Raw genomic sequence first — 57671 nt, forward strand, 5'->3', positions numbered from 1 at the left:
TTGAGGTCCGGATAGGCGGCGGAGAGGTCGGCGGCCGTGCGAAGAAGGTGCTCCCGCGAGATGTCGATGGGCACGTAGCCGACCAGGTCGGGGAGGTGGTCGAGGAGGATGCGGGTCTTTCGGCTGCTCCCGCTCCCGTACTCTACGAGCAGACTCTTCGGCCCGATGCGCGCTACCATCTCCGCCACGTTCGCCTCCATGATCGCCTGCTCGGTGCGCGTGGGATAATATTCGTCGAGCTCCGTGATCGCATCGAAGAGGCGCGACCCGCGTTCGTCATAGAAATATTTGGACGGGATCACCTTCGGACGCCGCGTCAAACCCGAGATCACTTCGGCCTTCATTTGCGACCGGGAAAGATGGGTCTCGGAGCGCGGAAGGGCCTCTTGTGTGGGGTGCATGGTGGGGAGCGTATGGTCGGAAAAGGGTTGAGATCGAAGGATGCGGCGGACGGGAGTTTACACGTCGCGCGCGAGGCGGAAGCCCATGAACTGCCACCGCGATTCGGGGGGGAAGAAGTTGCGGTACGTCGGGCGGATGTGGGACCGCGACGTGGCGCACGAACCGCCCCGGAGCACGTACTGGTTGCACATGAACTTGCCGTTGTATTCGCCGAGTGCTCCGGGCGGCGGGGTATAGCCGGGATAGGGGCTGTACGCGCTCCCGGTCCACTCCCAGACGTCGCCGTACATCTGTCGGAGCCCGCCCTCTGCGGCGACGGGCGCCGGGTGGTAATGCCCCGTCTCCACGAAGTTGCCCGTGCGCGCAAGCCCCTGCGCCGCCACCTCCCATTCCTGCTCCGTCGGCAGGCGCGCGCCGGCCCACCGGGCATAAGCGTCGGCCTCGAAGTAGCTCACGTGACACACCGGCTCGTCGGGGTCCACCGGGCGCAGACCCGAGAGCGTGAACTGATGCCATTGCCCGTCCCGCTCATACCAGTACATGGGCGCGCGCCAGCCGTTTGCCTCCACCGCCGCGGAACCGAGCGAGAGCCAGAGTTCGGACCGCTCGTACCCGCCGTCCTCCATGAACGCGAGGTATTCCCCGTTCGTCACCAGACGATCGGCGAGGGCGAACGCTTCGAGGAAATGCCGATGACGCGGCCCTTCGTTGTCGTATGCGAAGCCCCTCCCGTCATGACCGATCTCGTAGAGTCCTTCCTCGAAGAGGATCCAGCCCGCCGGGCCGGTCTCGGTCGCGTGGTGCACCGGCGCATCGGCGTACACGGGGAAGAGCGGGTTGACCGAAAAAACGTGCTTGAGATCCGTCAGAATCAGCTCCTGGTGTTGCTGTTCGTGGTTCATCCCGATCTCGACCAGGGGCGCAAGCTCCGCCGCGAGCGCCTCGTCCGCTCCGTCGATCAGGGCGTGCATGTGCTCGTCCACATACGCGCGATACCGGTATACTTCCTCGACGGTCGGGCGCGAGAGCAGGCCCCGTTTCGGGCGAAAAAATCGATCGCCCGCCAGCACGTAATACGAGTTGAACAGGTACGAGAAGTCCGGGTGATACGCCGAATAGCCGTCGAGGTACGGGGTCAGAAGGAACGTCTCGAAGAACCAGCTCGTGTGGGCCAGGTGCCACTTCGTCGGGCTCACGTCCGGCATCGACTGGATGACGTAGTCCTCCGTGACAAGCGGACGGCACAAAGCTTCGGAAAAGCGGCGCACAGTCTGAAAACGTTCGAGCATGGTCGCCGCGTCGGAGGGTTCGGCGGAAACATCTTCGACGGCGGGATTCAAATCAGCCTGCATATCTCAGAAAGGGGCCTAAAGAGTGGGGAACCGGGGGGGGTAAAGCGAACGAACGCAAGGGGCAGATTATCTGATGGGACGTCCCGGACGCCGGTTCCGTTACGGCGCGACGGAAATATTCCTTACGGTATGGTCCTCGCGCCGAAAAACCTCCATTCGGTTTTCACACGGCGGTTCGTTCCCTGCATCGAACAAGAACCGAGTCCTGTCGTTTCCCATTTCGTCCATTATGTTATAAAAAAGGATAAGGTACGGAGTTCGCCATGCACAAGCTTTTCCCGCATTTTCGTTTCGGGGCGTTCGGGGGCTCATTGCTCGCCCTCATGATGCTCGTCTCGACGGTCGCCGCGCAAACCCCGCCGGCCGACTCCAGCCGGGTCGACGAGACCGTCGAGGCCCTTCTCCGCCGGGGCGACGCGCTCTATGCCGCCTTCGACAATAACTCGGCACTCGACTCATACAGGAGCGCCTACGCGCGTGCGCCCGAACGTTTCGACGTGCTCCTCCGCCTGACCCGAACCTATCACGACCTCGCGAAGGACCTCCTGGCTGCCGGCTCCAAACAAGCCGCCGAGGAAGCCATCCTCAAAGCCGTCGCCTACGCGGAAGAGATGAAGGAGAAGTTTCCGGATCGCCCCGAGTCCTATTTTCAGCTCGCCGCCGCGTACGGCAACCTGGCGCTGTTCAAGGGCGGCAAAAGCAAGGTGAAGATCGGGCGGGACGTGGAGCAATACGCCAAAAAAGCCATCGAACTCGACTCCACGTATGCGCCCGCGTACGTCGCACTCGGCCTTTTTTACCGGGAGGTTTCCGAACTAAACTGGATTCAGCGCTCGTTCGCCAAGGTGCTCTTCGGCGGTGTGCCGAAAGGTTCGAAGGAGGACGCCGCCGCCATGCTCGAACGCGCCATCGCGCTCAACCCCGACTTCGCCCTCGCGCACTTCGAACTGGCGATCACGTACGAGAAGATGGGCCGGAAAGAGGACGCGATCCCGCATCTCCGCAAGGCCATCGAACTGCCCCCGACCACCTCGCAGGACGTGCGCAACCAGGAGATCGCCCGCAAACTGCTCGAGAAATGGACGAAGTGACCGGGCCGCCTCCTCAGCCCGAAGCCGCGTCGTCGGTTGGCGTGTTGCCGAAGCGGTCGCGGAGCGAGCACAGGCCGAGATAGAGGACGATGGGAATGGTCTTGCGCAGGGCCGGTCCCTGAAGGTCGACGGTGGTCCAGCCGATGGAAAACGTCCACGCGGCCGGGCCGATCCACGCGACCCACCACGGGAAGCGCCCGGCGATAAACCGGAAGAGCGACTGCGCCAGCTGCGAGCCGATGATCCTGGCGATGGTTCCGAAGATGATGCGTTTGATCAGCCCCTCGACGATGATCGTGTTGAAGGCCTGAATGAGCATCGGCAGCGCAAAGACTCCCGCCGAGCGTTTGAGGAATGCCGCGGCCTTCTCCCGCTCCACCCCCAGTTCTTCGAGCATACGCTGTTGCGCTTCCGGCGTCAGTTCCGCGAACTGCCGGGTCACGTACTGCGACACGACGGCCTCCACCTGCTCCCGGCTCGTGCCCGGCTTCGGCGGATCGACCTTCAACGCCTTCGCCGCGTCCCGGACGACGGTCCCGAACGACACACCGGGCTCCTGCCCCGACAGATAGCGGGTCACGTACATGATCTCCGAGCTTCCGAGGTACCGGATCTCCCGCTCCAGCTGCCTGTTCAGCGCGGCGCGCGCCTGCGGCGTGTCGGTTGCTTCCACCTCCGCAAGCAGGCGGCGAAGCTTCTGATCATCGGTGAGGTTGACGCTGCTCTCGATGAGACCGACGAGAAAGGTGTAGTCGGCGGGCGTGAGCGGCTCGAAGACGTCCTGCATGAGAGAAACCGGACTCGGCGTGGGGCACGACGGGGAACGCGCCATGGTACGCCGTCCCCCCGGCGAATGTTACGAGCATGGAAGGGCCGTGTCCCTCATCCCGCACCGCCGTTATCCCGGCATAATTTTAATACTTGGCGAATAGCATGGAAAAGGCGGGCATGGCCGAACGCGCCCTGCTTTTTTCTTCCCGGTGACCTAACTTTTCGCGCTCGTCCCGTTCGAGCAGCCTCTTCGCGGAGACGCTTTCCCACGCTCTCTTTGATTTCCCCGTCCACGTCCATGAAATTGACACGCTCCAGCGGTCTCCTGCTCCACCTCACCTCCCTCCCCGGCCCCTACGGCATCGGCGACCTCGGCCCGAGCGCCTATCAGTTCGCCGACTTTCTGGCCTACACCGAACAACGCATCTGGCAGGTGCTCCCGCTCGTCCCCGTCGGCTACGGCTTCTCGCCGTACGCAGGCCTCTCGACGTTCGCCGGCAACCCGATGCTCATCAGCCCCGACCGGCTCCGGGAGCAGGAACTCCTGAAGGACCACGACCTCGCGTCCGTCCCCGCCTTCCCGGCAGACCGCGTCGACTTCGACGGCGTGTGGGCGTACAAAAAAAGGCTCCTTCGCACCGCCTTCGAGCGCTTCGAGGCCGACGCCGCACCGGACGACCGGGCCCGCTTCGAGACGTTCTGCCGGCAGAACGCGCACTGGCTCGACGACTACGCCCTCTTCATGACCCTCAAGGAAGCGCACGGCGGAAGCGCGTGGACCGACTGGCCCAGAGGCCTGGTCCGGCGGGAGAAAAAAGCCCTCGACCGCGCACGGGAGGCCTATGCCGAAGAGATCCGCATGCGCCGGTTCTGGCAATACCTCTTCGACGAGCAGTGGCGCGCGCTCAAGGCGTACTGCAACGAACGCGACGTCCGGCTCTTCGGCGACCTGCCCATCTACGTCGCCCACGACAGCGCCGACGTGTGGGCCCACCCCGAACTCTTTCACCTCGACGCGTCGGGGCAGCCCACCGTCGTGGCGGGCGTCCCGCCGGACTATTTCAGCGAGACGGGCCAGCGATGGGGCAACCCGCTCTACCGTTGGGACGTCATGCGGAAAAACAAGTATGAGTGGTGGACGCGACGGATGAAGAAAATCCTCGAGGACGTGGACCTCGTCCGGCTCGACCATTTCCGGGGCTTTGCCGCGTACTGGGAGGTGCCCGCCTCCGAGGAAACCGCCGTCCACGGGCGATGGGTCACCGGCCCCGGCGCCGACCTCTTCCGCACCCTCCGCAAGCGACTCGGTAAACTGCCCGTCATCGCCGAAAACCTCGGGGTCATCACCGACGACGTGGTCGCACTCATGGAGACGTTCGACTTCCCCGGCATGGCCATCCTGCAGTTCGCCTTCGACGCCGACGCCGACGCCGAATTCCTGCCCCACAACTACGAGCGCCACCTCGTCGCCTATACGGGCACGCACGACAACGACACCGTCAGCGGGTGGTGGACGAACACGCAGAGCACGCAGGACGCCGAGACGATCCGGCGCGCCCATCAGTTCTGCCGCCACTATCTCGACCTCGACGAGCGCCGCGAGCGGGAGATCCACTGGGCGTTCATCCGCGCGCTCTTCGGCTCGGTGGCCGACGTGGCGATCCTGCCCCTCCAGGATCTCCTCGGCCTCGGCTCCGAAGCGCGCATGAACACACCGGGCGAGCGCGCGGGCAACTGGGCCTGGCGCTTCACCGCCGACGCGCTCAACATCCCCATCGCCACCCGACTGCGAACGCTGACGCAGCTCTACGGACGCTCGAAAACTCGGATGCCCGTCCTCGAAGTCGCCGCGCCCTGAGGTCGCGCCCGCTCTCTTCCCGCGCCCGCGTCCCTGCTTTTTCGTATTTTCCCGCACCGGAGCCTCTTCGCGCCCGCCGCGCTCTTCTTTTCTCGCCGCGTCGTCTTCACCCACCGGCTGCCTTCCGTCCATGCTGATCCCGGCTTTCCAGCAGGTACCCATCCTCCCCCCGCAGGTCGCACCCGACAGCCTTGCGCTCGACTCGCTCGCGCTTCAGGATTCCCTTGACACGTTCGGCAACCTGAGCCGTGAGGTCGGTGAGACGGGACGCCTGATCATGGAGGGGAAATGGGAACTGGTCTGGACGCAGGTCTATCAGAGCTCTGCGGAAATCGCCGTGGCGTTCGTGCCGAAGCTGATCAGCGCGGTTTTCGTCTTTCTCATCTTCTATTTCCTCTACCGCACCTTCGGCTCGCTCCTCGAACGGGTCTTGAGCCGGAGCCGCACCATCGATCCGGGCATCCGGAGCCTGCTGCTGAAATCGTATCGCGTCTTTGGACTCACCTTCATCTTCATGATGGTGCTTGCCAACTTCGACATCAACGTGACGGCGCTGCTGGCGGGCTTCAGCATCGTCGGCGTGGCGGTCGGCTTCGCGGCGAAGGACACGCTCGAAAACTTCATCTCCGGCGTGACGATCCTCCTCGACAAACCCTTCCGCGTCGGCGACGCCATCGACATCGAGGGGATCTATGGAACCGTCGAGGAGATCACGCTCCGTTCGACGCGGATGCGGACGCTCAACAATGAGGTCATGGTGATGCCGAACATTCAGATGATCAACCAGCGGCTGATCAACCACACGATGCGCGGCATCCTGCGCGTCGAAGTCCCGTTCGGCATCGCGTACAAGGAGCGCCCTCAGGAAGCCCGAGAGGTCGTGCTCAAGACTGCCGAGGGCGACCCGCGCCTCCGCCCCGACCTCCCGCCGAGCGTGGTCGTGACGAAGCTCAACGACTCCAGTGTGGACATGATGCTGTACCTGTATCTCAAAGACCCGAAGCAGGAAGTGCCGGTCCGCTTCGAATACATCGAGCGGGTGCGGGAGGCGCTCCGCCGCGCCGACATCGAGATCCCCTTCCCCCACCGTCAGCTGTTCATCGACGAAGCGAAGGCTTTCGAGAAGCTGAACCTTTTGCCGCCTGCGGCGGGCGCCGAGCCTCCGACTGCTCCGAACCCGCCGCCCGCCGCCTGAAACGCCGCCCGCCGCCTGAAACGCGGCCCCGCCTGCGGCTTCCCGCCGGACGGCGCACGCACTCCGATCCTCTCGGTCGCCACTTTCCGGCGCGCGGCGCGTACTCATCCTATCGTTTGCTTTCCCGTCTCCGATACTTGCCGTAACGGCGCCGCCTCAGAGGCGACCCATGAGAACGTCGCTTTTCACGCTTCATGCCCGATCCATGCTCTTGACTCTCTTCGGCGGATACGCCCTCGTCCTCACGGTGCTTTTCGTCTTTCAAAACCGGCTTCTTTTCTTCCCGTCCTCGACCCTCGAAGCCGATCCGGCCGCGCGCGGCATGGCCTTCGAAGACGCAACCTTCGAGACGGACGACGGCGAGCGGCTCCACGGATGGTGGATTCCCTCCCGGAAGCCCCGCGCCACGCTCCTTTTCTTCCACGGCAATGCGGGCAACATCTCGCACCGGCTCGACCTCGTGGAGATCTTCCGGAGCCTCGGGCTGAACGTTTTCCTCTTCGACTATCGCGGGTACGGCCGGAGCACGGGCAAGCCGTCGGAGGACGGGCTGTATCGCGACGCGGCAGCGGCCTGGCGCTACCTCACGGAAACGCGCGGGCTGATCCCGGACGAGATCGTCGTCTTCGGGCGGAGCCTCGGCGGCGGACCGGCGACGTGGCTCGCCACCCGCGAACGGCCGCGCGCGCTCATCCTCGGCTCGACCTTCACCTCGATCCCGGACGTGGCGGCGAAGCAGTACCCGTATCTGCCCGTCCGCCTGCTCGCCCGAAACCGCTTCGACAACCGCGCGCGCCTCGCCGGTATCCACGCCCCGGTGCTCGTCATTCACAGCCGGGACGACGCGCTCATCCCCTTCGAGCACGGCACGAAGCTCTTCGAGGCCGCGCCCGAGCCGAAGGCTTTTCTCGAAATCGAGGGGGCGCACAACAACGGCTATGCCGTCACCGGGCCGCGCTACGCCGGGGGCATCGACGCTTTTCTGACGACGCACGTCGGGCCGAAGAAGCCCTGAGGCCTCCCCTCATCGCCCGAGCGCGCCGAGGCCGGCGCCGTAGGGATACGGATCGACGGTGATGGGCAGGCGTCCCTCCGGGTCGAGCGCGCCGCGAAGCACCGCCGCCGCCGCCCGCACCGAAGCGAGCGTCTGATCGTACGCGACGAGGTGCGCGTCGGCTTCGGAGAACGTGGTGACGGCGTACGGATTGCCGAAGACCACGAGCACGACGGGGACGTCGAGCGCGAGCAGCCGACGGACGAACCGTTCCTGCCCGGCGTTCAGCCCCGCCTCCCCCCGCCCTGACCGGAGCCGGAGGTACAGCGCCGCCACCACCACGTCCGCCCGCTCTGCCGCCCGAAGCGCCGCCGAGGACTGCGCGGGGGTCGGCGCCCGCTCGAAACGTTCCCGGACGACGTACGCAGACGCGAGCGTGTCGGCGAAAGCGTCCATGGCCGCCGCGATGCTTTCGGAGCCCCGGTAGTTTGCCAGCTGAAGGAGCGCCACGCGACTTCCCGGTGAGAGCGGGAGCGCCGGAGCGGCGCGAAGGAGCGTCACGGAACGCTCGGCGACGGCCTGCGCCACGGGCGCTCCATAGGGGTGGGTCAGAAGGGTGTCGAGCGCGGAGACCTCGGCGGGCGGCCCCGCATAGAGACCCGCCCGCGCCTTCGCCCGAAGGATGCGGCGCACCGACGCGTCGAGGGCGTCTCCACCGAGGCGGCCCGAACGCAGCGCAGCGCTCACCGCCCGGATCGCGCCCGGCAGGTCCTCCGGCGTGAGGATCAGGTCGGCGCCGGCCTCGAGCGGACGCACCACCCGCTCGGCGAGCGGATGCCGTCCCCGAAGGGCGCCCATCTTGACGTCGTCCGTGACGACAAAGCCCTCGAAACCGAGCGAGTCGCGGAGCAGATCGTGGAGGACGCGGCGACTGAACGTGGCGGGCGTCGGCGCGCGGTCGAAGGCAGGCGCCCAGAGGTGCGCGCTCATCACCCCGGCAGGGGGATGCGGACGTCCGACGAGGACGCGATACGGACGAAGTTCGACGCGTCCGAGCGCCCCGGCATCGCCGCCGACGACGCCCATCCGCGTGTGCGAGTCGACGGAGGTGTTGCCGTGACCGGGGAAATGTTTGAGCGTGGTGAGCACGCCGGCGTCCTCCGCCTCACGCACGAACGCCCCCGCCATGCGCGCCACGAGGTCCGGGTCCTCGCCGTACGAACGGATGTTGATGATCGGGTTTGCGGCATTATTGTTCACGTCCACCACCGGCGCGAAGAGGAGGTTGACGCCGACGGCCCGGCTCTCGACGGCCGTCAGCCGCCCGGCCACGGCGGCCAGCAGGGTGTCGCGCGTCGCGCCGAGGGCCATGTTCGAGGGCAACTCGGTGAGGGCATTGTCGAAGCGCCCCACGCCGCGCTCATAGTCGGCGGCGAAGAAGAGGGGCACGGCAGCGTCGCGCTGAAGACGCCGGGCCGCCTCGAAGACGGCGCGGGGCGGCATCAGCCGACGCACGAGGAAACCGCCCACTCCGTACGTGCGGACCGCCTGCAACGCTTCGGCTTCCTCGAGACGATCGCGGCCCCGGACCGGGAGGTCGACGATGAAAAGTTGTCCGATCTTCTCATCGCGTGTGAGCGTGGCCATGAGCGAATCGACCCAGAGCTCGGCGGCCTCCGCATCAAAGACGGGCGGCGGCGTCATCTTCATCCCGTGCGTCTCGAAGAATCGCTCGACCGGACCCGGTCCGGCAAGAGGGGTCGCGCGCGCCGAGCCCTCGACCATGAATGCGGGCCGCACCGGCGCGAAATCCGGCGCCCGCGCCTCGCCCGCGAAGACGACACCGATTATCGCCAGCCCCACCGCCGCCATCGACGCCCGCCGCATCTTCATGCTCCGCTCTCGTCTGGTTCACACCCGCGTTTCGAGGGTTGCGGAGCCGGCAGCTGCGCGCTTTTCACGCATGATCCACCCGACTTCCGATCCACGACGCCCTCGCCCGTTTCTCCCTCCTTACTTTACCCATCGTCGATGCGCTTCGATACTTTACCTCGCGCTCCGTATCATCCCGGGGCCCATCCGGTTGAAAGGAGGAAACTAATGAAAGAAAGGCTTCGGCGCGAGTGGCATCGTCTGATCGCGGCGGCGCGGGCGGTGGACCGGCAGACCGCCTTCGTGCTGGCCGCCGCCGCGCTCTTCGTCATCCTTCAGATGAACTTCGGAACCCGGACCGTATTCCGCGAGACGCTCGCCCCGCGTTTCCCCGAGGCGTGGCGCGGCGTGCTGGCGTGGGGGTGGTGGTTTGCCGCACAGGGCGTCTTCGGTTTCGTCCTCCCCGTGGCGTGCCTCGTCGTGTGCTTCAAACGCCGTCCTTCCGAGATCGGCCTCGGCCTCGGCGACTGGAAGCTCGCGCTCACGCTGGCGCTCCTCTACCTCCCCTTCGTCCTCGTCGGCACGTGGATCCTCTCCGACGGCGGCGCTTTTCAGGCCAACTATCCGCATTACCAGCCCGCCGCGCTCGACTGGCGCTTCTTTGCAGTGTATGAGGGACTTTTCCTCTTTTACTGGATCGGGTGGGAGTATCTCTGGCGCGGCTTCGTGCTCTTCGGAACGGCGCGCACGCTCGGGCTCTATGCGATCTTCGTACAGGCGCTTCCCTTCGCCATCCTCCATTTCGAGAAACCGCTCGCCGAGGCGCTCCTCTCCATCGTCGGCGGCGTGGCGCTCGGCGCGCTCGTCTGGCGATGTCGGTCCTTCTGGATCGCCGTGCCCATCCACGCGCTCCAGATGCTCATGCTCGACTTCTGGTGCACCCTCCGCATACGCACCCACGTCGAAGGCATCGACCCCGGCGCGATGATCGATCTCTTTCGCGCCTGGCTCGGCGCCTGAGCGCCGCTCGCGTTTCGACGCGGGTGAACCCGTTGCCGGAAGAAGGGCCGATGCGCTTTGCCGGCATGACGCCTAATCGAGGCCATACGTCTCGGCCGCCGTCTCGGCCGTGAGCACCTCCGCCTCCGGATCCGGGAGCATCGCCTTCGTGACGACGTGCGAGCCGAGCACGAGCGCGTCCATGTGGGTGCGACGGAAACACCGGTGCGCCTCCTCGGGCGTGCACACGATGGGCTCGCCCCGCACGTTGAAGCTCGTATTGACGAGCACCGGACAGCCGGTGCGCGCTTCGAAAGCCCGCAAAAGCCGATAAAAAAGCGGGTTTGTGGCCGCGCCCACCGTCTGAAGGCGGGCCGAACCATCGACGTGCGTAACCGCCGGGATGGGGGACGTGACGCGATCGAGACGATCGAGTCCCTCCCCCTCGGCCCGCGCGCCCCGCACCGGAGCCACGAGGAGCATGTACGGGCTCTCGCCCTCGATCTCGAAGTATTCGCCCGCCCGCTCCGCCGTCACGCTCGGCGCGAAGGGCCGGAAGCTCTCCCGAAACTTGATTTTCAGGTTGACCGTGCGCTGCACGTCGCGCCCCCGCGGGTCGGCGAGGATGGAGCGGTTGCCGAGGGCGCGGGGACCGAACTCCATCCGCCCCTGAAACCAGCCGACGACTTTCCCCTCGGCCAGCATCTCCGCGACGGCTTCGGTGAGCGCGGCCTCGTCGGCATAGCGCGTGTGCGGGATGCCCTCGCCTTCGAGGAACGCCTCGATCTCGGCGTCGGAGAATGCCGGGCCGAGATACGCGCCCTGCATCGCGTCGCCATCGGGAGCGGGGCGCTCGCGGCCGAGGTATTGATGCCAGGCCATGAGCGCCGCGCCGAGCGCCCCGCCCGCATCCCCTGCCGCGGGCTGAATCCACAACGCATCGAACGGGCCTTCGCGAAGCAACCGTCCATTGGCCACGCAGTTGAGCGCCACGCCTCCGGCCAGACACAGCCGCCGCTCGCCCGTCACCCGGCGCACGTGCCGCGCCATACGAAGCATCACCTCCTCCGTCACCGCCTGCACCGACCGCGCGAGATCCATCTCCCGCCGGGTCAGCGGCGACTCCGGCGCGCGGCGCGGCCCGCCGAAAAGCTCCGCGAAACGCCGCCCCGTCATCCGCAACCCGTGGGCATACGTGAAATAATCCATGTTCAGCCGAAACGAGCCGTCGTCTTTCACATCGATGAGGTGCTCCATGATGGCGTCGACGAAGCGCGGCTCGCCGTACGGCGCAAGGCCCATGAGCTTGTATTCACCCGAGTTCACCTTGAAGCCGGTGAAGTACGTAAAGGCGCTATAGAGCAACCCGAGTGAATGCGGGAAGTGCTGTTCGGCGAGGATGCTCAGCCGCGCCCCGTCGCCGACGCCGAAGGACGTGGTGGCCCACTCGCCGACACCGTCGGTGGTGAGAAACGCCGCCCGTTCGAACGGCGACGGATAGAACGCGCTCGCGGCGTGGCTCTCGTGATGCTCGGGGTAAACGATCGGCCCGCCATAGTCGAGCTCCTTCGCGATCAGGTCCGGGATCCACAGCTTTTCCTTGAGCCAGAGCGGCATCGCCTTGACGAAGGAGCGGAGCCCCTTCGGCGCGACGGCCACATACGTCTCGAGGAGTCGCTCGAATTTGAGGAAAGGCTTATCGTAAAACGCCACCACATCGAGGTCGCGCGCGGTGATTCCACCTTCCCGGAGGCAATACGCGATGGCGCGGCGGGGAAACGAAGGGTCGTGCTTCTTCCGGGAGAACCGCTCCTCCTGCGCCGCCGCCACGAGGCGCCCGTCCTGCACGAGACAGGCGGCGGCGTCATGATACCAGCACGATATTCCGAGGATGTTCAAGGGGTATAGTGCGTTGGGGCGTTTGACCGTTCAGCGTCGCAGCGATCCAGCCGGCGAACGATCAATAATACTTCTCCAGCCGCTTCGGCGAGGGATCGGGCGGCGTTTTTTTGATCCAGTAGGTATCGGCCGAGCGGTCGGGGCGGCGAGGGAGCGGGTTTTTGCCGAGCGCCCGCATGATGCCTCCGACCGGCGTGATGACGAGGAAGAACACGAGGGTCAGGATCACCCGCGTCATGACGAACCCGAGCGCGAGCGCGAGCCCCATCCACACGCGATAGAGGGGGCGCAGCGCCGCCGGAGCCGCGAGCGCCAGCGCCACGAGCGCGCCGCCGGAGCCGAGGAGCGCGTACACCGTCACGTTCGCCGCGCCGCCGCGCCGCCAGAGCCCCACGAGCGCGAGCGCCATCAGCACGCCGCCGACCAGATAGCCGAACGAGCGAACGTGCTTCTTCCCGACGTCGAGTTCCCGAATCTCCTGCCGGATCATAGCTCTCCAATGATATTCCGCAGAGGCTCACGTACGTCCGACCCCGCGCAAAGGGTCCGGCGGCGGCGAGCATCCGTCCCTCTCGTCAGGGGGTGCGGGCGGGTGGGAGCCGTTCGCCCGCGAGGAGTCGCTCGATCTCTGCCGTCACCGTCGCCGCCGCACGCGCCGCCTCGGGCGAGAGCCCCGCGCCCGCCTCGAACGTCCGCCCCTCGATGCCGAAGACGAGCAATCGCCGGGGGAGCGCGCCGAGCACCCGCGCCAGTTCGACGGCCTCGGCCACGCTGAAGGCGTGCGTCGAATAGTGGAAAAAACGCGACGGCATCGGCTCCTTCACGGCGTCGAAGCGATGGATCGTGCCCGGCGGCGCGCCGCTCCGGGCCGCGTCGACGAGGATGACGGTCCCGGCGTCGCGCCAGGCGTCCACGAGCGCCGCCCCCTCGCCCGAAGCCTCCATCACCCGAACGCCGGGCCGCTCCCGCACGCCGAGCGCACGCGCCACGGCGATCCCCGCGCCGTCGTCGCCCCGCATCTCATTGCCGACGCCAATGATGAGCACGTTCAAGCGCGTTCGAGGTGAAGCGTGAGGAAATGGCACGAGCACGAGATGCACGGATCGTAATTGCGGATGCTCTGCTCGCACTTCCATTCGAGTTCGTCGTCCGGGAGGTCGAGGTTTTGCTCGACGAAGCGGGCGAGGTCGTGCTCGATCTGCTTCTGGTTTTGCGAAGTCGGCGGGACGATGCGGGCGTCGCGGACGAGCCCCTCGTCGTCGATGGCATAGCGGTGCCAGCAGATGCCGCGCGGCGCTTCCGTGCACCCGACGCCGGTGGCGGCGCGCGGCGCGACGTCCTCGTGCGGGCGTTCGGGGCGCTCGTAGTTCTCGATGACCCCAAGCGCCACGTCGCATGCGTGGACCATCTCGACGCTCCGGATCATGATGCTTTTGAACGGGTTCCGGCACGTCGGCTCGAGCCCGGCGTCGCGGGCGGCGGCGCGGGCCGACGGCGTGAGGCGGTCGAAGTTGAGGTTGTACCGCGCCATCGGCCCGACCATGTACGCGCCCCGCGCCTTGAGCGCCGCCTGAAGCGAGGTCGAGTGGGCCACGTGTTCTTCGGCGAAGTGGTCGAGGAAATCGTGGATCGGGATGTCGAGCCCTTTGTTCGAGACGAGCCGCCCTTCGAGGATGGCGTACTCGTCCTCATGACGAAGCGCGACGAACTCATAGTCCTGTTCAAAATTCGGAAACGGGAGCGTGGCGGTGAAGGCGAGCGTTTCGAGCGCCGCTTCCCGCGCCCACGTCAGCGACGCGACGAGCGGTTCGAGTTCGGCCCGCGTCGGCACGCGATAGAAGCCGCCCACCCGCATATTGATCGGATGCACCTCGCGTCCGCCGAGGAGCGCCATCACCTCGTTGCCTACCTTCTTGAGCCGCAACCCCCGCTCGGCGACCTCCGGATGATCCTTTGCCATCTGCACCACGTCCGGATAGCCGAGGAAGTCGGGCAGATGGAGCATGAAGACGTGGAGGGCGTGGCTCTCGATCCATTCGCCGCAATAGATGAGGTGGCGGAGGGCCCGGAGTTGTCCCTCCACGGAGACACCGCACGCATCCTCCATCGCCTGCGCCGCGCCCATCTGATACGCGATCGGGCAGATGCCGCAGATGCGCGCCGTGATGTCGGGCGCCTCGGTAAAGCGCCGCCCCCGAAGGAACGCCTCGAAGAAGCGCGGCGGCTCGAAGATCCGCAACTCGGTGTCCGTGACGCGGCCGTGACGGACCTTCACGTACAACGCCCCCTCGCCCTCGACGCGCGCGAGGTAATCGACCTTGATCGTTTTCGACCGGCTACGGCCAGAGACGGCTTTTTTTTCAGGCTTCGTGCTCATGGGCCTCACTCTCATGGCGGAACGCCTCGGCGTTCGCGGTGAACAGACGGAAGGCGCGGGCGATATCGGCGTGTCCCATCCCGAGGGCCTCGAACTGAGCCGCGAGCGCCGCCGTCTGCGGCGACTCGTTCGGGCCATAACAACCGTAACAGCCCCGGTGGTACGCCGGGCAGATCGCGCCGCAGCCCGCGTGCGTGACCGGCCCGAGGCACGGCGTCCCGTGCGCCACCATCACACACACCGTGCCCCGCCGCTTGCATGCCACACACACGCTGTGCGCCGGGAGGTTCGGCTTCCGGTCGTGGAGATACGCGCTGATGAGTTCGACGAGTTGCCGCTTGTTGATCGGGCACCCCTGAAGCTCGAAGTCGACCGAGACGTGATACGCAATCGGCGTCGACACCTTCAACGTCTCGATGTATTCGGGATGCGCGTACACGAGTGAGATGAACTCGTTGACGTTCTTGAAATTGCGAAGCGCCTGAATGCCGCCCGACGTGGCGCACGCCCCGATGGTGACGAGGTATTTCGATGAGCGGCGGATCTTGTGGATGCGCTCGGCATCGTGCGGCGTCGTGATCGAGCCTTCCACGAGCGAGAGATCGTACGGCCCGCGCACGACGGCCCGCGTCGCCTCGGGGAAATACGCGATCTCCACCGCGTCGGCGATGGCGAGCAGTTCGTCCTCACAGTCGAGCAGGCTCAGCTGGCACCCGTCGCACGAGGCGAATTTCCAGACGGCGAGCTTCGGTTTTCGTTTTTTTACAGGCATGAGGTCGGCGATTTTTTCGGCAGGGCGCAACCCGAAGGTCGCAACGGGTTCGGACGTATTCCCGGGGCAAGGTCAGAACTCGCGCACCCGGAAGAGGTCCTCGACGGCGTCGAAGCGGAAGACCGGCCCGTCTTTGCATATGAAATGCGGGCCGTACTGACAGTGCCCGCACAGCCCGATGGCGCACTTCATGTTCCGCTCCATCGAGACGTGGATGCGGTCCGAGGCGACGCCGCGCCGGTGCAGTTCGAGCACGGTGAAGGACATCATGATCTCCGGCCCGCACACCATCGCGATCACGTTTTCGGGGTCGAACGGCGCGCGCGGGATGAGCCGCGTGATGACGCCCACGTTGCCCCGCCACCGGCGCGCGGCCCGGTCCACGGTGACGAGCACTTCCACGTCGAGGCGGGCGCTCCACTGCCCCAGCTCTTTCGCATACAGGATGTCCTCGGGCGAGCGCGCGCCGTAGAGGATGACGATGCGGTTGTACCGGAGGCGGTGGCGCATCAGATGATAGACGACCGGGCGCAGCGGCGCCAGCCCGATGCCCCCGGCGATGACGACCACGTCGCGCCCCTCGGCCTCGCCCACCGGCCACGCGCTCCCGAACGGCCCCCGGACGCCGAGCGTGTCGCCCGGCCTGAGCCGCCGCATCGCCCGCGTGACGACGCCCACCTCGCGCGTCGTGTGCGTCAGCTTCGAAGGGTCGTCGGGGTCGCCGCTGATCGAGATCGGGACCTCGCCCACCCCGAAGAGGTAGAGCATGTTGAACTGCCCCGGCGCGAACGGGAACGGGCGCCCGCCCGCCACTTCGATGTCGAGCGTGAAGGTGTCGTCCGTCTCCCACCGGCGGCGGAGCACGCGACCCGAAACGGGCGTCATGGGGTGGGCGGCGGTCTGGAGAGGCGTCGGAGGTTGCATCGGCGCTCGTGCCTATTGGTACAGGTCTGCCATCTGAATGCGCGTGGCCATCAGGCGCTCGGCGATGAGCCGGGAAAACCGCTTGAGCAGTTCGTATCCGAATACGGGGTCCTTCTCGCACTTCTCCCGCACACACTTCGCGTCAAAGCTGATCGCCGAGACCGGCTCGACGGCGCGGGCGTCGTAATGCCACGTATACGGCGGCACCAGCCACGACCACCCGAGGATCTGCCCCTCCCCGATGGTCTGGATCGAAAAAATCTTGTTGCCCGCCTCCATCTCCAGCGCCACATGCCCTTCCCGAATGAGGTAAAAATGGGTGGCATCTTTGCCTGCAAGCAATAAAAATTCCCCCGGTTTGAAATGAACGTTTCGCGCACATCCGGCGAGAAACTCCCGGTACTCGGGCTTGAGGTCTTTGAAAAAGGGAACCTCTCCCAGAATCTCGGGGATGGTATGAATCTTCATCGGCCTGCCTACGATTGGTTTGTGGAAGTCGTATGCGGCGGAAGAACGGCGTTTTCGCGGATGGCCCGCACCTCTTCGGTAAGGTCGATGCCGACGGGACACCAGGTGATGCACCGCCCGCAGCCCACACAGCCGGACGTGCCGAACTGATCGATCCAGCCGGCGAGCTTGTGCGTGAGCCATTGCCGGTACCGCGACCGGTGCGTCGTGCGGACGCTCCCCCCGTGGATGTACGAGAAGTCCATCGTGAAGCACGAGTCCCACGTCTGCCACCGTTCGGCGACGCCCCCCGTCAGGTCGGTCGTGTCTTCGACGGTGGAGCAGAAGCAGGTGGGGCAGACGAGGGTGCAGTTCGTACAGGCCAGGCACCGGCTCGCCACCTCGTCCCAACGTGGATGCTCGAGGTTGCCCATGAGGAGGTCGCGGAGGCCGTCGGTGTCGAGCGTGCGGGTGAGGGCGTCCGCCGTGCGCGCGACCACGGCCCGGGCGGCCGCCACGTCTTCGGGGACGGCGGGCGCCGTGGGCAGACGCGCCGCGAAGCTCCGCCCCGTCTCCGTCCCCGCTTCGAGGAGAAAGACGTGGCGGTCGTCGTCGAGGAGTTCGGTCAGGGCCAGGTCGAAGCCGGAACGCGCCTGCGGGCCGGTGTCCATCGAGGCGCAAAAACACGTCGCCGCCGCCTGCGTGCAGTTGACGGCGACGATGAACGTGTTTGCCCGCCGTGCGGCATAGACGGGATCGACGTACGCGCCGCCCATGAAGACGCGGTCCTGCACGGCGATGGCGGCCAGCTCGCACGCGCGCACGCCGAGGAATGCCTGCTTCGGCGCTTCGACCGGCTCCTCGGCGATGGTGAAGGCGCCGTCCCCCTCCGACCGCTCGGCCCGCCAGAGACGGCGGCGCGGCGGGAAGAGCGAGCGTTTCCACGCGTGCGGCCCCAGCGTGAAGCCGAACACCGCCTCGTCGTCCCGGCGCACGAGCCGGTACCGTCCGGGGGCCTGCTCCTCCGTCCACCCGACGGGCAGGTCGGCCACGCGGCGCACCTCGTCGTAGACGACGGCGCCGTCCCGCACGACCGGGCCGAGCACGACGTATCCCTCCTCTGCCAGAAGCGCGATGAGCCGCCCCAGCCCCTCCACGTCGAGAAGCATCGGCGCGTCGTCCGGCCCCGGGGTGTGCGTCTTCGGAGTGCGTTGCGCCATGGCTCCTTCCGTGTTTTTGCCTGCAAGAACCTCCGAGCCAGGATACGGCCCCGCTCGCGCTCAAACTGACGGAATCGCACGCGCCGCGCACACGGGGATCCCCCGATGCTTCTGCAAGGGATTCCCCCACAAAACCCGGCCGGACAAGCGCCTACACGGCCGTCTTCTGCCGCTCGATGACGCCGAGAATATCGGGCGGCGTCCAGCCGGGCGGCTTCATCCACTTGCCGTCGTCGCGGCGGTATGAACCGGGAGCGAACTTGCGGAGGTTGGCGCGGTCCACCTCTTCGAGAATCGGCTCGTCGTCGATGCCGAAGGCGATGAGCGTGCCGATGGTGACCACCGAGATGTCCGCGCATCCATCGACGACGCCCTCGAGGTTCACCTCGCCCTGCGGGAAGAAGTCGAGGTGGTCGACGTGGTTGAAATCCACCTCTTCCCCGTTCTCGGTGGTGACCCGCACCCCCACGCCGAGGGCCTTGACGGTTTCGAGGGCTTCTTCGAGGATGAGCTTGGCGCGGAGCAGCCGCGTCTCCTCGTCGGGGATGAGGGGCGCCTCGGGCGTCTCCTGCCCGGCTTTCTGCATGAACTCCCGCACGCGGCGGTAATGTGAAGTAGGCATAAGTAATTAAAAAGATTGAACGTGCATATGCGGACGAGAGGCGTCCACGGGGAAAACGTCAGTCGCCCGGTCGGAGCGCTTCGTAAAAACGTCGCGGCGTCACGTACCGGGTGTGATAGGTCTGCCAGTCTTCGGGATGGCGGAGGTATACGGGGTCGTCTTCGAGGCGACCCGGCGGTGTGGTGTAGTCGGGGCGGTCGTGGGCGGGCAGCGGGAGGACGGTTTTCGAGAACGAGGTGTTGTAGTCGCCGTCCTTCACCCACCCGTCGCCGATGAGCACGAAGTCTCGCGTCCACCCCTCGGGCGGCGGCGGGGGGGCGGCGAAGCGAAAGGCCATCTCGTCGCCCGCGTTCATGATGACGTAGCGGTCGTCGACCTCCGCGAGGAGCTCGCGCACGTCGCCGAAGCGGGTGTAATAACCGACGAGGTCGCGCCAGACGGGACTCGTGCCGGCGAGCGCTTCGTAGTCCGGAAGCTCGGGCGAGGAGCGATCCGCCTCGGTCACTTCGGAGAAGCCGCGATAGCGGAGATCCGCCGTCTCGGGCGCGAGGCGGCGCGTCCGGAGCGCGGCGTCGGGGCGTTTCTCGGCCCAGGCGAAGGCATCCCAGTAGATTTCGAGGTTCGTGTTGAGACGCACGCGGTGCGGCGCGCCCGGCGGGAAGACGCCTTCGAGGTCGATGAGGATCGTCTTCTCTTTCCCGGAAGGGAAGCCGAGGTTCGGATGCGCGGTCGTCCATCCGCCGCGACCGTCGGGGACCTCCATGCGGAGCCCGCGCGGCGCCGGGTGCGCGCCCTGACTGATGGCGACGTTGATCGAGCTGTCGGTCGGTCGGACCCATCCCATGCCAAGGAGCCACAACGGCCGCTCGACCGGCGCGTCGCCGAGGTCGATCTCGACGTAATGATCGCGCGTGATGCCCTGATAGGCCCCCCTCCCGAAGAAGTCGAGGTAGCGCTCATCACGGGCGCGGACGCGGTCGGTCACGTCCTCGCCCGTGTCGGTCCACACCCGGGCGACGGGGTGCGGCGGCGCGGTCGGATGCACGGCGGGCGCGGGCGGCGGAAAGGCGAAGCGCTCGTCCACGAACACGTCGGTGTCCTCCGGATGATCGACGACGAGAAGCGAGACCTGATCGAAGAAATGCGTCTCCCACAGTTCGGCGGTGATGCGGACGTCGTAGAAGCCGTCCCGCGGCTTGAGCTGATCGCCGCGAATTCGCACCCAGTCCTCCGTCGTCATGACGCCCGCCGTTTCGAGCGCGTTGATTTTGAGTCCGAGGGGCGAGCGCCAGATGAAGTCGGTGACGAAGGTCATCTGCTCGCCGTCGAACGTGAAGAGCCAGGGGCACGAGCCTTTGAGGCGCTGTTGGGCGGAGAGGATCTCGTCGGAGAGGAGGTCGAACTCGGCCTGCACGTCGCCGTTGGGCCAGATGATGCGGGCCACATCGGCCACGAGGTTGTCGCCGAGGCCGAAATAGACGACGGGTTCTTCGATGGGCTGCTTCTGATAGATGAGGCCGGCGCGGAGTTCGATCTCACCGCCGATGCCGAAGGAGTTGATGCGTCGGTCGCCGAGGACGGCGGCGGCCTGCGGGCGGATCTGCCGCCAGTGATACGGCTTCACGCCCTGATTGACGAAGCGCACGGGCTGCCCGTCCGGCGTGAGCCCCATGAGGTCGAGCCGTCCGTCGCCGGTGAAGTCGGCATAGCCGGAGACGCGGGCGTCGGGGATGCGGATCGGCGTGCGAAGCCGAGCGTCGACGTCCGAGAGCCACAGCCGGGCCTCCGAGGCGGCAGCGACGAGCACGTCGAGGCCGCCGTTGTTGTCGAAGTCGAGCACGTCGAGGCGGGCGTCTTTCTCTTCCGGGTCGAAGCCTTCCCACCGGGCGAGGTCGGTGACCATCCACCCCGCGCCCCCGTGGACGTCGGCCACTTTCTTGAGCGCGCCGTCCGCCTGAAGGACGACGAGGTCGAGGTGCGCGTCGGCGTCGAGGTCGGCGACGTCGAAGGCGCGGGCGGGCCCCATCGAGTGGGGCATCACGCGGGGCGAGAAGCGCCCGCCGCGCTCATTGGCGTAGACGTGGAGGCGGCCGCGCGCGTCGAGGAGGGCGGCATCCGGGTCGCCGTCGGCGTCGAGGTCGGCCCACGCGAAGGCGGTCAGGCCGTCGTCGCCGTCGAAGAGGGGCCAGACGTCGAAGCCGCCGTCGCCGTCGTTGCGGAGCGTCACCGGCGGACCGTCCGCCGTGCCGAGCACGAGGTCGAGGTCGCCCTCGAGGTCGAGGTCGGCGGTCCACACGCCGGTATAGGGCGCCGTCGTCACACGGGCCGGCAGCCCCGCGCGCGCCGTCACGTCGACGAAAGCGGCGGTGCTGTCCTGACGAAAGAGGCGGAAACCGTCGCTGCCGGCGAAGGCGAGGTCGATCCAGAAATCGTTGTCGAAGTCGACGCCGAGGATGCCGCGCGCCGGGGCCTCGCCGGGGAACGGGAGCGCGCGGTCCTCACCGAGCCATCGCGCCGTAACGCCGTCGGAGAGCAGGACCGCCGGGCCGCCGTTCGGGTCGAGGAGGACGACGCGGAGGCTTTGCCACGGACCGCCCCCGATCTCGACGGGCCGGACAAAGAAGGTGAGGCTGTCGTCGGGCGGCGCGGGCGTCGGGCGCGGCTTCGGCAGCCGGATGAACTCCGTGATGAGGTCGCCCACCTGCTCGACGGGCGTCTGCACGGCGGCAAGGTCGTTCCGGTAGTCGTCCGTGCGCAGGAGCACGTTTCGAAGCACGATCACGGGGGTGAGGGCGCTCGACGGGTCGGCGGCGGCGGCCTCGCGGGCCAGTGCGAGGCGTTCGCGCGCTTCCACGGGCCAGCCGTCCGCGCGCATGGCGAGGCGTTCGAGGACAGCCGCGAGCGTCTCGCCGTCGCCGTGCTCGGCAGCGAGACGGGCCTTTTCGAGCAGAACGGCGAGGTTGCCGGGCCGGAGCGCGAGCAGGCGGTCGAGGAGACGCTGCGCTGCGACGACGTCGCCGGTCTTCTCCTCGGCCTGCGCCAGCGCGAAGAGCGCCTTCCCGTTCGTCGAGTCCAGTTCGACGGCGCGGCGCAGGCTCGGCAAAGCCTCCTCGAAGCTCCCCTGAACGGACTTGCCCAGGCCGATGAGCAGGTGGATGCGGCTGTCGTCCGGGGCGAGCGCCCGGGCCTTTTCGAGGCGTTCGAAGGCCACCTCGAAGGCGTTCCTCCGCAACGCGAGCAGCCCGAGATCGGCCCACGCCGCGGGTTCTTCGGGCACGAGTTCGGTCACCTGCGTGAGCTTCGCGTCGGCCCGCTGATCCTCGCCGACCTGCATGGCCGTCACGCCCGCGTAGAACGCGGACACCGCTTCGCGATACGTCTCCGAGGAGGGCGCGGGCAGACCGCCGCCGCACGCGGCGACCCCCGCGAAAAGACCGCCAAGGACGAGATAAAGGATCGGTCGGTTCATGGGAAAAAGCTCCGTCCGCTCGCGATGGGAAGGGATGGGTGGAGGCGCAAATCACGTGCGCGCCGGGCCGAAGGCGGCGACGATTCCAACTTAATGAACGAAGCGTTGGATTTCTCGAAAAATATGGCGGCGTACCCGTCGAGCGCCCGATCCTCCGGCCCGCCGCTTCGATCTCCCGACAAGATTCGACGCATCGGCTTCCCCATGTGTTGAAAACTTGTAAAATCTACCGGCGCGCTCCTCCGAAACCCCTTCTTCCCGAGGAAACTCTCCCGACCTTTCGGCTTATATCGACTTCCCCACCGCACCGACCTCTTTTCTATGCCTGCCCCCTCCTCCGACCGACCGTTTGCCCGCCGGGGCCTCTGGCTCCTGCTCCTCATGCTGGTCAACAGCGGGTATCTGTGGGCCGCCGGATCACCGACGCTCTTTTACGTGGGCAATGTGCTGGCGCACGTGCTTCTCGGCCTGGCGATGATCGCGCTGTGGGGGGGGATCGGGGCGGCGCTTCTTCGCCGAAACGAGGCGGCGGCGCGCTCCGCCCTCTCGGTCCTCCTTCCGGCGCTCATGCTCCTTGCCGCGGGGACGGGTCTGGCGCTGATCCTCTTCGGCAACCTCCGACCGCAACGCCCGGTGCTCCTCGTCCACATCGCGTCGAGCTTCGGCGCGGCGCTCGGCACGCTGTGGTGGCTCCACCGCCGGGGCGTCTTCTCCGGGCGTCCGTGGCTTGCCCGCGCCTCGGCCGCGATCGTCGCGCTCGCCGTGGCGGTCCCGATGAGCCGGCCGCTGTGGCCGCCCCCCTCCGGCGACGTCATCACCAACCCCATGATGCCTCCGGCCGACATGGCGGGCGAGGCCATGGGCGGCGCGGACGGCCCCTTCTTCCCCAGCGCCGCCGAGACGGCGGACGGCGGCCTCATCCCCGGCGAGTTCTTCCTCGAATCGAAGGCATGCGGGCGTTCCGGATGCCACCCCGACGCCACCGCGCAATGGGACGACTCGGCCCACCGCTTCTCGTCGTTCAACAACCAGTGGTACCGGAAATCCATCGAGTATATGCAGGAAGTGACGGGGCTCGAGAAGCCGAAGTGGTGCGCCGGATGCCACGACCACGCCCTGCTCTTCCCCGGAAACATGGCCCGACCCGTCGCCGAGATGCTCGACGAGCCGGAGGCGCACGCGGGGCTGGCGTGCGTCTCGTGCCACAGCGTCGCCCGCGTCAAGAACACGATGGGCAACGGCGGCTTCGTGCTCGAGTACCCGAAGATGCACGACCTCGCCACGAGCGACAACGAGGTCGTGCAGGCCCTCCACGATTTCGTCCTCCGCCTCGACCCCGAACCCCATCGCCGGACGTTCCTCAAGCCGTTCCACCGCGAACAGCCCGCCGAGTTTTGTTCGTCCTGCCACAAGGTCCACCTCGACGAGCCGGTGAACCATTACCGGTGGCTGCGCGGCTTCAACACCTACGACAACTGGCAGGCAAGCGGCGTCTCGGGGCAGGGCGCGCGCTCGTTCTATGAGCCGCCGGAGCCGAAAAACTGCCTCACGTGCCACATGCCGTACGTCCCCTCCGACGACGCGGCCAACCACGACGGCTTCATCCGGAGCCACCGTTTTCTCGCGGCGAACACGGCCCTTCCGACGGCCAACCTCGACAGCACCCAGCTCCGGCAGACCATCGCTTTCCTCGAAAACGGCCAGATCCGGGTCGATCTCTTCGCCGTCAGCGAGCCGGCGGCAAAGGCCGCCGTGGCGACAGAGACCCGGCGCAGCGGAGAAATGCCGGCCGACCTCGCGAGCACCTTTGCCGTGGGCGAAGAGCAGGCGCAGGGCATCGGGCGGGGCAGCCTCACGCGCGAGGCGGTGTCGGTCCTCGCCCCGCTCGAAGATGGCGACGCCGTGCTTCAACCCGGCGCGTCGGTGCGGCTCGACGTGGTGGTGCGCACGTTGGGCCTCGGCCATTTCTTCCCGTCCGGCACCGTCGATGCCCAGGAAGCCTGGCTGGAAGTGAAAGCCGTCGACGCCGCCGGACGGGTGCTCTTCTGGAGCGGGTGGACCGAGGATGAGGGACGCGGCCCCGTCGATCCGAGCGCCCACTTTTTCCGCAGCCTCATGGTCGACGCGCACGCCAACCGGATCGACAAACGCAATGCCTTCGCCACCCGCGCCGTCGTCTACGTAAACCTGATCCCGCCCGGCGCGGCAAACGTGGTCCACTACCGCCTCCACGTCCCCGAGGACGTGAGCCCGACCGTCACGCTCACGGCGAAGCTCCATTACCGCAAATTTGACTGGCAGCACACCCAATTCGCCTACGCCGGCGTGCGCGACCCCTCCGACCCGAACCCCGATGTCTCGCTCGACTACGACGACGGCCGGTGGGTCTTCACGGGCGACACGAAGAACGTCTCGGGCAAGCTCAAAACCATCCCCGTGCTTCCGGTCGTGACGATGGCGTCGGACTCGGTGACGCTCGCCGTCGTCCCCGTCGTCGAAGCCGCCCCGCGCGAGGACGGCCGCCCCGCGCCCGACGCCCGGACGCGGTGGAACGATTACGGCATCGGCCTCCTCCTCGAAGGCGACCTCAAAGGGGCGGAAAAGGCGTTCCGGCGCGTCGTCGAAATTGACCCCGAATATGCCGACGGGTGGATCAACCTCGTGCGGGTGTACCTGCAAGAGGGCGACCTCGAAGCGGCCCTTCCGGTGCTCGAAACCGCCGAACGGGTCCGGCCCGGCTTCCACAAGGCGCTTTATTTCCGGGGCATCTATCACAAAGCCCGCGGCGAGTACGAGGAAGCGCTCCGCGCCCTCACCACCGCCGCCGAAGCCTTCCCCCGCGACCGCGTGGTGCTCAACCAGATCGGCCGGGTGCATTACCTCAACGCCGAGCCGGAGAAAGCCGTCCCGTTTTTCGAGCGCGTCCTTGCCATCGACCCGGAGGACCTCATGGCGCACTATAACCTCATGCTCTGCCGGCGCGCGCTCGGCCAGACGGAACTCGCCGACGAGCACGAAAAGCGCTATCTCCGTTTCAAAGATGACGAGACGAGCCAGGCCATCGCCCGAAAATACCGGCAGACGCATCCGCACGACAACAACGAAGCGCTTCCCATCCACGAGCACGCCGACGCCGGGCCGCCCCCGCATTGATCGGCGCGGTTCTTTGCGCCTGCGGTCATGCGCCCATTGACCGCTTTCGGTGAAGCCTCGCCGTAGCGGGAGCCTTCGCGCGCCTTTTTTCGTTGGAGGCCGCATCGACCCGAGCCACCGAACCCACGCACCGCACGTTTTACCATGAACCTCTACGATTTCATCGGCAAGCGCGTCCGCGTCCACCTCTACAACCGCGAAGGCATCGCCGTCGGCACGGTGACCGGCCGCGTGGCCGACGTCGCCCCCGCCGTCGAGGTCGCGCCGGGGATGAAGAAGGACCTCGTCTACGTCGTGGACATCGAGACGGGCAGCCCGGACGTGCCGTATCACAACAGCGCCGGCGAAGCGAACGAGTCGTGGTTCGCCGTTCAGGACATCGAGGTGATCGAGGAAGACAAACCGCGCTTCTTCGCGAACTGAAGGCGTCGCGACCTACAAAGACCCCTCTCCCGAAGCTTCACACGCCCTGCCCGGAGCGAGATCCCGGTACGGTTCCGTCGTGCAGGACCCGCCTCGTTTCTCCCCGCAGATAGCGGATGACGTCGCCGGCATCATAGGAGGGGTTTTCCACCGAGCCGAGCGGCAGTTGCATCAGCGCGTCTCCGCCGGTAAAGAGCGGCGCCTCCCGTCCCCATCTCCGCCGTTGTCCCAACCCGATGTTCGCGAGGAGACCATTGCACAAACACCCTCGCCCGATCGTGTCTTCCCGGCGGCCCCCTTTCTGAACATAGACCTCCACCGGTTCGGAGGGACAACGTCCCTGAAGGCGGCCTTTTTCATCCACGAAGGGGCGTTGTAAATAGCCGAGGTCGCACCGGCGTATGCGCTTCGCGTGGTTCTCCGGCAGTCCGAGCGTATGGGACGCCTCCAGGACCTTGAAGGGAAAGCCCGTCGGAGAGATCATGCCGTCGGTTCTCACCCGAACGTCCCCTTGATGAATGGCCCTGATGAGCTTGCGTTTGAACGCCGCCGGATAGCCGGACTCGTCGGCCAGGGAGAAGAGCGAACCGACCTGAATGCCGGCGGCCCCTCGTTCCAGGGCTTCCCGGCGCTTTTCCGGAGAGCCGTAGCCCCCGGCCAGATAATAGGGATAGCCGAGCGCCGCCACCCGGTCCAGGTTGGCCTGATCCCGTTCGTCGTAAATCGGATGGCCGTCTGCATCACGCCCCTTGTTCCGGGGAGGAGCGTTGTGCCCGCCCGCCACCGGTCCTTCGATGATCCAGCCTGAGATCAGGCCCTCCGGAAGCTTTTTGTCCAGGATGCGAGCGAGCAGGTCGGAGGCAACGATGGGAAAGAACTGCGGCCGCGGCAATACCGGAGGTCGCTCCAGGATATCCGCCGGGTTGAATGCGCAAAAGTACGCGTCTCTGGTTTCGGCGGCTTGCGAGGTGTCCACGTCCAGGCGCAGCCGCGCCGGTTGTCCCGCGGCCAGCTTCGGGATCTGCTCGGCCTCTTCTTTCGGAATGCCGGCTCCCATGAAGACGGCGTCCACCCCGGCCAGCATCGCCCCGTAGATACAGGGCAGGCTGTACCGCTTCAACTCGCAGAGGAGGTTGATGCCGACGAAGCCGTCATGCCCCTCTTTGGCCAAAAAGACCTCGCTGAAGGCCGCCGCCGATAAAATGCGCTGAGAACGACGGGTGGGTTTGAAGCGATGGATGGGCAGCATCCGATAAGGCATATCCTCGTCGATGCCTCCTTCGACGTAAAAGCGGTCCGTCAGATAGCGGACGATCTCTTGATCGGGGTAGGCTTGAAGGGCCCGCAGCCGTCCGAAGGGGTCGCCCTCTTGCAGTTCGCGCACCACCACCGTGTCGATGCACGTTCCCGAGACTACGCCCATTTCCCCGAGTTGAGCCACGCGGCGGGCCAGACGCCAGTTGGAAACGGCAATGCCCATCCCCCCCTGTACGATCGTGGGAGCGGGTCTACGAGCGGGGGAATGCGCTGCGTTCATCATCGGAGCGGGAAGGTGAGGCGAAGGGGGATTGGTCTTTCATAATACAACCGCTTCCGGTGCGCCGCCCCCCATTGAAGACAACAATGTCTCCTTTTATTCTTTCTTCACAATGGCCTCGAAGATCGCCCCACGATCCCGCTTTTATGCCTCCGTCTCCAGGCGCTTCGCCGTCTCGGTGAGCACGTCCACGGCGGCGTCGATGTCGGCGCGGTGGGTGCGGAAGCAGACGGCGGCCATGCGCAGCCTGAACCGCCCGTCATACACTTTTCAAGGGCATCCCCAATCGCTCTGTCGCCGGAACATCTCGGAGCATTTTCACGACTGCCGAGGCGCTCTCAGATGTCAAAAAAGCTACTTCGAAGAGGGAGCGCCCCGCAACAGTCGCACAATGGCCTCCACAATTCGCTCGTGCACTTCGCGTTTGAGCACCCCCACCTCTCGCTCGATGATCCCGGCGTTGGCCGTAAAAAGCTTGGCAGGTCTCACATAGCTTTTCCGTTGAAGGCCATCGCTCGCAAAGCTCGCGTGGTCGAGTTCAACGGCCTGAGGATCCGCATACGGATTGCTCGTAATCTGGCAAAGCACGTAGTCGTCTCTCCCTGCTTCCGCCAATACCACAGCCGGACGAAGTTTGGCGTGCGTCAAATCGGAGAACGGAAACCTGACGACCACTACGGTCCCTGCTGAAGGTGCTGCCATGCCTCATCCTCCTCCGGGCGGTCCCAGTCTTCTCCCAGAGCCGCTTCGCTCAAGAGCCCCGTATCGGCCACTTCCGCCTTTTTCTCTTCGTCACCTTCCTCTTCGAGAAGGGTCACCAGCACCCGCCGGGCACGACGAAGGTCAAGCTTTTCAAGCAAGCGGAGCCGGCCGTCTTTTTCGAGAATGCCTTCAACGGTTTTTAGCATCGCTTTCGAAAGAATATGGTTGAAGAACACCAGGTTTACCCTTGTCACAGCCAGTTGTTCATCCCTCCGATCGCCCCACGATCCCGCTTTTATGCCTCCGTCTCCAGGCGCTTCGCCGTCTCGGTGAGCACGTCCACGGCGGCGTCGATGTCGGCGCGGTGGGTGCGGAAGCAGACGGCGGCCATGCGCAGCGTGAACCGCCCGTCGAGGCGCGTGGTGCTGATGAAGATGCGCCCGTCTTTGTGGAGCGCCTCGACGAGCTTTTCATTGAACGCGTCGACGTCGCCGCGTTTGGGAACGTAGCGGTACGTGACGACGGACAGGTCCGGCTCCGGCCCGACTTCGAAGCCGTTCACCGACAGCATGCGTTCGTGGAAATACCGGGCGAGGCGCATCTTCTCGGAGAGCGCCGCGCGGAACGGAGCCAGGCCGAGGACCTGAAGCGGCAGCCACAGCCGGAGGCCGCGAAAGTGTTTGGTCAGTTCCGGCGAGAGGTTGGCGGGCGAGAGCTCCTCCACGGCGCCGAGCGTGTCCTGCAGGTAATCCGCTCCGGCGGCGTGGGCGGCATAAAGCTTCTCCCGGTCCCGGACGATGAGCGCGCCCGTGCCGTACGGCAGGAAGAGGGTCTTGTGCGGATCCATCACGAGCGAGTCGGAGGCGTCCATGCCCCGGAGGACGGCCGCGCCTTCGGGGCACAGGGCGAAGAAGCCGCCGTACGCCCCGTCGACGTGGCGCCACAGCCCGTGCGCCGCCGCGATCTGCCCGATGTCGGCGAGCGGATCGACCGAGCCGGTGTTCGTCGTCCCCGCCGAGGAGACCACCATCCACGGAGCGAGCCCGGCGCGCCGGTCTTCGAGGATCGCCGCTTCGAGCGCCGCCGCGTCCATCCGGTACCGCTCGTCCACCGGGATGCGACGTTGGACCACACGCCGGAGACCCGCGAGGTGGAGCGCCTTGTCCACGCAATGGTGGGCGTGCCCGGTGAGGTAGACGACGGCGCGGGGGATGGCGTCGCCTTCGAGGCCCGCCTCGTCACGCGCGGTGATGACGGCCGACAGGTTGGCGAGGCTGCCGCCCGCCGAGAGGTAGCCCGCCGCCGTCTCGGGATAACCCGCGAGGTCGGCCATCCACCGGATGAGCAGGTTCTCGATCCGCACCGCGCCGGGGCTCGCGAAGAAGACGCTCGCATACCGGTTGGCGACGGCGGCGAGGAAGTCGCCGAGGGCTGCATGAAAGAGGCCGCCGCCGGGGATGTATCCGAGGAACCGCCCCGACGTGGTGTTGATGCCCACGCGGTCCACGTGGTCACGGATCAGTTCGAGCGCCGCCTCCGCGCCGATGCCCGTCTCCGTGATCGGCGCGTCGAGGAGCGCGCGTCCGTTGTCGGGTCGGTCGAAATAGGCGGGCGCGTCGGGGAGGCTTTCGAGGTACCGGTCGGCATAGGCGAAGATGCGTTCCATGAGCCGCGCCCGTTCTTCGGCGTCGGGTTCGAGCGGGAGCGCCGCCCGTTCAAGATCTGCAAAGTCGCGCATAGGTTGTCTTCAGAGTGTCCGCAGTACGTGCGCCAGTTCCCCCGGCGCATAGACGTGCAAGGTGGCTTTTTCAAAATCTCGGCCATTGCGCGTGACGAGGGCCTCCGCCCGCGCGTGGCGAGCCGCTTCGTGCAAAACGGCATCTTCGAAATCTCCGAAGGACAACGACAGTGCATCTTCGAGCACGGCGCGGCTCACCGGAGCCACCTCGAAGATCCGCATCAGATCTCGGAGGTGCGCCCGCGCCGCACGCACGCCCACCTGCTTCGCCCCGACGTAAAACAACGTCGTCACCGTGGTGGCGCAAACCAGCCCGCCGATGCGCCCCTGCTCGACATGCATCATCAGTTCGGCAGCCTCAGCCACGAACGGCTCGCGCCGCAATAAAACGTCGAGGAGCACGTTGGTGTCGAAGAGGATGCGCATCAGCGGTGTTTGGCTTCGAGATGCTTCCGATACGCTTCCTCGGGATTGCCGGGCGCGCCGCCTTCGCCTTCGAAAGCGCCGAGAAGCGAACGCGTCAGGGGCGGCAGTTCCTCCGTGTCGAGGCGTTCTTCCGTCGTTCCGGTCAAGGCCCGGAAGTGATCCGCCACGAGTTGAGAGACCGACTTCCCCCGCGCCCGCGCATAGCGTTTCGCCTTCCGAATCAGTTCCTCCTCCAGGCGCAATGTGAGCTTCGTCTGCATGGCTTCGATGCTTCTTGACGTATACGTTTCCGAAAAGCGTACGTCACGCCGCCATCCGGGTTTCCGCGTCAATACCGCCAGCTCGTCAGGTCGGCTCCGGGCGGGGCGCTCGCCTCGATGCGGCGGAGGATTTTCGGGACGTACATCGTGTTGTACCGGAGGCGCGAGATGGCATTGGGGTTCTCGTGATCGCCGTTCCAGCAATGCTCGGCGCGGTCGCCGTAGTCCACCTCGCCGCCGTAATACGGGTCGGTGGTGCTTTCGAGGAAATCCTCCATCAGGTACACGGCGTCGTTGAGGTAATAATTGTCCATGTCCCCCACGTAGATGTGGATCTTGCCTTCGAGCCTGGGCCCGAGCGTGGCCCAGTCGCGCTGAAGGATGTGGCGGAGGTCGTAGTTTTCGCGCCAGTACGCGGCCACCTCGTGATCGATCTTGCCCGTGACCTTGTCCCAGATCGGCCGGGGATAGCCGTCGGCCCCCATGGGCGAATAGACGGCCTGCCAGATGTCGTACTGATCACCGGAGCGCCCCTTCGAGCCGAGGGCGCGTTCCATGAGGTTGTAGTCTTCGACGGTCGCGCTCACGTTGCCGAGCCAGTCGCGATGGCCGGGCCGGCGGAGCCGCGCGAAGGGCCCTTCGACGTAATACGCCTGGTCGTCGTCGTAAATGTTGACGAGGGTGTACTGCCGGAAGTCGATGGGATCGGGACAGGCGGCAAAGGCGCCGTTGTAGTCGTCGGGGTAGAAGACCTGCACGGCGAGGGCCTCCCATCCGCCCGTGGAACCGCCATAAAGGAAGCGCGCCCACCCTTCGCCGAGGCCGCGGAACTCCTGCTCGATGTACGGGATGAGTTCGCGCGTGATGGCGTCTCCGTACGGCCCCAGGTTGGCCGAGTTGACGGCGTACGAGTCGTCGTAATACGGGTTGGCGTGCTGAATCTCGATGACGAGGAAGCGCGGAAAATCGTCGCTCGTCCACGTCTGATAAAACTTGTACGCCTCCTCCTGCATGATGTGGTTATAGCAGTCGAGGCGGAAGCGCTCGCTGTACACGCACGGCTCGGAGAGGTCGGGCGGCTCGGTGCGGAAGCCGCCGAAATCTGAGGGGAAATGGCCGTGAAAGACCATGAGGGGATACCGCGCCTCCGGATGTTCGTCGAAGCCTTTCGGGACGAGCACATGTGCGCCGAGGTACATCGGGCGGCCCCAGAACTCGGTCAGGAGCTTGCTCTGAATCCGGACATGGCGGACGTACTCCGTGTCCTCGGGTTCCTCGACGGGCGGCAGTTTCCGGTCGAGCGTGAGGGTGATGCGCTGCGGCGCGGCGGGATCGAGGCGGATCGTCTGCGGCGCGCTCACGAGGTTGCCCGGCTTCGTGTTCCAGTGTTGCCCCTCGCCCCGGTCCGGCGGCAGTTTGACGGTGTGACCCGTGGCGAGGTGGAACGTCTCGTACCGGTTGAGAAGCGCCTGCACGACGTACGTGCCCGGCGGCAGGTCGGCCAGACTACGAACCGGGTAGCCGAACGCCTCCGCGCCGACGACGGCCTCGGCCCCCGGCGCAAGTCCCTCCACGTCGATGCCGAAGACCTGCGCCGAGGCCACCCCCGCGCGAATCCGGAAGCGCGGCTCCGTCGCGTCGTCCGTGGCCAGGAGCACGAGCAACCGCCCGTCCTGCGGCTCGGCGTACTGTTCCGCACCGAACGTGACGGCGAAGGTCAGACCGGCGTCCTGCCCGTATGCGACGCCTGCCCACAGGAGCGCAAAGGCTCCGATCCAGAGATTTCTAAAAAGATGCATGGGGGATTCCTCGGGTGAATGAAGGAGTAACCGTAAGCTCGCGGAGGGCCGGCGTGAGCCGTATTTCGTCGTGCGTATGGCGGTCTCAGGTACGAGGGGCGGGTCGCGGAAGCCGTGAAACGCCTCACTTCCGCGCCGGGACCTGCCGCACGCCGTCCGGCTCGGGGCGCACGTCCACGTATCGCTCGGCGCGATGCCCGCCCGCGTCGACCGACACCGTGTACGTCCCGAGGGGGACGAGCTGCCGAAACGCCCACTCGCTCAGCGTGCGGCCCTCGCGCGGGAGCGGCTCGGCGGCCGTGGCGTCGGACTTCAGGTCCCACACCACGCGATGCAGCCCCGCCGACCCCGGCCCGGTGAGCGTGCGCACCACCGCGCCCCGGCTGTCCCGGATCGTCACGCGCGCTTCCTCCGGCGCGTCGTCGCGGAGATAATACGTGATCGTCGTGCCGTAGGGCGGGTTTTCCGCCCGGAAAAACGAGTCGCCGTTGAGTTCCTCGATGGTGTTCCCGTACGTGACGCGGACATGGAAGCGCGTGGCCGGTTCGACGGCAAAGAGGTGGAGGGGCTCGGCGAGCGTATCCTCGGTGAGTTCGGCGAACGGCCCGATGTCCGTCACCCAGATCGCCCGCCCGAAGGTCCCGGCGACGAGGTCGCGGTCGCGCGGCTGAAGGGCGAGCGTGCGCACGCCCGCCGTCGGCAGGTTGTTCTGAAAAGGCGTCCATCGCCCGCCCCGGTCGATGCTCACGAAGACGCCGAACTCGGTCCCGGCATAGAGCACGTCCGGGTTGGCCGGGTCCTCGCGGATGACGTACGACGAGCCGCGCGCGGGCAGGTTGTTCGTGATCCCGGTCCACGTCCGCCCGCCGTCGGTGGTGGCGTAAAGGTACGGGCGGAGGTCGTCCCGCGCGTGGCAGTCGAGCGCGACGTATGCCGTCTCCGCGTCGAAGTGCGACGGTTCGATCTCGGCGACCACACAGTGTTCCGGCGCCTCGGCGGGCAGGTTCCCGTCGAGGCGCGTCCAGTGCTTGCCGCCGTCGCGGGTGCGCCAGATCGGCCCGTCATCCGCCCCCGTCCACAGCATCCGCGCATCGAAAGGAGACTCGGCCACGGAGAAAATCGTCCCGTAACTGTGATAGCCATCCTCGATGCCCTTGAACACGCGGTCCTGTTGCCACGTCAGATCGGGGCTGATCGCGTCCCAGTCGCCCGTCCGCGCATTGATTCGGAAGAGGTAATTGCTGCCGAGGTAGAGCGCGTCGGGGTCGTGCATGGACTGAACGAACGCGGGCGTCCAGTTCCACCGGACGGGGTGTGTGAGGCCCTTTGCTCGGAAAGCCTCGGGGTCGCGGGGCTGAAGCTCGGTTCGGGCCCACGTGCGGAGGTCGAGCCTCGAAGTGTTGCCGAACTGTTGCACCATGTAGAGGACGTTCGGATCGCGGGGGTCGGTGGCGCTGGCCATGCCGTCGCCGTTGAAGCGGAGCTTGATCCAGTCGGCCGGCGTGATCCCTTCCTCGTCGTACGTCCGGTGCGGGCCGAGCCAGTGGCCGGTATCCTGCATGCCTCCGATGACGTGGTACGGGTCCTGACCGTCGACCGAGACCTCATAAAACTGTCCGATGGGCAACGTCGTCTGGAGCCACGTCCGTCCCCGGTCGAAGGTGATGCTCACCCCGCCGTCGCCCGAGACGGCGATGTGGGCCGGATCGTTCGGATCGATCCACATCGAGTGGAGGTCGTTGTGCACGTGGCGCATATTGACCTTTTCGAAGGTGCGCCCGCCGTCGGTGGAGCGGTTGAGTTCGAAGACGGGCATCCACACCGTCTCGTCGTCCGAGGGGTCGACGTAGATGCGCTGGTAATAATAGTTCGTCATGCGGGGGTTGACGCGCCGCCACGAGGCCCCGCCGTCGTCGGAGCGGAAGATGCCGCCCTGATCGCTCGTGCGCCCGCCGCGGGCCGGCTCGCCGGTGAGGATGGCGGCATAGACGATCTGCGGGTTGTTCCGCGCCACGGCGAGGTGGATCTTGCCCATATCGTCGGTGGGCAGTCCGGCCGTGAGGCGCGTCCACGTCGCGCCGCCGTCGGTGGTCTTGAAGAGGCCGCTTTCCGGCCCGGCTTCGTCCATGTCGCCGCCGCCGAAGCGCCACCGCTGCCACATCGCGGCATAGAGCACGTCGGGGTTCTTCGGATCGCGCTGGAGGTCGCCGCAGCCGGTGGTGTCGTTCACGTAGAGCACCTTCGTCCACGATGCGCCGCCGTCGGTGGTTTTGAAGATGCCGCGCTGCTCGTTTTTTCCCCAGAGATGCCCGAGCGCGCACACCCATACCACGCCGGGGTCGTCGGGATGGATGACGATCTCCGGGATGAGGAACGTGTCGTCGAGGCCGAGGTGGGTCCACGTCGCGCCGCCGTCGTCGGAGCGATAGACGCCGTTGCCCCAGGCGTTGGCGCGCGTGTTCGCGGGCTCGCCCGTGCCCAGCCATACGACGTCCGGATCCGAGGGTGCGACGGCCACCGCGCCCGTGGAGGCGACCGGCTGATGCTCGAAGATCGGTTCGAACGTGGCGCCGTGGTTCGTCGTCTTCCACAGCCCGCCGCCCGCCGTCGTCACGTACAGCGTCTTCGGGTCGCTCTCGACGCCGACCACCTGCCATGCCCGCCCGGCGGGCATCGAGGGACCGAGCAGCCGCCAGCGCCACTCCGTGAGCATCGAGGCATCGAACACCGGCGCGCCGGCCGTCTGCGCCGGCGCTTCTCCCGGAGCCGCCGCAAACGCCAGAAGCGCCAGCGCCGGAAGCAAAAAGCTAAATCCTTTTTTCATCACACCCGTCGATTGGAAAGAATAAAACGCGACATCGCTCCCTCCGGAGCGCGCTCAATATAGCCGGAGGATCCGGGGAATGGAAGATGCGCCCCCCGCCTTCGAAGAAAAGGAGGCTTGCCCCGAAGGCGAACCTGACTTTCCCGACCTTCCGGGATCCCATCGAGCAGAACCGGGCCACCCCTCAGGCCGAACATGGGAACCCTCAGGAAGACCTTCGTGCTTCTCGGGCTGATTCTTCTGCTCGGCGCGTTCCATGTTCTCTCCTCATTGTTCGATTTCGACCTCGGGCTCGGCTCCTTCATGGCCGCGCTGCCGTGGATCGTGGTCGGGTGGTTTTTCCGGCGCTTCGTCGGAGGGTGTGGAAGCGGGGGCGGCCACGCGGCTCGTGGGGGCTGTCGTGGGCGGCGCCTCCGGATCTGAGCGACGCTTCCGCGCGGGCCATACTTTGCGACGACCGATGAGGTACACGGCCACGAGCACGTCGAACGAGACGCAGAACATCGGGTAGAACAGCGGCACGAAAGGCGTGGCGGCGCCGTGAAGGGCGACGTCCCAGCCCACGTGCGCCAGCCATCCGGCGGCGAGCCACCACGCCGAGCGCGTCGCGCCGAGGAAGGCGACGAGCCCGAACGCCGCCACCCCCGCCGCCTCGACGCCGATCCACGCGCCCGCTCCGCCCCGAAGCGCAAAGATGAGGTAGATCGCCGCTGCCCCCACGAGCGCCACGGCATACAGCCGCCGCTCCTTCGCAGGCGACATCCGCCGGGACACCCGGACGGTGGCGAGCGCAAGCGCCGCGCCCAGGGTGAGGTCGATGAGAATAAATTCCGGTGGTCTCATATCAAGGGCAAGGCTTCGAAAAGGCCGCGACGTCTGCGCGAGGGCTTCGCAGGCGCGCCTTCAGGAAAATAGGCGTCCTCCTTCAAAGAAATCCATACGGGGCGTCGCCGGACTTCGAGACGGACGTCCGGCCTCGAGCGCCGAACCTTCGGAAAGCGCCCGCGTGCAACTTTTCGACGACCCGAACGCAAAGCCCAGACATACGGCGCGTCCACGGCTCCACTCGACTCCGGTCCCGCTCCATGAAAAACGTATACAAGCTCGGCGCTTTTGCCCGAATCGGCATCTTCGTCCACTGGACGACGCTCGCCATGTTCGCCGGGCTGTTTTTGTATTACCTGTGGCTTGGCGCTTCGCTCGGGGGCGCGCTCGCGGGCGTCATGCTCATCGCCTTCATCTTCGGGTGCGTCATCCTTCACGAGCTCGGCCACGCGCTCACGGCTCGCCGCTTCGGCATCGCCACGCTCGACATTACGATGTATCCCATCGGCGGCATTGCCCGTCTCGAACGGATGCCCCGCGAGCCGCGACAGGAGTTCTGGATCGCCGTCGCCGGGCCGGCGGTCAACCTCGGCATCGCCGCCGTGCTCTGCGCGCTCAACCTGGTCACCGGCCGCTCACTCGCCATCGACACGCTCCTGCCGCCGCACACGACGGTCCCGGGCATGCTCATGTGGGTGAACCTCCTCCTCGCCGGGTTCAACCTCCTCCCCGCTTTCCCCATGGACGGCGGCCGCGTCCTGCGCGCATGGCTCGCCTCGAAGATGCCGTACGCCCGCGCCACCCGCATCGCCGCGTGGACCGGCCAGGGCATGGCCGTGCTCTTCGGGTTCCTCGCCGTCCTCGGCTTCAACCCCGTGCTCCTTTTCATTGCCCTCTTCGTCTTCTTCGGCGCGCGTGAGGAAGCCCGCGTCGTGGCCGAAGCGGAACGCGCCGCCCGAAGCGCACCGTTCGAGGCTCCCTATAATGCCGCGTGAGCCCGGAACGTCGGCGCCTTCCGCACCTTCGTAGCCTGCTCGAAGGCGAACGCGAGCTTGAGGAGCACCGGCTCGCTGTAGGCGCTCGCGAAGAACGAGATCCCCACGGGAAGCCCGAAGAGGAAGCCCGCCGGAACGGTGACGTTCGGATACCCCGCCACCGCCGCCGGGGACGAACTGCCGCCGACGAAGTGATCGCCGTTGATGAGGTCGATGGGCCATGCCGCCCCGCCCGTGGGCGCGACGAGCGCGTCGAGGTTGTGTTTCTTCAGCGTGGCGTCGATGCCTTCCTCGCGCGTGAGGCGACGGCTCCGGGCAAGGGCGTCGAGGTACTTTTGCTCGGTGAGCGGCCCCTTCTCCTGTGCCGCGAGGAAGATTTCCTGCCCGAAATACGGCATCTCCTCATCGGCGTGGGCTTCATTGAAAGCGATCAGGTCGGCGAGCGAGCGCGGCCCCACCTCCGGCGCGAGCCCGGCGAGATAGGCGTTGAGATCGGCCTTGAACTCGTACAAAAGCACCTCGTACTCATCCCCGCCATACTTCCCCTTCGTCTCGATGTTCGCCTCGTCGATGACCTCGGCTCCGGCGTCGCGCATGGCCGCAAGGGCCTCTTCCATGATCGCGTCGACGCGGTCGTGGAAGCCGAAGAAGTTGCGCACGATGCCGATGCGGGCGCCCTTGAGCCCGGCGGGGTCGAGGAACGGCGTGTAGTCGGCGAAGGCGCGGCCCCGGCCGGCTTCGGTGGCGGCGTCGCGGGGATCGACGCCGGTGAGCGCTCCGAGGAGGATCGCCGCGTCGGTGACGGTGCGCGCCATCGGCCCGGCGGTGTCCTGGCTGTGCGAGATCGGGATGATGCCCGAACGCCCGACGAGCCCCACCGTGGGCTTGACGCCGACCACGCCGCACGCCGACGACGGGCACACGACCGATCCGTCCGTCTCCGTCCCGATGGCCACCGCGCACAGGTTCGCCGACACCGCCGCGCCGGAGCCCGAGCTCGAGCCGCAGGGGTTCCGGTTGAGCGCATACGGGTTGCGCGTCTGCCCCCCGCGCCCGCTCCACCCGCTCGACGACCGGGTCGAGCGGAAGTTCGCCCACTCACTCAGGTTGGCCTTCGCGAGGAGGATCGCCCCGGCTTCCCGAAGCTTTTGCGCGACGTACGAATCGCGCGGCGCGATGGAGGCGGCGAGGGCGAGCGAGCCCGCCGTGGTGTGCATCCGGTCCGCCGTGTCGATGTTGTCCTTGATCACGACGGGGATGCCGTGGAGCGGCCCGCGGACCCTGCCGTCCCGGCGCTCCCGATCGCGCGCATCGGCGATCTCGAGCGCGTCCGGGTTCCCCTCGATGATGGCGTTCACCCCCGGCCCGCCCTTATCGACGGCCTCGATGCGCGCGAGGTATTTCTCCACGAGCGATCGCGCGGTGTACGCCCCCGACGCCATGCCTGCCTGAAGGTCGGCGAGGGTCATCTCTTCGAGTTCGAATGGAGGAACGGCGGATTCGCCGCCCTGCTCGTCCTTCGCGGCAGGCACACAGCCCGGCAGTCCCGTGAGCGCCGCCGCGCCGCCGAGGGCGCCGAATTGCAGGAAGTCGCGTCGTTTCATGGTCGGGTGAGGTTTGGATTGCGAGGGTCATGGAACGCGGCTCGCGCCATGGAGCTCACGGCGTTCGCCGTCATTTCATGAAAAAACGAAACGTCAGCCCGAGCGCAGCCCGAGGGGCGGGTTCGAGGGACCTGTGCGTCACGCAGGGCCTTATTGCCCGAGGATCGCGTCGGCCTCGGCTTCGGTCCCGGCGAGGCGACCGGTGGTGACTTCGAGCACGATGCGGTCGGCGTCGTACATCACGTCGAGCGCCTCGCGGATGGCGCGCACGTCCACCATGATGTTCCGCCCGCGTTCGGGGAGGTAAATGTAATCGCGCGAGAGCCCCTCGATATTCCGGTCGAAGTTCAGCCCGACGAGTTTCAGTTCGGGCGTGACGGCGGGGGAGCCGGAGTTGCCGCCGATGGTGTCGGCGGTGGAGACGAAGTTGAGCGGGGTCGAGCGACGGAACGTGTCCGGCGGGTTGAGCCACCGTTCGGGCAGCCGCCAGTCGGAATCCGGCCCGAACGAATGATACCGGTCGTACATGCCGTAGAAGGTGGTATAGGCCGGGGCGAGGGTTCCGTTGTACGCGTAGCCTTTCACGATGCCGTCGGTGAGGCGCGGCGAGAAGGTGGCGTCGGGCGGGACGGACGTTCCGTACACCGCGAAGCGTGCGCGTCCGAGGGCGGCGGCGAGGGTCCCTTCCCGCGCCGTGAGACCGGCGAAGGCGCTCCGGAAGTCCTCGTACCGGGGCATGAAGGCGGCGGCGAGGCGCAGGGCGGGGTCGTCCGTCGCGAGCGTGCCCGCTTCGAGCGCCTGCCGCGTCCGTTCCGCCGAGGCAAGCGCCGAGCCTTCGAGGAGCGCTTCCGAAGCTTCTTCCGGCGTGCGCCCGCCGAGCGCCTCCCGCACGATGGGGTCGTCCGGGCCGAAGTACGTCGCAAACTCGCGCAGACGGGCGGCGAGGACGCGCCGTTCGAGGTCCGCCGGGAAGTCGCGGACGCCGAGGAGCGCCTTCCGAAGCTCGGCCGCGGCCTCGTCCGAAGCGCCCGCCGCCTTCTGTTTCAGATAGCGATGCGCGGCGACGGCGCGGCGGAGCACAGCCGACGAGAAGCGCGGATTTTCGAGGAGCCGGAACGCCCCGTACTCCGGCCCCATCGCGCGCTTTTCGGCCTGAATCTCGGCGATGCGGTCGAAGAGGCCCGCATACTCGGCGCGGAGGTTCGGATCGGCTTCGAGGGCCTCGCGGAACTGCCGCTCGGCGTCGGCGCGGCGGGCGAGGATGACCGGATCGTGGAGGGCGTCGTTCCGCCCGCTGTATGCTTTCCGGGAATTCGAGATCCCAAAGATGAGGTTCCGGATGCCCATCGCCTCGCCCTCTTCGGGATGCTCGGCGTAGTAATCGCGGAAGGCGGCGAGGCGGTCGTCGAGGAAGCGGAGCGTGTGCGGCACGAGCACGTCGCGGAAGAACTCGAGCTGTGCGACGGTCGCCTGCCGGCTCGTCGAGCCGGGATTGCCGATGACGAAGATGAGGTCGCCCTCTTCGACGCCTTCTTCGCTCCATCCGAAATAGTGCTCCGTCGGGAGGGGCTTGCCGTCTTCGCCATAGACGCGGAGAAACGCGAAGTCGACGGCATATCTCGGGTACGTGAAGTTGTCCCACTCGCCGCCGAAGAAGCCTGCCTGAAGTTCGGCGGCAGCGACGAGGCGCACGTCGCGGAAGCGGTGGAAGACGTAGGCCGAATACCGCCCGCCCTGATACAGCGAGATGACCTGCACCTCGATGTCCTCACCACCGTGGGCATTGTGGAGGCGCTCGGTGATGGCCGAGAAGGCTTCGTCGCGGGCGGCGGCCCGTTCGGCGTCGGTCTGCGCGCCTTCGAGCGCGGCGTACACCTCCTCCGTCACGTCCTCGATGGCGATGAGTTGATCGGCATAATAGCCGGGGATGGGCCGCTCTTCGGCGAGCGAGGTCGCATAAAAGCCGTCGTCGAGAAGGCGCTCGCCGGGACGGCTGACCTGCGAGACGCGGCTCCGCACACAGTGGTGGTTCGTCACGACGAGGCCATTCGGCGAGACGAAAGCCGCCGAGCATCCGATGATGCGCAGGGCGCTCAGCCGCGCGCGGTCGAACCACGCCTCGTCCGGGTGAAAGTCGTACGTCTCGGCAAGGTATTCGACGGGGGGATACTCGAAGGTCCACATCTTACCGTTGTCGTACCGGCCCGCCTTCACGTCTTCCGACGGCAGCGCGGGTTGCGCCAGGGCCGGGAGCGTGCCGAGAAGAGCCGAGAGCGCGAACAGGAACGGGCGAGCGCGTCGAAGAAGCATCATGGGAACACCGTTTAGAGCGACGAGACCGGGAGGGGCGAACGGCTAAAGGTAGGGCGAGGAGGAAAGCGATGCAAAGCGAGAAACCGGCGGCAAGGCCCCCCGTGAGGGATTCACAGGAGAAAGACGTTCGTGTCCTTGAAGAGGGACCGGAGTTCCGGCGGGATGCCGAGAAACTCGTCCGCGAAGCCGTCGAGTTCGTCTTTCGTCGCGGCGGAGAGACAGCCGCCCATCTCGTCCATGGCCTCCATGCCGATCAGGCACGGCAGGTGGGAGAGCATCAGCCGATCGCCCACACAGAGCCCCGCGATCTGATATTCGGTCAACTCGGCCGCCGGCGTCTCCTTCACCACGCAGTGCGCAAGCCAGTGCTCCACGTCGGGCGGCATCCCGGCGAGTCTCCGCACGCGGCCCTCAAAGTCGACCCGACTCGCAAAATAGGCGTCGATGTTCCGGAGCGACTCCTCAGAGAAGCGTTTCCACAACGCATCATAACAGCCGACGCACATCGCGTATTCGAAGATCACCTCGGTCGCATCGTATTCGGGCACGCGCCGGACGGCTTTCTCGATGAGATAGGGCGCCCCGTCGCGGTACAGGGATCGCGCGCACCGGATGCACCGCTCGAACGGCCGCCCCGTCTCCGACGAGAAGAAGCGTTCGGGCATCGCGAGGGTGCGGACAGGTTCAGACATCATGCTTCGAAAACCGGGGATTCATGAGGGCAGCGGAGGCTTCCCGGCTCACGTCGGGACGCTTTCCGTCGTCGCGCCGAGGCGGTCAAGGAGGTCGCGATACCAGGCTGCCGCCTCGGCGGCGCGCCCCGGGAAAGCGTTCGTGCCCCAGAGGAGCGTGAGGGTGCGCCGCGTGCCCGCGTGCGTCTTCGTCCGCTGCGCGTCCTTGACGGCGTTCGCGCACGGCCCCCCGGCGTCATGGAGGCAAAGCAGCCCCTCGACGCGGATCTCCTGACCTGCCGCGTTGAACACGTACCGCGCGCCCTCCCCCGCGATCCCCACCCGAAACGGCGGCGCGGCCCGGTCGAGGTCGACGACGCTGACGGGCAGGCCGCTGTGGAGCGAGACCGCGTTGCAGGCATCCACCGCCGCGTTGATGCCGGCGAGGCGGCCCTCACCGGCGGCGCGGACGAGGTATTCCGACGCCGGTTTGCCGCGCCCCGTGGGTTGGTACCCGCCGTGCCGGAGGAGGTCGCGTACGGCCTTTCGGAGCTCCTCGCTCCGGGTCATGGGCGCCTCGGCGTCGAGCGAGAGCAGGTCGGTAAGCCACGGCGGCGACGGCATCTCGCCGAGCGGCTTCGGGAAAACGGTGGTGAAGGCGACCAACTCGAGCGAAGGATGCGGATCGACGGTGAGGATCATCGGCGCGAAGGAAGGGGTGCGGAACGGACGGGGGAAAACTACGGCCCGCGCGCGTGCTTCACAACGGCCGCGCCTTTATCCGAGCGGCTCCATCTCCCACGCGGCAACGCCAGGCGCCCGTGCAGGGACGCGCTCCGGGTGCAGGGCGGCGGCGAGGAGCTCGGCGGCGCGGTACAGTCGCGGGCCGGGGCGGTTGAAATAGGCGTTGCCGTCGAAGAGGAAGACGCGCCCGTTCCGGACGGCGCGAAGCGAGGCCCATCCCGGCTTCGAGGTGAGGAGGGGAAGGTCGCGGCGCGTCCGTTCGAGCGGAAAGCCGCACGGCATGACGGCGATCACGTCGGGGTCGGCGGCGCGGAGGTCGTCCCAGGCCACATATCGGGAGGGCGCTCCGGCGTCGGCAAGCACGGCCCGTCCGCCCGCCCGTTCGGCCACGTCCGGCGCCCAGTGTCCCGCCGTCATCAGGGGCTCCAACCACTCGATGCACGCCACCGTCGGGAACGCCGCGGGATCGGCGCTTCGGGGAATCTCGAGACGTTCGCGGAGCGTCCGGAGACGGCGTTCCCCTTCGGCCACGACGCGCATCGCCGCCCCGGTCCGTCCGATGACGCGTCCCAGCCGGAGGGCCGTATTCAGCACTTCCTTGAGCGTCACCGGCTCCATCGAGAAGATGCGGGGGCGTCCGTCCGTCCACGCGGCGAGGGCCGCTTCGAGTTGCGACGCCTCGACGGCGCACACGGCGCACTGCGCCTGCGTGAGCACGAGGTCCGGGCGAAGCGCGCGGAGCCGGTCGAGATCCACCTCATACAGGCTCAAGCCTTCGAGGAGCCGCCCCCGCACCGCCGCGTCGATCTCCGACGAACCGGCGTGCCCGGCGTCGAAAGCCACACGTGTGACGGCCGGAAGAGCGCGGATCGACGGAGGGAAATCGCATGCATGCGAGCGCCCGACGAGGGCTTCGGAAGCATCGAAGGCACAGACCCACTCGGTCGCAGCCGGGAGAAGAGAGACGATGCGCATACGTCGGTAAGGCAGCGGAAGGAAACGGCCGAAGGTACGGCAGCCCGCGCGCGCACCGGCGGGGGGACCGCACTTTTCCGCATTACTTCACCAGCATCATCGCACGGGAACGGGAGAAAGCGCCCGCGTCGAGGCGATAGAAATACACGCCCGAGGGCATAGCGGCTCCGGCGGCGTCGCGTCCGTCCCACGCCACCCGGTGCGCGCCCGCGGCTCGCGAGCCTGTCGCCAGCGTGCGCACCCGGCGACCGAGCACGTCGTACACGGCCAGCGTCACGTCCGCGCGTTCGCCGAGGCGAAACGGGATCGTCGTCGTCGGATTGAACGGGTCGGGATAATTCTCTCCGAGCGCAAAGCCCGAAGGCGTCTCCGGCCCGGCGAGCGGCTTCGGCCCGAGGGTCGCGCCCGTGCGCAGCGCAGCCGCCCGCGTCCACAGGCGCGTCTCCGCCGAGGCAAAAGCGGCCTCGAAGGTCGAAACCCACGCGTCCGTCCCCTCCGCGCCCCCGGCTTCGGCGCGCTCGCCCCTTTTCAGCGAGGCTTTGGTGAACACGAAGCGGTCGGATTGCGTCCCCAGCGGAAAATTGCCCGAGAGCCCCTCGAAAGTATAGTCGCCCGCCGGCGCGGTGATGGGCACCTTCTGGGTGTCTCTCATCTCCACCATCTCGCCGGCGGCGAGGGTCCGCTTGACCGGGCCGAGCGTGAGGCTGACCCCGTTCGGCCCGGAGATGTGCAGCCAGATGTCCAGGTCCTGCGTCTCCGAAGTGTGGTTCGTCACGGTCATCTCATAATCGAACTCCCCTCCCGTGGCTGCGATCTCGACCGGCCACTCCGACGGCGTCACCTGCACACGCACCCCTTCTTCGACCAGGCGCACCCGTTGATCGACGGGCGCGTCGTTGAGGATTTGCACGATGCCCGAGGGCCACCGGATTTCGAGTTCGTCGATGGTCGTATTCTCACCGAGGCCGAAATAGGCCGCCACGTCGTCACCTCCGCCGAGGCTGCTCCCGCCGACCACTTCCACCTTCTGCTCGACGAAATCCGGTGTGCGCAGGCGCAACTGCGCGCCGATGCCGTCGCGGTTGCCGGCCACTCCCACGAGGTCGACGATGAGCCAGTGGTACCCGCTCTCGTTCATGTTCTCATAGAGATGCGCCTCTCCTCCGTAGTTGACCAGGAAGAGGTCCGGGTCGCCATCTCCATCGTAATCGGCATAGACGCTCGATCGACCGATGTTGGGATCATTCACCCCGCTGATGTCCGAGTAATTGGTAAACGTGCCGTCGCCGTTGTTGCGCCAGAGTTGGTTCGGCTGCGGGTTTTCTTCGATGGGATCATTCAGCGTGCCGGCCGCCACGAAGAGATCCACCCAGCCGTCGAGGTTGATGTCGAAGAAGTTCGCGCCCCAGGTCTGCCAGTGATGGCCGGTCTCGTCCACGGCATAGTCATACAGACCGGACTCGACGGTAGCTTTGACGAGCGCGCCGCCGGTATTTTTCAGCAGCACCGACGCGCCGTTGTTCGTAAAGTAATAATCAATCCAACCGTCGCGGTTATAGTCTCCGCGGGCCAGTCCCATCCCGTTTTCGCACTGTCCCGCGCCCACCTCGACGCTGACCTCCGTGAAGATCCACCGTTCCCCGTCGATCCCTCCGTCGTTTCGGTAGAATTTGTTCGGGAGGGAGCCATGCAAACAATCGTTGACGACGAAGATGTCGAGGTCGTCATCCTCGTCGAAGTCCGTCCACCCGCCGATGAAACCGAAGCCGTCGAGGTTGTTCAGGCCGAGCAGGTACGAGACGTTCGTAAAGGTTTCGTCGCCGTTGTTCCGGAAGAGAAAGTCGTGATGATCGAGTTCCCGGTCGAGCAGGTGTTTATGGTGAGCGATGTAGAGATCGAGCCATCCGTCGCCGTCATAATCGCCCCAGGAGGCGGTGGTGCCGCGCTGTTCGAGCACGTTGGTAAAAGCCGTGGCGGAAATGTCGGTAAAGCCCGCGCCGCCGTCGTTACGGAGGAGCACGTCATTGTCGGCGTTGGCCAGATAGATATCGGGCCAACCGTCGTTGTTGAAGTCGGCAATGGCCACGCCGGCGCCGTCATGTGCGGCATCCTCGGCTCCGTACTCGGCGGCCACGTCGGTGAAGGTTCCGTCGCCGTTGTTCCGGAAGAGATGGTTCGGGCCGACCCGCTCCGTCATGTACAGGTCAAGGTCCCCGTCGTAGTCAAAGTCGAACCATGCGGCGCCGGTGCCGAACTGGTCGTCGTCGATCACCTGGGCGCCGGAATGCGTCACGTTGACTCCGGCGGCGGTCTGGTCCACGAAAAGCGTTTGCGCCATCCCCGAAGACGGCGGAAAGAGCAAGACCAACGTGAGCGCCGCGGTGCATTTTCGAACAATCAAGGCTGCACCTCCCGTTTCAGAGAAAGAGATCTATAGCCCCCGCGATGCAACAGGCCAAACTATACAATCCTCACTCCCCTCCCTGGTGTTCCTATGCATCCCTGAGGGCCTTTCTATTTACTGCATATCTAACTAAGCCCCGTTAAAACTAGGTATTGCGCTTTCCATATTCCAGTTTGAATTAATTTTTTCATCGCTTACCCGGCGGATCGCTTTTTCCATCATCCTTCGCGCCTCCTGCGTTTTTTCTAGCTGCGCCGGAGGCACACGCCCCGCGAAACAATCCTCGTGGGCGATGGAAACGCACATCTTCCCCTTTTTCGCGTTATGTATAGATATGCGCTCCTTCGTTTTCTTGATTTTCTCCCCGGAATTCACTACTTATGAATCCTGTGGATGGAAGTATTCGAGCATCCATAGTTTCCCCGGAGGAAGGTCCGAGCCTTTCTGTTTGACGCGATTTTTCGAACCGTCGCCACGCCTCCGGGAACCCTATTCTTTTATTTTCAGCATACAATCGCTGCGATCGGGCTAAAGCCACCCAAAGCCTCTATCAACCTACGCATCATGAACCAATCTTCATCGAGCGCGCGCGCGCGCACGTATCTTCCCTTTCTGTTTGCCCTCGTCCTGGCAATCCCTTTTGCAAAGCCGAACGCAGCACGCGCGCAACAGGTGAATGACATCGCCATCGAAACCCGCTTTCAGGGAGACTTCGGAAGCGCGTTTGCCCGGGGACGCGCGCTCATCGCCGCCGACTTCGACCTCGACGGGCAAATTGATTTATACGTGGGCAACCCGGGAGACTCGTCTTACATTCTGCGCGGGGTCTCGCGCAACGGCCGCACGCGGTTCCTGATGACGCAGATCTTGCTCAAGGACGCCATCGCCTGGGGCGGCTCTGCCGCCGACTATGACAACGACGGGGACTATGACCTGTACGTCAGTTGCGGCGCCAACGAAGGAGAGTGTTTCGACTATCTCTTCAAGAACATGCTCATGGAAGAGGGGCGGCTCCGGTTCGAGGACGTGACGGCGGAGGCCGGCATCAGCGGGCCCGTCCCCCCCGGCGCGACGGACCCCATCCCCGTGGCCAGCGCCAACGGCTCCTGGGGCGACTATGACCGGGACGGCGACGTGGACCTCTTCGTCAGCGTCAACATCTGGAAAGGCAGTTTCATGGACGGCCCCCTCATGAGCGACAAGTTTCTGGAAAAGGGTCGCCCGCTCGCCGGCGCCGAGGACATCCTCGGGCGCAACGTGCTCTGGCGCAACAACGGAGACGGCACCTTCACCGACGTCACCGACGAGCTCGGCCTCGGCGCCACGCTGCGCCCGACCCGGCACTCCACCTTCATGGACATCGACAATGACGGCGACCTCGACATCTACGAGAACAACAACGCGGACATGAACGTGATCTGGCGCAACCTGCTCGTGGAAAACGGCGCCCCTGCGTTCGAGGATGTCACGGCGCTGATGTCTCCGCCGGGAGAAGACATGGGATACCCCTTCGGCTCGTTCACCATGTGCTCCGTCGACTTCAACAACGACGGCTGGGAAGACATCCTCGCCTTTACCTCCAACGACTTTGAGGTCTCGTCCGGCTCCCCCTATGGCCCCGGGCATGCCCTCTTCATCAACCTGGAAGGAACCGGGTTCATGAACCTCGCGGATCAGGCCGAAATCAACAACCCCTTCATTCCCGACCTCGGCGTGATGGGCAGCCAGGTGGGCGACCTCAACGGCGACGGCACCCCGGATATTTACGTCGGAAACGGCGGCCCCTCCGGCGGCCAGTTCGACCAGCTTTATCTCAGCGACACCCAGCCCGGCATGATGCCGCATTACGTCAACCGCTCGGACCTGATCGACTTCCCCGCGCCGATCAATGAGCGTTCGTCGGCCAACTATCCTCCTTATCCCTATCGGACGCACGGCACCGCTTTCATCGACATCGACGGGGACGGCACGCTCGAGGTCGTCGTCAACCACGGCGGCCCCGCCGAACTCCCTGCGGAAATGATGCAGGAGCCGAACCGGCTGTTCAAATTCACATGGGATGCCCCGATCAACTACTTCCGCATTCGTCCGGTCGGCGACGGCGTTCACGTGAGCAAAGATGCCGTGGGCGCACGCGTCAAGGTGACCGTCCACAGCCAGACGGAGACGTGGTCGCTGTATCAGACCCTCTTCGCCGGTCATTGCTTTTCGGCGCAAAACGGATTCGCCCTGCATTTCCTGATCGGACCCGCCACGTCCGTCGATGAGGTAGAGATTACGTGGCCGGACGGCACGCAGAGCGTCATCACGGAAGGGCTGAGCATCAATTCCGACATGGTGGTCGAGTATACCGGCGCGGGTCAGCAGCCGCGCCTGATGACGGCCTCTGAAGCGCGTCCCTCGCACCTGAAGCCGGCCGATCCGGTCGCCGAAGTAGCCCTGGATGCCGCCGTCGAGTCGCGCCTGCCCAAAGAGGTTACGCTCTCCGAAGTGTATCCGAACCCCTTCAACCCCCGCGCCCGGTTCACGCTTTCCGTCAACGAAACGCAGCCGGTGCGCATCGAGATGTACGACCTGCTCGGGCGACGCGTGGCGCTCCTCCACGACGGCGCGCTCGCCGCCGGTGAGACGCATCGCTTCGCCCTCGAGGGCGCAAACCTGCCCAGCGGCGTCTACCTCGTTCGCGCCACGGGACGCACCTTCTCCGCCTCCCGCCGCGTGACGCTCCTCAAATAGGCACGCGCCCGGGCAAAGGAGACGAAAGATCGGTTCCTCCCTTCCTCCAAACCAGCCTTGATATTTTTCCCGGAACGATTTTTTTCTTCCCGCACTTGAAGATATATGCACGGGCCCCAACCTACTGCGGCCCGGCCTCGCCGTGATCCCTTCGTATGGATTGCATACCTCCAGGTCATCGCGCGCTCCGGAAGCGCACGGCCAACCTCTTCGCTTGCATCAAGCCTGTAATTTATTTCTCCGGCTCATCTGCCGATAAATGGTAACCTGTGGCCTTCACAAAGAACCTATCTATTGCCATGAGAGAGACGCCCCTTCCCGAGATGATCGTGCCTGAGACGACCGAAAAAAATTTTACGCCGGATCGGAAGCGCTTCCAGGAAATGATTCACCCCCTCACATCAGCTCTCGTCCTTGACGAAGAAGGCAACATCTGCCACATCACCCCGGCGGCCCGGCGGCTGCTCGAATACAAAGCCCGGCAGTCCGTGAAATCCAGCTTCTTCGCCCACATTCACAGCAGCAACCTCTACCAGGTGATGCGCGACGTCGCGGACATGGTGTGCTACGGCAAAGCCAGAGCTTCGTGGCTGATCCGCCTGCGCACCGGCAAGAACCGCTGGCGGTGGTACAAGGCCACGGCCCAGAACCTGTTGAAGGCTCCCGCCGGCGCCATCACCATCCACCTCCGCGACCTCCGGTAAACCGGCTTCCGACGGAAGCCCTGCGCCGCCACGCCCTCCGGCAGCGGATGAAAAGGACGAGCACGGGAGATCCCCTGTGCTCGTCGGATCAGACCCCGAGCAGCAGATCGCTGTACGAGTGGGCGACGAGATCCCGGGGCGCGATGCGAAAGCGCCGGAGAAACGCCTCGCACTGCGCCTGAAGCGCCGACGCGCCGAGGCTTCCGTCCTCGTCGATGGCCTCGATCTCGACGAAGGCGCCCAGTTCCGCAACCCGGTCGAGATGAATCTTTACGTTGTCGACGAAATAGATCTCCCGCCGTTTATCGACGACGACCAGGACGCCGAGCGCCGCCGTCAGAAGTGCCTTGAGCGCCGGATCCGGCTCCATGCGATAGAGCCACACGTCGGAGCGCTTCGGGCCGGACTGGTCGGCGCGGTGGTAGAAGATGAGCGCGTTCTCGATGTTGCCTTCCCGGAGCTTCATCCGCCCCTTCGGCACGGCAAAATACGTATCGACCTGATGGTCCTCCCCGGCGAAGCGCGCGCCTTCCGAACGAAGGACCTCGCGGATCGGCGCATGATCGGCGCACCGCGCCTTGATCTCGACGTTGACGATCGCCATTATCGTTTGAGCCGACTCAGTTCCTCGCGGATGACGGCGCGGACGAAGTCGGTGTTTCGCCAGTAACTCATGCGCCGCCCGTTGACGAAGATCGAGGGCGTGGAGGGCACGCTGATGTTCATGCCCGCCTCCACGTCGCGCTTCACCCGTTCGAGCGAGGCGTCGCCGTCGAGGCATTGCGCGAAGGCGTCCATGTCCCAGCCGCGATCCGCCGCCAGTTTGAGGAAGAGGTTGCGTCCGAGTCTCGGTTGATCGCGGAAGAGATCGTCGTGATAGCCCCAGAAGTCGCCGAACTCCTGCGCGCAGACGGCCGCCCGCGCCGCCGGACCGGCTTGCATGTGGATCTGCCGTTGCAAGTTGGTATTGATGGTGTTGTCGAGCGGGAAGTTCATGAAATAGAGCGCCACGTCGTCGCGGAACTCGAAGAGCGCGCTCCGGAGATGAAAAGCGGACTCGCGGCAGGCCGGGCACTGAAAGTCGGCGAACTCGACGATTTTGATCGGGGCGTCCGGGTTGCCCCATACCGGCGCATCCGGCGTCGGTTCGACGGGTATGGGCGTCGGACGGAAATGCGCCTTCAGCGCCCGGTCGAGGTCGAGCTTCTGTCGTTGCACCGCATTGCCCTCATACCCTTTGATGCCGACGAAACCGAGGCCGAAGAGGGCGACGAGCAGCAGACCGAAACGGGTCGGCTGGGGCGAGAAGCTCAGCCCGGACGGCTTGCCCATCAACTCCTTTACGTAGTTCGAGAGGAACGACCCGGTGTCTTTCAGGGAGAGGTTCAACGCCGTCGGCAGGAGCGCGGCGATGGCGAGGTTCGCGGCGTACATCCCTACGCACACGAGACAGAGCACCCCGAGGCTGAGCAGGTGATACGCCTTATAGATCGAAAAGAGCACCGCGCCGAGGCTCAGCACCCATGCCACGGCGACGGCCCCCGCCGCGCCTTCTTTGTTCGAAGTGCGCAGCGCATAGAGCGTCGCCAGCGCGGTCCACAGGTAGAAGAGAAAGCCCCACCACGCAACCGGCACGCCCAGAAACATGGCATAACTGGAAGCATGCGCCACATCGCAGTTGATCCAGTCGTTGATCGAGCAGCCGCTTGGATCGATCACGCCTTGTTGCGCGATCTCGAAGGTCAGCTTCGTCGCATACAGGGACAGGGCCGCGCCCGCGACGGCCGCCGCCATTGCGCCCCACAGCGCCCCTTTCCGGAGCGTGGGCGCCTGCACCCGGCGCGCTTTTTTGTCCCGTCCCTTTCTCTTCTGTTTCGACTTTGCCGTCTTGCTCATAATCACCCTGTGGTCTTCCTCGTGTGCGTTGGCCCCGCGCCGTCGCAGGCGAACGAGCCTAGTAGGGCAACACCGTCAATATGTTCCGACCTTTCGGCTCCGAAGCGGCGGCCCCACCATTCTTCGAAAGGAAAAATCGTTCGGCTTCGAGCGACTTTCGTCCCACGCCTTTCCCGAGCGCCCGCATCAGGCAAGCGCTCGCCGCGAAGGAAAAAATTCTCCCGCACCATTTGCCCTTTTGCGCGGGAACCGTTATTCATAGAAACACTGTAAACATAAGCAGAACCCTTCGACCTCGAGCGTCTCCTTTCGAAAAAGAACTCCGCTCTTTCCCGATCGCACCCCATGTTTGAAATCGTAGTCCTGCTCATTGGCGCATTCCCGTTCCTGGTCGGGCTGTATGCCATCAAAATGATGCGCCATGACGACGACGACGGCGACGACGATCAGCCGCCGCCGCCCGACCCGGGACCGCCGCGACCGGTGGCCCCCACGACGCCGCGACGACGCCGTCATCCCCACACGCCACCTTTTGACCGCCGCCCCGTCTCGCATCGCCGCATCCGCGTGCCCGAGTCGTCTCCCCGCGTTCGCCGCTGACCTCTGAGCGCCCTTTCCGCCGCCAATCCCGCTTCTCATGCCCGAACCGTCACCGCTCCCCCGCGGCCTCGTCTTTTTCTCCCCGCATGCTTCCCCGAAACACCGGCGACGCCGGCTCGTGTTCGTCTCCCTCGTAGCGACGGCCTTGCTGGCCCTGATCTGGCCGGTGTATTCGCTCGTCTCCGGCGTCTTCCCGCTCGTGCTCGGCCTGCCGCTCTCCCTCGCCTGGGTGGTCTTCTGGCTCCTCGTCGTGTTTGTCGCGCTCATCCGGCTCTACCGATCCGACCCATGATCCGGGGTTTTTGCCTCGTTTTTCAGACGTTCCCGAACTTTCCGCTCCCGCTCACCGCCCCTTCTCTCTCATCCCGTGGATGCATCTCTGACGATTCTTCTGATTTGCGGCGCCTATCTGGCCGTCTCACTCCTCATGGGCATTTTGCCGGGTCGTTCGGTCTCGCACAGCGTGGCGGGCTACGTGGCGGGCGACCGAGCGATGAACGTGGTGCTTTTGTATTTCGTGCTCGGCGCCTCGGTCTTCTCCTCGTTTGCGTTCCTCGGAGCGCCGGGATGGGCCTATTCGCGGGGTGCAGCCGCATATTACGTGATCGCATACGGGACGGTGGGAATGGCCCCGTTGTACTTCTTCGGCCCGCGCGCGCGGCGTCTCGGGGAGCGGTTCGGCTTCGTCACTCAGGCCGAGCTCCTCGCGCATCGCTACGACAGCCGGGTGCTTTCGGTGGTGCTCGCCCTGCTCAGCGTCGTCGCCTTCGTGCCGTACCTCACGCTTCAGATGAAAGGGGCCGGCTACATCCTCTCGACGGTCTCCGGGGGGCTGATCCCGGCCTGGCTCGGCGCGCTCGTCACGTACGGCGTCGTGCTCACGTACGTGCTTGCCAGCGGGGTGATGGGCGTGGGCTGGACGAACACGTTCCAGGGCGTCTTCATGATCGCCATCGCGTGGGTGCTCGGGCTCTACCTGCCGCACAAGCTCTATGGCGGCGTCGGCGCGATGTTCGAGCAGATCGCCGCGAGCGACCTCGGCGCGATGCTGAAACCGCCCGGCCTCGGCGCCGACGGCGGCCCGTGGAACTGGTGGGCCTACTCGTCGGCGGTGCTCGTCTCGGCGATCGGACTCTCGATGTGGCCCCACCTGTTCATGAAGAGTTATGCCGCCCGAAGCGACCGCAGCCTCCGGCTCACCGTCGTCCTCTTTCCCACGTTTCAGTTTTTCCTCGTCCCGATCCTGCTCATCGGCTTCGCGGGCGTGCTCGCCTTCCCGGGCGTCATCCCCGCCGACACCATCGTCCCCCACATCCTCACCCGCATCGGCCTCTCGCCGGTGCTCGTCGGGCTCGTGTGCGCCGGGGTGCTCGCCGCCTCCATGTCCACCGGCGACGCGCTCCTGCACGCGGCCGCCTCGATCTTCGTCCGCGACGGCGTCCGTCACGTCGCGCCGCACCTGTTGCCCGACGACCGGCACGAGCGGCTCTGGATCCGCGTGCTTGCGGTGGCGCTCTTCTGCGTGGCGTACTATTTCGCCGTGGCCTCCGACGTGTCCATCGTGGCGTTGCTCCTCGGTTCCTATGGCGGCATCGCGCAGATCTTCCCGCTCATGTTCGCCGCCTTCTACTGGCCGCGCGCCACCGGCAAAGGCGCGCTCGCGGGCCTCGTGGCGGGCCTCGTTGTGAACACCTTTTTCCTCCTCTTCGCCGACCTGCGCCCCGTCCCCATGCACGAAGGCATCTACGGCCTCCTGGCCAACGTCCTCGTCTTCGTGGCCGTCAGCCTGCGCACCGCGCCGGAACCGCTCGAAAAGCTGCAAATCTATTCGGGCGAAGCGCTGCCCGTCGCCGCCAAAAACTGACCCACCCCTTCGAAACCGGCCCGCTCGCAAGCATCGTCATAAAAAAGACCGAAGCAACCGGCCGAGCAATACGATCGTGAAGGCCAGACTTACCCCCAGCGTGATCCAGCCGAAGACGTTGTTGAACCGGGAGTTCTTCAGATCTCCCACGACCTGCGTGTTCCGGTTCAGCAGGAGCAAGATCCCCACCAGAGCGGGCAGCAGAATACCGTCGAAAACCTGGCTGTAATACAACGCATCGACGGCTGAAATCGGCGACCAGTATATGAAATTCCCCACGACCAGTGCGCCGAAGAACACCGTGTAGAACCCTTTGGCATCACTGACCTTGTTATCCAGTCCTTCGCGCCAACCGAACGTGTCCGCCACGGCATAAGCGGTGGATCCGGCCAGCACCGGGATCGCCAGGAAACCGGCCGCGAGGATGCCCAGGCTGAAGAGCAGAAAGGCATACTCGGACCCCAGGGGCCGCAGCGCCAGGGCGGCATCTCGCACCGTCTCCAACGATTGTCCGCTTCCATACAGCATGACCGCCGCCGTCACGATGATGCACAGGGCGATGAGGTTCGAATACATCATCCCGATGGTCGTATCCCAGGCGACTTCCTCCGCCTGCGCAACCGTTTTGTGCTCTTCCTTTTCCTCGGATGCCTGCCAGAAAAGCAAATAGGGCGAAATCGTCGTTCCGAGCAAGCCCAGCGCCGCCATGATATAGGCCGAGGAGAACGACACGTGCGGCAAAAAGGTGCTTTTGAGCAGCGCCGGAAGCTCGGGTCTCGACAGAACGGCGGCGATCACGTACGCGATCAAGACGAGTGTGAACCCGACGAAAAAGCGCTTGACGGTTCGGTACGTCTTGAACATCACGAGGTAGGCAATCAGCGCCGTAATGCCTGCGAGAAAGTGAACCGACGGCACGCCGGTGATCAACTCCAGCACCGCCGCCATCCCCTGAAGGTCCGCGCCGATGGTGATCACGTTGGCGAGCGCGAGCAACGTCACCATGAAGACGGCCGTCTTTCGGGAATAATAAGCCGTGATGATCTCCGGGAGACTTTTGCCGGTGATGATCGCCAGACGAGCCGCCATATTCTGCGCGGCAATCATCATGGGCGTGGAAAGGACCATCAGCCAGAGCATGGAGAAGCCGGTGGTCGCGCCTACGGCGGTATACGTCACGATCCCGGCCGGATCGTCGCCCGCGCCGCCGGTAATGATGCCGGGACCGAGCTTCTTCACCCGCTCCCGATTCTTCCGGATCTCCCGGGCGATCCGGTGCGCCCTCGCGTGGTGCGCCCCCATGTTTTCCCCCTTCTTGCGATTTGCCGGAAACGCACGACCCGTTCGAAGCCTTCGAACCCGCCGCGTTTTTCAGCGGCTCCGGCGAAGCACCACGGCGGCGTTGACGAAGATGATGCTGAGCGTGTACGTCCCTTCGAGCGCCGCGCCGTCGGCGGCGAGAAGGCCTGAGAAGACGCCTGCGAAGTCACCCGAAGCGTCGGTGAAGTGCAACGTGACGTCGGGATGATGATGCTCGCCGGCGACCATGACGGGGGTCGTGCCCAGCGCCCCGGCGCCCGCGATGCGGCCGTCGTTCTCATGCAGACGCACGGACCACGGCTCGGAGAACTCGGCCCCGTCGACGGCATAGACGAACGCGCCCTCGAAACGACCGACGACCGGGGGCGCTTCGAGCGCGCCGCCGTCACATCCGGCCGGAAGGAGCGCGACGAAGAGCGCCGCTACCCTGATGCCTCTCGCCCCGATCCACTTGCCCATGCCTCAGTCCTTGTAAATTTCCACGGTCACGTGGCCTTCCGCATCGATGCGGCCCCGGTACATCCCTGCCGTGTTGAACGGCATCGCGACGTTGCCGTGCCGGTCCATGGCGATGACGCCGCCCGTGCCGCCCATCGCTTCGAGCTTGTCCATGATGACGGTGCGGGCGGCTTCTTCGACGGACGCGCCGCCATAGGCCATCATCGCCGCGATGTCGTGGGCGATGACGCCGCGGATGAAGTACTCTCCGTAGCCGGTCGAGGAGACGGCGCAGGTGGCATTGTCGGCATACGTGCCCGCCCCGATGATGGGCGAGTCGCCGACGCGACCGAAGCGCTTGTTCGTCATCCCCCCGGTGGTGGTGCCGGCGGCGAGGTTGCCCGCCCGGTCGAGCGCGACCGCGCCCACGGTGCCGTACTTGTACGCGCCGGGAGCCAGTTCTTCGCCGGGCGCCACGGCGGCGCCCATCGTGCCTTCGGCGGCTTTCGCCCGTTCGAGCTGTTCGCGTCGCCATTCGGTGTAGAAATAGGAGTTGTCGACCATTTCGATGCCGTTCTCGCGAGCAAACTCCTCGGCGCCGTCGCCGGTCAACATCACGTGGGGAGATTTTTCCATGACGAGCCGGGCGAGCGCGATCGGGTTGCGGATGTGCTTCACGCCCGCCACCGCGCCGGCGTTCTTCGTCGCGCCGTCCATGATCGAGGCGTCAAGTTCGACGGCGCCTTCGTGGGTGAAGACGGCCCCTTTGCCCGCGTTGAAGAGCGGCGAGTCTTCGAGGATGGTCAGCGTGGCGATGACGGCGTCGAGGCTGCTTCCGCCGCCGGAAAGGACGTTGTGCCCCGCCCGCAGCGCTTCTTCGAGCTTGGCGCGGTATTCGGCTTCCCGCTCGGGCGAGAGGTCGCTGCGTCGGATGGTGCCCGCCCCGCCGTGGATCGCCAGGGCGAACGTCGGTTCCGAAGCCCCGGAGGCATCGGCGGGTTCATCGGAGGCGGCAGGCTCACACGCGCTCATCAGGAGGCTCATCGAAAGGGCGGCGAAGAAAACGGCAAGGGTGTTCAGACGCTTCAAAATACGCATGGTCGGGACGTCGGAAGAAGATGGAGGAAACGTGATCCGCACAAGGTACGACGCGCGCATGCGGATGCGCCACCGTCTCGCTCAGTCGCCGGTCCCCGCCTCGCGCATGAGGGCGACGGCGCGGTCGATCTCTGCGGCAATGCGGTCGAGCGTGGCGGCGGCGATGTGGATCTGCTGCTCCGCCTCGGTCCAGTCCCGCTGTTCGATGGCCTCGCGGACGCCCGGCAGGGTTTTGACGCCGTATCCGGTATAGAAGCCCGGCGCATAGATATGGTGTTTGAACCACGGTCGCCGGGGCAACCCCTCGTCGCGGGTCATCACGCGCTCGATGTGCATGAGCACGTCGTCGAGGGCCCGCCGCCGGGGCGCAGGCAAGAACGGGGCGGCGGCGCGCAAGCTTTCGAACGAACGACTGCTCGCTTCGAGGCGGTCCAGCGCGTTCTGAAGCGGGGCGAAATTGAGGTGCGGCACGGGTGGCTCCGCCGTGGGCGGCACGTACGGCTTCTTCGGATCGGCGGCGAGGACGTACGCCTGCGCTTCGAGGAGACGGTTCCGCCGTCGCGTCTGCGCGCGCAGGTCGTCGGCGAGTTTTTCGACCTCTTCCACGTACCGGCCCACGTTGTCGGTGAAGCCGGAGAACGTGAACGGCAGCGCCTCGGCGTTGGCGAGGCGAAGCGTGGCGCGGCCCGCCGTCTTCGCGAGCGCGACTCCGTAGGCGAAGTCGGGGTCGCCGAAGCGGGTGTAATAGTCGAACGAGTCGAAGATGGAATGGTATGAGCCTCCGCCGCTCTCGCCGCTATAGCCGATGTTGAGCGAGGCGATGCCGAGGTGCTGGAGGAACGGCGTATAGTCGGAGCCCGAGCCGAGGGGGGCGATGCGGAGGTCGGCCCGCGTGTCCGCCTCCTCGTTGCCGTTCGTGCGGAGCCGCGCCCGGAGTCGCTCTTCGACCGTCACGCCGGTCTGTGGGTCCACGACCGCGCGCGCGATCTCGTTGACGAAGGGTTCGAGGGTATGCGAGCCGCCCACGCCGAGGAAGCCGCGCCCGTTGCCGTCGGAGTTGATGTACACGACGGCCTTCTGCCGAAGCTCGGCGGCGTGATCCTCCGCCCATTCGGTCGAGCCGAGGAGCCCCGGTTCTTCGGCGTCCCAGGCGGCATAGACGATGGTGCGCCGGGGCCGCAGGCCCCTCTTGGCCAGCTCACCGACGACGCGGGCCTCTTCGAGGAGCGCCACCATGCCGCTGAGGGGGTCCGCCGCGCCGAAGACCCAGGCGTCGTGGTGGTTGCCCCGGACGATCCACTGATCGGGCTCCTCCGTCCCCGGCATCCGGGCGATGACGTCGTAGGCGGGGGTCAGCT

Annotated in this window: 48 protein-coding genes (2 of these 48 running past the window's edge); 13 read left to right on the forward strand and 35 right to left on the reverse strand. The window is 66.1% G+C overall.

Going from position 1 to position 57671, the window contains the following annotated elements; translation table 11 throughout:
* A protein-coding gene (gene egtD / locus AC1HIY_RS02545) for an L-histidine N(alpha)-methyltransferase (RefSeq protein WP_479575132.1) crosses the window boundary here: on the reverse strand, positions 1-401 show its beginning. The gene continues 571 nt to the left of window position 1, outside the view; only the first 401 of its 972 coding nucleotides appear in the window; its start codon is at positions 399-401; its stop codon lies off the left edge, out of view.
* A 57-nt stretch (positions 402-458) separates the two neighbouring features.
* A complete protein-coding gene (gene egtB, locus AC1HIY_RS02550) occupies positions 459-1754 on the reverse strand; it encodes an ergothioneine biosynthesis protein EgtB (protein WP_479575133.1) in 1296 nt (431 codons plus the stop codon).
* A gap of 263 nt (positions 1755-2017) precedes the next feature.
* Here egtB and AC1HIY_RS02555 point away from each other — a divergent pair, with 263 nt between their 5' ends.
* Positions 2018-2845 (forward strand): tetratricopeptide repeat protein, encoded by an 828-nt coding sequence (locus tag AC1HIY_RS02555; protein ID WP_479575134.1) that lies wholly within the window; start codon positions 2018-2020, stop codon positions 2843-2845.
* A 13-nt stretch (positions 2846-2858) separates the two neighbouring features.
* Here the strand turns inward: AC1HIY_RS02555 and AC1HIY_RS02560 are convergent, their stop codons facing one another.
* Complete coding sequence (locus AC1HIY_RS02560) at positions 2859-3632, reverse strand: hypothetical protein (RefSeq protein ID WP_479575135.1); 774 nt, start codon at positions 3630-3632, stop codon at positions 2859-2861.
* 66 nt (positions 3633-3698) lie between these two features.
* Here AC1HIY_RS02560 and malQ point away from each other — a divergent pair, with 66 nt between their 5' ends.
* The 3 genes from malQ to AC1HIY_RS02575 all read left to right on the forward strand — a co-directional run bounded on the left by malQ (position 3699) and on the right by AC1HIY_RS02575 (position 7684).
* The gene (malQ, locus tag AC1HIY_RS02565; RefSeq protein WP_479575136.1) at positions 3699-5474 is read left to right on the forward strand and encodes a 4-alpha-glucanotransferase; all 1776 of its coding nucleotides are present in this window, start codon (positions 3699-3701) and stop codon (positions 5472-5474) included.
* Positions 5475-5604: 130 nt separating this feature from the next.
* Positions 5605-6669: a mechanosensitive ion channel family protein gene (locus tag AC1HIY_RS02570; protein WP_479575137.1), complete on the forward strand. Its 1065-nt coding sequence runs from the start codon at positions 5605-5607 to the stop codon at positions 6667-6669.
* A gap of 205 nt (positions 6670-6874) precedes the next feature.
* Complete coding sequence (locus AC1HIY_RS02575) at positions 6875-7684, forward strand: alpha/beta hydrolase (protein ID WP_479575138.1); 810 nt, start codon at positions 6875-6877, stop codon at positions 7682-7684.
* 9 nt (positions 7685-7693) lie between these two features.
* On the opposite strand, the gene AC1HIY_RS02580 is transcribed toward AC1HIY_RS02575, so the two are convergent.
* Positions 7694-9556: a glycoside hydrolase family 3 protein gene (locus tag AC1HIY_RS02580; RefSeq protein WP_479575139.1), complete on the reverse strand. Its 1863-nt coding sequence runs from the start codon at positions 9554-9556 to the stop codon at positions 7694-7696.
* 207 nt (positions 9557-9763) lie between these two features.
* On the opposite strand from AC1HIY_RS02580, the gene AC1HIY_RS02585 reads away from it, so the two are divergent.
* Complete coding sequence (locus AC1HIY_RS02585) at positions 9764-10555, forward strand: lysostaphin resistance A-like protein (RefSeq protein WP_479575140.1); 792 nt, start codon at positions 9764-9766, stop codon at positions 10553-10555.
* Positions 10556-10627: 72 nt separating this feature from the next.
* On the opposite strand, the gene AC1HIY_RS02590 is transcribed toward AC1HIY_RS02585, so the two are convergent.
* The 10 genes from AC1HIY_RS02590 to AC1HIY_RS02635 form a co-directional block, all read right to left on the reverse strand.
* Positions 10628-12433: a carbamoyltransferase family protein gene (locus tag AC1HIY_RS02590; RefSeq protein ID WP_479575141.1), complete on the reverse strand. Its 1806-nt coding sequence runs from the start codon at positions 12431-12433 to the stop codon at positions 10628-10630.
* Between the two features lie 61 nt (positions 12434-12494).
* Positions 12495-12923 carry an SxtJ family membrane protein gene (locus AC1HIY_RS02595; protein ID WP_479575142.1) on the reverse strand — a complete coding sequence of 143 codons (429 nt, stop codon included), beginning with the start codon at positions 12921-12923 and terminating at the stop codon, positions 12495-12497.
* 85 nt (positions 12924-13008) lie between these two features.
* On the reverse strand, positions 13009-13479 hold the full coding sequence (locus AC1HIY_RS02600) for a hydrogenase maturation protease (RefSeq protein ID WP_479575194.1): 471 nt from the start codon (positions 13477-13479) through the stop codon (positions 13009-13011).
* Between the two features lie 2 nt (positions 13480-13481).
* The gene (locus AC1HIY_RS02605) at positions 13482-14810 is read right to left on the reverse strand and encodes a Ni/Fe hydrogenase subunit alpha (protein WP_479575143.1); all 1329 of its coding nucleotides are present in this window, start codon (positions 14808-14810) and stop codon (positions 13482-13484) included.
* The gene (locus AC1HIY_RS02610; RefSeq protein WP_479575144.1) at positions 14794-15582 is read right to left on the reverse strand and encodes an NADH-quinone oxidoreductase subunit B family protein; all 789 of its coding nucleotides are present in this window, start codon (positions 15580-15582) and stop codon (positions 14794-14796) included. Before AC1HIY_RS02610 ends, AC1HIY_RS02605 begins: the two co-directional genes overlap by 17 nt.
* Positions 15583-15654: 72 nt before the next feature.
* Complete coding sequence (locus tag AC1HIY_RS02615) at positions 15655-16506, reverse strand: FAD/NAD(P)-binding protein (protein WP_479575145.1); 852 nt, start codon at positions 16504-16506, stop codon at positions 15655-15657.
* 12 nt (positions 16507-16518) lie between these two features.
* Positions 16519-16974 (reverse strand): Crp/Fnr family transcriptional regulator, encoded by a 456-nt coding sequence (locus AC1HIY_RS02620; RefSeq protein WP_479575146.1) that lies wholly within the window; start codon positions 16972-16974, stop codon positions 16519-16521.
* 8 nt (positions 16975-16982) lie between these two features.
* Entirely contained in the window at positions 16983-18173 is a 1191-nt protein-coding gene (locus AC1HIY_RS02625; protein WP_479575147.1) for a 4Fe-4S dicluster domain-containing protein, read from the reverse strand.
* A gap of 151 nt (positions 18174-18324) precedes the next feature.
* Positions 18325-18795, reverse strand: a complete 471-nt coding sequence (locus AC1HIY_RS02630; RefSeq protein ID WP_479575148.1) for a pyrophosphohydrolase domain-containing protein — start codon at positions 18793-18795, stop codon at positions 18325-18327.
* Positions 18796-18853: 58 nt separating this feature from the next.
* Complete coding sequence (locus tag AC1HIY_RS02635; protein WP_479575149.1) at positions 18854-22264, reverse strand: FG-GAP-like repeat-containing protein; 3411 nt, start codon at positions 22262-22264, stop codon at positions 18854-18856.
* Positions 22265-22585: 321 nt separating this feature from the next.
* Here AC1HIY_RS02635 and AC1HIY_RS02640 point away from each other — a divergent pair, with 321 nt between their 5' ends.
* Together AC1HIY_RS02640 and AC1HIY_RS02645 are read left to right on the forward strand one after the other, a co-directional pair.
* Complete coding sequence (locus AC1HIY_RS02640) at positions 22586-25417, forward strand: tetratricopeptide repeat protein (protein ID WP_479575150.1); 2832 nt, start codon at positions 22586-22588, stop codon at positions 25415-25417.
* 144 nt (positions 25418-25561) lie between these two features.
* A complete protein-coding gene (locus AC1HIY_RS02645) occupies positions 25562-25840 on the forward strand; it encodes a hypothetical protein (protein WP_479575151.1) in 279 nt (92 codons plus the stop codon).
* A gap of 37 nt (positions 25841-25877) precedes the next feature.
* Here the strand turns inward: AC1HIY_RS02645 and AC1HIY_RS02650 are convergent, their stop codons facing one another.
* From AC1HIY_RS02650 to AC1HIY_RS02690, 9 genes are all read right to left on the reverse strand, one after another.
* Complete coding sequence (locus AC1HIY_RS02650; protein WP_479575152.1) at positions 25878-27320, reverse strand: beta/alpha barrel domain-containing protein; 1443 nt, start codon at positions 27318-27320, stop codon at positions 25878-25880.
* 411 nt (positions 27321-27731) lie between these two features.
* Entirely contained in the window at positions 27732-28079 is a 348-nt protein-coding gene (locus AC1HIY_RS02655) for a type II toxin-antitoxin system PemK/MazF family toxin (protein WP_479575153.1), read from the reverse strand.
* A complete protein-coding gene (locus AC1HIY_RS02660) occupies positions 28052-28333 on the reverse strand; it encodes a hypothetical protein (RefSeq protein ID WP_479575154.1) in 282 nt (93 codons plus the stop codon). Before AC1HIY_RS02660 ends, AC1HIY_RS02655 begins: the two co-directional genes overlap by 28 nt.
* Positions 28334-28374: 41 nt before the next feature.
* On the reverse strand, positions 28375-29817 hold the full coding sequence (locus AC1HIY_RS02665; protein WP_479575155.1) for a pyridoxal phosphate-dependent decarboxylase family protein: 1443 nt from the start codon (positions 29815-29817) through the stop codon (positions 28375-28377).
* A 9-nt stretch (positions 29818-29826) separates the two neighbouring features.
* Positions 29827-30243, reverse strand: a complete 417-nt coding sequence (locus tag AC1HIY_RS02670; protein ID WP_479575156.1) for a PIN domain-containing protein — start codon at positions 30241-30243, stop codon at positions 29827-29829.
* Positions 30243-30503, reverse strand: a complete 261-nt coding sequence (locus AC1HIY_RS02675) for a DUF6364 family protein (protein ID WP_456425758.1) — start codon at positions 30501-30503, stop codon at positions 30243-30245. The genes AC1HIY_RS02670 and AC1HIY_RS02675 overlap by 1 nt, the downstream gene beginning before the upstream one ends.
* Before the next feature lie 68 nt (positions 30504-30571).
* The gene (locus AC1HIY_RS02680) at positions 30572-32302 is read right to left on the reverse strand and encodes an alpha/beta hydrolase-fold protein (RefSeq protein WP_479575157.1); all 1731 of its coding nucleotides are present in this window, start codon (positions 32300-32302) and stop codon (positions 30572-30574) included.
* Positions 32303-32426: 124 nt separating this feature from the next.
* Positions 32427-35126 (reverse strand): WD40/YVTN/BNR-like repeat-containing protein, encoded by a 2700-nt coding sequence (locus AC1HIY_RS02685; protein WP_479575158.1) that lies wholly within the window; start codon positions 35124-35126, stop codon positions 32427-32429.
* Between the two features lie 267 nt (positions 35127-35393).
* Entirely contained in the window at positions 35394-35969 is a 576-nt protein-coding gene (locus AC1HIY_RS02690; RefSeq protein ID WP_479575159.1) for a DUF6010 family protein, read from the reverse strand.
* Between the two features lie 242 nt (positions 35970-36211).
* Between AC1HIY_RS02690 and AC1HIY_RS02695 the strand changes: the two genes are divergently transcribed.
* A complete protein-coding gene (locus AC1HIY_RS02695) occupies positions 36212-36946 on the forward strand; it encodes a site-2 protease family protein (RefSeq protein WP_479575160.1) in 735 nt (244 codons plus the stop codon).
* Here the strand turns inward: AC1HIY_RS02695 and AC1HIY_RS02700 are convergent.
* From AC1HIY_RS02700 to AC1HIY_RS02725, 6 genes are all read right to left on the reverse strand, one after another.
* Entirely contained in the window at positions 36931-38550 is a 1620-nt protein-coding gene (locus tag AC1HIY_RS02700) for an amidase (protein ID WP_479575161.1), read from the reverse strand. The two genes, AC1HIY_RS02695 and AC1HIY_RS02700, sit on opposite strands and share 16 nt — an antisense overlap.
* 150 nt (positions 38551-38700) lie before the next feature.
* Entirely contained in the window at positions 38701-40860 is a 2160-nt protein-coding gene (locus AC1HIY_RS02705; RefSeq protein ID WP_479575162.1) for a S46 family peptidase, read from the reverse strand.
* Positions 40861-40973: 113 nt separating this feature from the next.
* Positions 40974-41555 carry a hypothetical protein gene (locus AC1HIY_RS02710; RefSeq protein ID WP_479575163.1) on the reverse strand — a complete coding sequence of 194 codons (582 nt, stop codon included), beginning with the start codon at positions 41553-41555 and terminating at the stop codon, positions 40974-40976.
* 48 nt (positions 41556-41603) lie between these two features.
* Positions 41604-42233, reverse strand: a complete 630-nt coding sequence (locus AC1HIY_RS02715) for a phenylalanine--tRNA ligase beta subunit-related protein (protein WP_479575195.1) — start codon at positions 42231-42233, stop codon at positions 41604-41606.
* Between the two features lie 78 nt (positions 42234-42311).
* On the reverse strand, positions 42312-43253 hold the full coding sequence (locus AC1HIY_RS02720; protein ID WP_479575164.1) for an ABC transporter substrate-binding protein: 942 nt from the start codon (positions 43251-43253) through the stop codon (positions 42312-42314).
* Positions 43254-43335: 82 nt separating this feature from the next.
* Positions 43336-45654: an FG-GAP-like repeat-containing protein gene (locus tag AC1HIY_RS02725; protein ID WP_479575165.1), complete on the reverse strand. Its 2319-nt coding sequence runs from the start codon at positions 45652-45654 to the stop codon at positions 43336-43338.
* Between the two features lie 567 nt (positions 45655-46221).
* Between AC1HIY_RS02725 and AC1HIY_RS02730 the strand changes: the two genes are divergently transcribed.
* Together AC1HIY_RS02730 and AC1HIY_RS02735 are read left to right on the forward strand one after the other, a co-directional pair.
* Positions 46222-48393 carry an FG-GAP-like repeat-containing protein gene (locus AC1HIY_RS02730; protein WP_479575166.1) on the forward strand — a complete coding sequence of 724 codons (2172 nt, stop codon included), beginning with the start codon at positions 46222-46224 and terminating at the stop codon, positions 48391-48393.
* Positions 48394-48722: 329 nt separating this feature from the next.
* The gene (locus AC1HIY_RS02735; RefSeq protein ID WP_479575167.1) at positions 48723-49097 is read left to right on the forward strand and encodes a hypothetical protein; all 375 of its coding nucleotides are present in this window, start codon (positions 48723-48725) and stop codon (positions 49095-49097) included.
* An 88-nt stretch (positions 49098-49185) separates the two neighbouring features.
* Here the strand turns inward: AC1HIY_RS02735 and AC1HIY_RS02740 are convergent, their stop codons facing one another.
* Entirely contained in the window at positions 49186-49701 is a 516-nt protein-coding gene (locus AC1HIY_RS02740; protein WP_479575168.1) for a class IV adenylate cyclase, read from the reverse strand.
* On the reverse strand, positions 49701-50993 hold the full coding sequence (locus tag AC1HIY_RS02745) for a thioredoxin domain-containing protein (protein WP_479575169.1): 1293 nt from the start codon (positions 50991-50993) through the stop codon (positions 49701-49703). Before AC1HIY_RS02745 ends, AC1HIY_RS02740 begins: the two co-directional genes overlap by 1 nt.
* Before the next feature lie 345 nt (positions 50994-51338).
* Here AC1HIY_RS02745 and AC1HIY_RS02750 point away from each other — a divergent pair, with 345 nt between their 5' ends.
* From AC1HIY_RS02750 to AC1HIY_RS02760, 3 genes are all read left to right on the forward strand, one after another.
* Positions 51339-51593, forward strand: a complete 255-nt coding sequence (locus AC1HIY_RS02750; RefSeq protein WP_479575170.1) for a hypothetical protein — start codon at positions 51339-51341, stop codon at positions 51591-51593.
* A gap of 37 nt (positions 51594-51630) precedes the next feature.
* Complete coding sequence (locus AC1HIY_RS02755) at positions 51631-51885, forward strand: hypothetical protein (RefSeq protein WP_479575171.1); 255 nt, start codon at positions 51631-51633, stop codon at positions 51883-51885.
* Positions 51886-51960: 75 nt separating this feature from the next.
* Positions 51961-53457 (forward strand): sodium:solute symporter family protein, encoded by a 1497-nt coding sequence (locus AC1HIY_RS02760; protein ID WP_479575172.1) that lies wholly within the window; start codon positions 51961-51963, stop codon positions 53455-53457.
* Positions 53458-53493: 36 nt separating this feature from the next.
* Here AC1HIY_RS02760 and AC1HIY_RS02765 read toward each other — a convergent pair whose 3' ends face one another.
* The 4 genes from AC1HIY_RS02765 to AC1HIY_RS02780 form a co-directional block, all read right to left on the reverse strand.
* Positions 53494-54759 (reverse strand): Nramp family divalent metal transporter, encoded by a 1266-nt coding sequence (locus AC1HIY_RS02765; protein ID WP_479575173.1) that lies wholly within the window; start codon positions 54757-54759, stop codon positions 53494-53496.
* A 69-nt stretch (positions 54760-54828) separates the two neighbouring features.
* Positions 54829-55236, reverse strand: a complete 408-nt coding sequence (locus AC1HIY_RS02770) for a hypothetical protein (RefSeq protein ID WP_479575174.1) — start codon at positions 55234-55236, stop codon at positions 54829-54831.
* 3 nt (positions 55237-55239) lie between these two features.
* The gene (locus tag AC1HIY_RS02775) at positions 55240-56313 is read right to left on the reverse strand and encodes an isoaspartyl peptidase/L-asparaginase family protein (protein ID WP_479575175.1); all 1074 of its coding nucleotides are present in this window, start codon (positions 56311-56313) and stop codon (positions 55240-55242) included.
* An 81-nt stretch (positions 56314-56394) separates the two neighbouring features.
* A protein-coding gene (locus AC1HIY_RS02780) for a transferrin receptor-like dimerization domain-containing protein (RefSeq protein ID WP_479575176.1) crosses the window boundary here: on the reverse strand, positions 56395-57671 show its 3' portion. It continues 979 nt past the right edge of the window; the window shows 1277 of its 2256 coding nt (coding positions 980-2256); its start codon lies beyond the right edge, outside the window; it ends in the stop codon at positions 56395-56397.

It is taken from the genome of Rhodocaloribacter sp. (assembly GCF_056451265.1).

What these genes read in the sequence shown, in the direction of transcription:
- AC1HIY_RS02750 (WP_479575170.1), top strand. Translation starts at nt 51,339, where the DNA reads ATGTTTGAAATCGTAGTCCTGCTCATTGGCGCATTCCCGTTCCTGGTC.
- AC1HIY_RS02770 (WP_479575174.1), bottom strand. Translation starts at nt 55,236, where the DNA reads ATGGGCAAGTGGATCGGGGCGAGAGGCATCAGGGTAGCGGCGCTCTTC.
- AC1HIY_RS02705 (WP_479575162.1), bottom strand. Translation starts at nt 40,860, where the DNA reads ATGCTTCTTCGACGCGCTCGCCCGTTCCTGTTCGCGCTCTCGGCTCTT.
- AC1HIY_RS02615 (WP_479575145.1), bottom strand. Translation starts at nt 16,506, where the DNA reads ATGCAACCTCCGACGCCTCTCCAGACCGCCGCCCACCCCATGACGCCC.
- AC1HIY_RS02640 (WP_479575150.1), top strand. Translation starts at nt 22,586, where the DNA reads ATGCCTGCCCCCTCCTCCGACCGACCGTTTGCCCGCCGGGGCCTCTGG.
- AC1HIY_RS02570 (WP_479575137.1), top strand. Translation starts at nt 5,605, where the DNA reads ATGCTGATCCCGGCTTTCCAGCAGGTACCCATCCTCCCCCCGCAGGTC.
- AC1HIY_RS02585 (WP_479575140.1), top strand. Translation starts at nt 9,764, where the DNA reads ATGAAAGAAAGGCTTCGGCGCGAGTGGCATCGTCTGATCGCGGCGGCG.
- AC1HIY_RS02775 (WP_479575175.1), bottom strand. Translation starts at nt 56,313, where the DNA reads ATGCGTATTTTGAAGCGTCTGAACACCCTTGCCGTTTTCTTCGCCGCC.
- AC1HIY_RS02620 (WP_479575146.1), bottom strand. Translation starts at nt 16,974, where the DNA reads ATGAAGATTCATACCATCCCCGAGATTCTGGGAGAGGTTCCCTTTTTC.
- AC1HIY_RS02685 (WP_479575158.1), bottom strand. Translation starts at nt 35,126, where the DNA reads ATGAAAAAAGGATTTAGCTTTTTGCTTCCGGCGCTGGCGCTTCTGGCG.
- AC1HIY_RS02710 (WP_479575163.1), bottom strand. Translation starts at nt 41,555, where the DNA reads ATGTCTGAACCTGTCCGCACCCTCGCGATGCCCGAACGCTTCTTCTCG.
- AC1HIY_RS02560 (WP_479575135.1), bottom strand. Translation starts at nt 3,632, where the DNA reads ATGCAGGACGTCTTCGAGCCGCTCACGCCCGCCGACTACACCTTTCTC.
- AC1HIY_RS02670 (WP_479575156.1), bottom strand. Translation starts at nt 30,243, where the DNA reads ATGCGCATCCTCTTCGACACCAACGTGCTCCTCGACGTTTTATTGCGG.
- AC1HIY_RS02755 (WP_479575171.1), top strand. Translation starts at nt 51,631, where the DNA reads ATGCCCGAACCGTCACCGCTCCCCCGCGGCCTCGTCTTTTTCTCCCCG.
- egtB (WP_479575133.1), bottom strand. Translation starts at nt 1,754, where the DNA reads ATGCAGGCTGATTTGAATCCCGCCGTCGAAGATGTTTCCGCCGAACCC.
- AC1HIY_RS02595 (WP_479575142.1), bottom strand. Translation starts at nt 12,923, where the DNA reads ATGATCCGGCAGGAGATTCGGGAACTCGACGTCGGGAAGAAGCACGTT.
- AC1HIY_RS02650 (WP_479575152.1), bottom strand. Translation starts at nt 27,320, where the DNA reads ATGGGCATTGCCGTTTCCAACTGGCGTCTGGCCCGCCGCGTGGCTCAA.
- AC1HIY_RS02690 (WP_479575159.1), bottom strand. Translation starts at nt 35,969, where the DNA reads ATGAGACCACCGGAATTTATTCTCATCGACCTCACCCTGGGCGCGGCG.
- malQ (WP_479575136.1), top strand. Translation starts at nt 3,699, where the DNA reads ATGTTACGAGCATGGAAGGGCCGTGTCCCTCATCCCGCACCGCCGTTA.
- AC1HIY_RS02610 (WP_479575144.1), bottom strand. Translation starts at nt 15,582, where the DNA reads ATGCCTGTAAAAAAACGAAAACCGAAGCTCGCCGTCTGGAAATTCGCC.
- AC1HIY_RS02665 (WP_479575155.1), bottom strand. Translation starts at nt 29,817, where the DNA reads ATGCGCGACTTTGCAGATCTTGAACGGGCGGCGCTCCCGCTCGAACCC.
- AC1HIY_RS02730 (WP_479575166.1), top strand. Translation starts at nt 46,222, where the DNA reads ATGAACCAATCTTCATCGAGCGCGCGCGCGCGCACGTATCTTCCCTTT.
- AC1HIY_RS02630 (WP_479575148.1), bottom strand. Translation starts at nt 18,795, where the DNA reads ATGCCTACTTCACATTACCGCCGCGTGCGGGAGTTCATGCAGAAAGCC.
- AC1HIY_RS02575 (WP_479575138.1), top strand. Translation starts at nt 6,875, where the DNA reads ATGCTCTTGACTCTCTTCGGCGGATACGCCCTCGTCCTCACGGTGCTT.
- AC1HIY_RS02645 (WP_479575151.1), top strand. Translation starts at nt 25,562, where the DNA reads ATGAACCTCTACGATTTCATCGGCAAGCGCGTCCGCGTCCACCTCTAC.
- AC1HIY_RS02675 (WP_456425758.1), bottom strand. Translation starts at nt 30,503, where the DNA reads ATGCAGACGAAGCTCACATTGCGCCTGGAGGAGGAACTGATTCGGAAG.
- AC1HIY_RS02555 (WP_479575134.1), top strand. Translation starts at nt 2,018, where the DNA reads ATGCACAAGCTTTTCCCGCATTTTCGTTTCGGGGCGTTCGGGGGCTCA.
- AC1HIY_RS02625 (WP_479575147.1), bottom strand. Translation starts at nt 18,173, where the DNA reads ATGGCGCAACGCACTCCGAAGACGCACACCCCGGGGCCGGACGACGCG.
- AC1HIY_RS02680 (WP_479575157.1), bottom strand. Translation starts at nt 32,302, where the DNA reads ATGCATCTTTTTAGAAATCTCTGGATCGGAGCCTTTGCGCTCCTGTGG.
- AC1HIY_RS02745 (WP_479575169.1), bottom strand. Translation starts at nt 50,993, where the DNA reads ATGAGCAAGACGGCAAAGTCGAAACAGAAGAGAAAGGGACGGGACAAA.
- AC1HIY_RS02635 (WP_479575149.1), bottom strand. Translation starts at nt 22,264, where the DNA reads ATGAACCGACCGATCCTTTATCTCGTCCTTGGCGGTCTTTTCGCGGGG.
- AC1HIY_RS02605 (WP_479575143.1), bottom strand. Translation starts at nt 14,810, where the DNA reads ATGAGCACGAAGCCTGAAAAAAAAGCCGTCTCTGGCCGTAGCCGGTCG.
- AC1HIY_RS02580 (WP_479575139.1), bottom strand. Translation starts at nt 9,556, where the DNA reads ATGAAGATGCGGCGGGCGTCGATGGCGGCGGTGGGGCTGGCGATAATC.
- AC1HIY_RS02655 (WP_479575153.1), bottom strand. Translation starts at nt 28,079, where the DNA reads ATGGCAGCACCTTCAGCAGGGACCGTAGTGGTCGTCAGGTTTCCGTTC.
- AC1HIY_RS02700 (WP_479575161.1), bottom strand. Translation starts at nt 38,550, where the DNA reads ATGAAACGACGCGACTTCCTGCAATTCGGCGCCCTCGGCGGCGCGGCG.
- AC1HIY_RS02720 (WP_479575164.1), bottom strand. Translation starts at nt 43,253, where the DNA reads ATGCGCATCGTCTCTCTTCTCCCGGCTGCGACCGAGTGGGTCTGTGCC.
- AC1HIY_RS02740 (WP_479575168.1), bottom strand. Translation starts at nt 49,701, where the DNA reads ATGGCGATCGTCAACGTCGAGATCAAGGCGCGGTGCGCCGATCATGCG.
- AC1HIY_RS02765 (WP_479575173.1), bottom strand. Translation starts at nt 54,759, where the DNA reads ATGGGGGCGCACCACGCGAGGGCGCACCGGATCGCCCGGGAGATCCGG.
- AC1HIY_RS02695 (WP_479575160.1), top strand. Translation starts at nt 36,212, where the DNA reads ATGAAAAACGTATACAAGCTCGGCGCTTTTGCCCGAATCGGCATCTTC.